The organism is Hymenobacter sp. (assembly GCF_036388155.1).
Classification (GTDB): Bacteria; Bacteroidota; Bacteroidia; order Cytophagales; family Hymenobacteraceae; genus Hymenobacter.
Window position 1 is genome coordinate 1 of the sequence record NZ_DASVSI010000116.1, and the last position, 46,438, is coordinate 46,438.

29 protein-coding genes and 1 pseudogene are annotated in these 46,438 nt (G+C 59.1%); 22 read left to right on the forward strand and 8 right to left on the reverse strand.

Features of this window, described 5'->3' with window-relative positions; genetic code table 11:
- Positions 1–191 (forward strand): hypothetical protein (locus VF629_RS15825; RefSeq protein ID WP_331059460.1); only part of this gene is annotated, 191 nt, incomplete at its 5' end.
- Positions 192–496: 305 nt separating this feature from the next.
- On the opposite strand, the gene VF629_RS15830 is transcribed toward VF629_RS15825, so the two are convergent.
- Positions 497–1,606, reverse strand: a complete 1,110-nt coding sequence (locus VF629_RS15830) for an acyltransferase (RefSeq protein ID WP_331059461.1) — start codon at positions 1,604–1,606, stop codon at positions 497–499.
- A 1,019-nt stretch (positions 1,607–2,625) separates the two neighbouring features.
- Here VF629_RS15830 and VF629_RS15835 point away from each other — a divergent pair.
- The 12 genes from VF629_RS15835 (at position 2,626) to VF629_RS15890 (ending at position 31,440) form a co-directional block, all read left to right on the forward strand.
- On the forward strand, positions 2,626–3,915 hold the full coding sequence (locus VF629_RS15835) for a patatin-like phospholipase family protein (protein WP_331059462.1): 1,290 nt from the start codon (positions 2,626–2,628) through the stop codon (positions 3,913–3,915).
- A 64-nt stretch (positions 3,916–3,979) separates the two neighbouring features.
- Positions 3,980–4,903 carry a hypothetical protein gene (locus VF629_RS15840; RefSeq protein ID WP_331059463.1) on the forward strand — a complete coding sequence of 308 codons (924 nt, stop codon included), beginning with the start codon at positions 3,980–3,982 and terminating at the stop codon, positions 4,901–4,903.
- Positions 4,904–5,086: 183 nt separating this feature from the next.
- Positions 5,087–7,600 carry a hypothetical protein gene (locus VF629_RS15845; RefSeq protein ID WP_331059464.1) on the forward strand — a complete coding sequence of 838 codons (2,514 nt, stop codon included), beginning with the start codon at positions 5,087–5,089 and terminating at the stop codon, positions 7,598–7,600.
- A complete protein-coding gene (locus VF629_RS15850) occupies positions 7,578–7,994 on the forward strand; it encodes a hypothetical protein (protein ID WP_331059465.1) in 417 nt (138 codons plus the stop codon). Before VF629_RS15845 ends, VF629_RS15850 begins: the two co-directional genes overlap by 23 nt.
- Before the next feature lie 19 nt (positions 7,995–8,013).
- A complete protein-coding gene (locus VF629_RS15855) occupies positions 8,014–11,505 on the forward strand; it encodes a DUF6603 domain-containing protein (RefSeq protein WP_331059466.1) in 3,492 nt (1,163 codons plus the stop codon).
- A 34-nt stretch (positions 11,506–11,539) separates the two neighbouring features.
- Positions 11,540–15,637 (forward strand): hypothetical protein, encoded by a 4,098-nt coding sequence (locus VF629_RS15860; RefSeq protein ID WP_331059467.1) that lies wholly within the window; start codon positions 11,540–11,542, stop codon positions 15,635–15,637.
- Positions 15,638–15,694: 57 nt separating this feature from the next.
- Positions 15,695–20,392 (forward strand): hypothetical protein, encoded by a 4,698-nt coding sequence (locus VF629_RS15865; protein WP_331059468.1) that lies wholly within the window; start codon positions 15,695–15,697, stop codon positions 20,390–20,392.
- 42 nt (positions 20,393–20,434) lie between these two features.
- On the forward strand, positions 20,435–22,372 hold the full coding sequence (locus tag VF629_RS15870) for a hypothetical protein (RefSeq protein WP_331059469.1): 1,938 nt from the start codon (positions 20,435–20,437) through the stop codon (positions 22,370–22,372).
- 71 nt (positions 22,373–22,443) lie between these two features.
- Positions 22,444–26,043 (forward strand): hypothetical protein, encoded by a 3,600-nt coding sequence (locus tag VF629_RS15875; RefSeq protein WP_331059470.1) that lies wholly within the window; start codon positions 22,444–22,446, stop codon positions 26,041–26,043.
- 512 nt (positions 26,044–26,555) lie between these two features.
- On the forward strand, positions 26,556–27,689 hold the full coding sequence (locus tag VF629_RS15880; protein WP_331059471.1) for a hypothetical protein: 1,134 nt from the start codon (positions 26,556–26,558) through the stop codon (positions 27,687–27,689).
- Between the two features lie 611 nt (positions 27,690–28,300).
- Positions 28,301–28,564, forward strand: a complete 264-nt coding sequence (locus VF629_RS15885; protein ID WP_331059472.1) for a hypothetical protein — start codon at positions 28,301–28,303, stop codon at positions 28,562–28,564.
- A gap of 1,661 nt (positions 28,565–30,225) precedes the next feature.
- Positions 30,226–31,440, forward strand: a complete 1,215-nt coding sequence (locus VF629_RS15890; RefSeq protein ID WP_331059473.1) for a replication initiation protein — start codon at positions 30,226–30,228, stop codon at positions 31,438–31,440.
- Between the two features lie 259 nt (positions 31,441–31,699).
- On the opposite strand, the gene VF629_RS15895 is transcribed toward VF629_RS15890, so the two are convergent.
- Both VF629_RS15895 and VF629_RS15900 read right to left on the reverse strand, forming a co-directional pair.
- Entirely contained in the window at positions 31,700–32,011 is a 312-nt protein-coding gene (locus VF629_RS15895) for a hypothetical protein (RefSeq protein WP_331059474.1), read from the reverse strand.
- 78 nt (positions 32,012–32,089) lie between these two features.
- A complete protein-coding gene (locus VF629_RS15900) occupies positions 32,090–32,437 on the reverse strand; it encodes a hypothetical protein (RefSeq protein WP_331059475.1) in 348 nt (115 codons plus the stop codon).
- A 118-nt stretch (positions 32,438–32,555) separates the two neighbouring features.
- Here VF629_RS15900 and VF629_RS15905 point away from each other — a divergent pair, with 118 nt between their 5' ends.
- The 6 genes from VF629_RS15905 (at position 32,556) to VF629_RS15930 (ending at position 38,887) form a co-directional block, all read left to right on the forward strand.
- Positions 32,556–32,801, forward strand: a complete 246-nt coding sequence (locus tag VF629_RS15905) for a helix-turn-helix transcriptional regulator (protein ID WP_331059476.1) — start codon at positions 32,556–32,558, stop codon at positions 32,799–32,801.
- Between the two features lie 764 nt (positions 32,802–33,565).
- Positions 33,566–34,984: a DUF262 domain-containing protein gene (locus VF629_RS15910; RefSeq protein WP_331059477.1), complete on the forward strand. Its 1,419-nt coding sequence runs from the start codon at positions 33,566–33,568 to the stop codon at positions 34,982–34,984.
- Positions 34,984–36,948 carry a DUF262 domain-containing HNH endonuclease family protein gene (locus VF629_RS15915; RefSeq protein ID WP_331059478.1) on the forward strand — a complete coding sequence of 655 codons (1,965 nt, stop codon included), beginning with the start codon at positions 34,984–34,986 and terminating at the stop codon, positions 36,946–36,948. Before VF629_RS15910 ends, VF629_RS15915 begins: the two co-directional genes overlap by 1 nt.
- Positions 36,949–37,386: 438 nt before the next feature.
- A complete protein-coding gene (locus VF629_RS15920) occupies positions 37,387–37,611 on the forward strand; it encodes a helix-turn-helix transcriptional regulator (protein ID WP_331059479.1) in 225 nt (74 codons plus the stop codon).
- A complete protein-coding gene (locus VF629_RS15925) occupies positions 37,608–37,940 on the forward strand; it encodes a HipA N-terminal domain-containing protein (protein ID WP_331059480.1) in 333 nt (110 codons plus the stop codon). Before VF629_RS15920 ends, VF629_RS15925 begins: the two co-directional genes overlap by 4 nt.
- A complete protein-coding gene (locus VF629_RS15930) occupies positions 37,937–38,887 on the forward strand; it encodes a HipA domain-containing protein (protein ID WP_331059481.1) in 951 nt (316 codons plus the stop codon). The genes VF629_RS15925 and VF629_RS15930 overlap by 4 nt, the downstream gene beginning before the upstream one ends.
- Positions 38,888–39,001: 114 nt before the next feature.
- On the opposite strand, the gene VF629_RS15935 is transcribed toward VF629_RS15930, so the two are convergent.
- The 5 genes and pseudogenes from VF629_RS15935 to VF629_RS15955 all read right to left on the reverse strand — a co-directional run bounded on the left by VF629_RS15935 (position 39,002) and on the right by VF629_RS15955 (position 43,605).
- A complete protein-coding gene (locus tag VF629_RS15935; protein ID WP_331059482.1) occupies positions 39,002–39,778 on the reverse strand; it encodes an AbiJ-NTD4 domain-containing protein in 777 nt (258 codons plus the stop codon).
- A 901-nt stretch (positions 39,779–40,679) separates the two neighbouring features.
- Positions 40,680–41,108 carry a hypothetical protein gene (locus VF629_RS15940; protein WP_331059483.1) on the reverse strand — a complete coding sequence of 143 codons (429 nt, stop codon included), beginning with the start codon at positions 41,106–41,108 and terminating at the stop codon, positions 40,680–40,682.
- On the reverse strand, positions 41,105–41,869 hold the full coding sequence (locus tag VF629_RS15945; protein ID WP_331059484.1) for a ParA family protein: 765 nt from the start codon (positions 41,867–41,869) through the stop codon (positions 41,105–41,107). Before VF629_RS15945 ends, VF629_RS15940 begins: the two co-directional genes overlap by 4 nt.
- 1,313 nt (positions 41,870–43,182) lie before the next feature.
- A pseudogene (locus VF629_RS25810) lies at positions 43,183–43,302 on the reverse strand (hypothetical protein); the annotation flags it as partial.
- Positions 43,303–43,338: 36 nt separating this feature from the next.
- Complete coding sequence (locus VF629_RS15955) at positions 43,339–43,605, reverse strand: RepB family plasmid replication initiator protein (RefSeq protein ID WP_331059486.1); 267 nt, start codon at positions 43,603–43,605, stop codon at positions 43,339–43,341.
- A gap of 50 nt (positions 43,606–43,655) precedes the next feature.
- Between VF629_RS15955 and VF629_RS15960 the strand changes: the two genes are divergently transcribed.
- The 3 genes from VF629_RS15960 (at position 43,656) to VF629_RS15970 (ending at position 46,319) form a co-directional block, all read left to right on the forward strand.
- Entirely contained in the window at positions 43,656–44,195 is a 540-nt protein-coding gene (locus VF629_RS15960) for a hypothetical protein (RefSeq protein ID WP_331059487.1), read from the forward strand.
- Entirely contained in the window at positions 44,182–44,541 is a 360-nt protein-coding gene (locus VF629_RS15965) for a hypothetical protein (protein ID WP_331059488.1), read from the forward strand. Before VF629_RS15960 ends, VF629_RS15965 begins: the two co-directional genes overlap by 14 nt.
- Positions 44,542–45,005: 464 nt before the next feature.
- Positions 45,006–46,319, forward strand: coding sequence for a hypothetical protein (locus VF629_RS15970; protein ID WP_331059489.1), 1,314 nt, complete (start codon positions 45,006–45,008; stop codon positions 46,317–46,319).
- Positions 46,320–46,438 lie beyond the last annotated feature (119 nt).

Genomic DNA, 46,438 nt, shown 5'->3' on the forward strand with positions numbered 1-46,438 from the left:
CCACGTCCGAGTTGGCCGTGCCCGCCGGTGGCGCGCGCGAGGTCGTGGTGCTGGACGCGCTCGGGCGGGCGGTGCGCCGCCAAGTGGTGCCGGCCCGCGCCGCGGCGGTGACCCTGTCGGTGGCCGGGCTGGCACCCGGCCTCTATCTGGTCCGCTGCGGTGCCGCCACGGGGCGGTTGGTGGTGGAGTAAGGCGCGACAGGGCAGCCCAATGAACAACAAACGCCGTCCCGGGTGATCCCATCCAACAAGCTAATTCGAACCGGGCAGGCGGCAAGGTCTCACGCAGGTTGTCTTACCAGCGGAGAAAGGGCAAATCGCGGTGACGGCGTTTCTTGGCTAGTTACGCTCTACTAGAGTGCTTGGCGGGGCTTTTGCACTTGCTGCCTCAATGCTAAAGGAAGGTGCATCCTTGTTCACCCAAAAGTTAGGGCTTGCTTCCGTAGACGGGCTTGGGAGGCATTTATGGTCCGCTGGCATCGGATTTTCGGCTTTTCTTAGGTGGGGTTCTGTGCCACGGGAAGCAGCACCTTGCGGTCCCGGAGCTTCATAAGGGGGACTTCAAACCGCTCGTAGACCACTTTTGATAAACCCACGATGGCCGCGAGTGCCACGGCCTTAACCAACAGCTTGCCCCCGAAGCCAAGGTGGAACGGGTCCGTGACGTGGTAGCACACGAATAGCACGGGGATGTGGGACAGGTAGATGGAATACGACCACTTGCTGATGGATTCCACCCCAGCCGCCACGAGCTTGGCGGGACGAGTCAGGCTCTCCACCCAGGGCAGCATCGCGGCGCAGGCCAGCGGCAGCAGCGAGAACACCCAGGCCCCGTACGGTGCCGGTTGGGATTCCGGTACTCGGTGCAGCAGCGCCAAGTTCACGGCCGCGAGCACGAGGCCGGGCAGGAACAGGTAGCGCAACCGGGGCCAGGCGGCTGGGAGGTAATGCCTCAGCACGGCTAGGGCCACGCCGAACATGAGCGCGTCCACGCGGCAGGCCACCACCATCCGCATGCCGAACTCCCACGACAACGCGGGCCGCCCGAGGCGGATGCCCAGCGGGACGAGGACCAGCAGGGCGATGACGATGAGGAAGGCCGCGGGCTTGCTCACCCAGCGCAGCAACCCAAACACGGCGGCGGGAAACAGCAGGTAAAACCATTCTTCGATGGCCAAGCTCCAGGAAACCGAGTAAAAACTGGAAACGGGCCAGGCCAGGTTTTGCAGGAAGACGGCGTACAACGCCATGCCCGCGGGGGTGGTGCTGCCCAAGATGCTGGACAGGGCGAGGTGCACCAAAAAAAAGAGGTAGTAGTTCGGCAGAGTCCGAATCCAACGCCGTTGCAGGAAATCGTACAGGTGAGCCCACCCGAAATGGGGAGTGGCCAGCACCTGGCGCAGAAAGAGGCCACCAATGAGATAGCCGCTCAACACGAAAAATAACTCTACCCCCAGCACCCCCAGGATTTGCAGCGGCCGCGCAAAGTGAGACACAATGACCAGAACAATGGCGGTAGTGCGGAACAAGTCCAAGCCGTAAATGCGGCGGTGGCCGGCCGCACCCGCGGCGTGACCTTTTTTAGCTTTTGGTAGACGGAAGGGCATGAATCGGAATAAAGGCTCCCAAAGTTACTGTCCAAAACCATCTGTTTTCCAATAGTATTCAAAAAGAAGAATGTTTAAATGTTTTCCATGGGGTGGCCAGGTTCGGACCTCGCCATGTTCAGCTAAATTCGACGGATAAAATAGTTCGGTTCCATGCGTCTGCTATAGTCTACCGACTTCACACCGGTGAGCCTCACATTTAAGTGCCCGCCTTGCTACTTTTAGGCCGGTTACAAGTAAGTTACTCCTGCTATTTGCACTGGTTGCACTATCCGCGCCTAGTGCGCCGTGCCCCTATCCCAAGGCCCTAGGCCGTTAGTGTCGCGGACAGGAAGGCAGATTATCCAAACTAGAAAATAATCGGGATGGGCGTTTCTGCTGAGACAATCCAGAGGCCGGTAGATAGTTTGGGTTTAGTGCACCCCATTTGCTCGGTGGGTCGGTTCAGCTTCGAGGGTTGAAACGGCGCTTACTACCGAAGTTTTGGAACAAGACAAACCCAAACAGGGCTCGCGACCAGCGTTTCATAGCTCAACCACCAAACTCGCACCGGGAGCGTGTCGCCACCCAAGCGCAATGGTAGAGAGCGGCGCAGGATGCTCCAGGTTTGCCTCATCCTACGATGCCGAATAAAAGTCTCTGATAAGCGTTTGCGGTTGAGGCGGTTCAGGGCCTGCCGGCTTACGCTTCATTGCTTGATACTGAACAAAAAAATATATTTAGGCCCGCATACTTGTAAATCCCCTTGGCTCGTTGTAGCATTGTCGAGCTAATTAGCCAGTCGCTGCGAACCCTTCTAACTCGGCGGCCGACGCGACAACTCCTCCCCTGCCATTACCCCAGCCACTACCAGTGCTCGCTTGCCCGTGGGGCAAAATGACCGCTGACTTTGCTTGCCCCGGTGCCTGGACTTTGCCCCGTGCCACCTGTCCCGGGAAATACCTCTGCCGTCCGGAAGCTTTTCTTCTTGGCCGGCCCCGCTGCCCTTCCTTGCTCACCTTTCTACCCACCCAATCCGCATGTCGGCTTCTGCTGCCTATTATGCCGCTGCTCAAGAGCATCTCGAGGCCGCGCAAGCGGCTGTCGCCCGGCACCAAACCTTGACGGGCAACTGGCAGGTCAGCGACATTGTGGACGAGGCCGGCCAACAGTACGTGGACTTAGTCATGGAAGGCGGGGGCGTTCTAGGCATTGCGCTGGTCGGCTACGTGTACGTGCTTGAACAGCTTGGCATTCGCTTTCTGCAGTTGGGGGGCACCTCAGCCGGCTCAATAAACGCCTTGCTCATGGCCGCGGCGGGTCCCGTGCAGGCTGCTAAGACGGAGTGGCTGCTGGAGCGGCTCGGCGCCCAGAATTTGCAGGACTTTGTAGACGGGGACGACGACGCCCGCGACTTCGTCGAAGTCCTCGTCGACAACGGCCGGTTGCTGCGCTACCTGTGGAAAGGCGCCCAGGTACTCGACAACCTGCAAAAGGATTTCGGACTCAACCCCGGTGAGGTGTTCCACACCTGGCTGCGCGACGTTCTGAACGAGCAGGGCATCGGCACGGTGCGCGACCTAAACCAACTGCGCACTCTGAACCCGGCTGACGGATTGCGGCGGCGCGACGGCACGGTTTACGCCCCCGCGGCGCCCATTCGAGTGGCCCTGGTAGCCGCGGACGTGACAACCGAATCCAAGGTGGTGTTTCCCGAAATGGCTGGCTTGTATTACCAAGAACCGGAAGCGGTCCACCCGGCCGATTTCGTACGGGCTTCCATGTCCATTCCTGGCTTTTTTCGCCCTTACCAGGTGCGGGACCTGCCGCGGACGGGCGAAGCGGGCGGCCCGGCCTGGGAGGACAGCACGGGGTATTGCGGCACCATTCCGGAAGCGGTGTATTTCATCGATGGCGGCATTCTGTCCAATTTTCCCATCGACCTATTTCACCAGCACTACAAGGTGCCGGCCTGTCCCACCTTCGGCGTTAAGCTCGGTTTGCACCGCGACTCGGCCAACCGGGCCGAGAAGTTTACGCAGCTGCTCGGCCACATCTTCGACACCACCCGGCACGGGCACGATTACGATTTCATTGCCCGCAATCCGGACTTTAGGCACTTGGTGAGCTACGCCGACACCAGCCGTTTTAACTGGCTAGACTTTTCGCTCGACGACACGGCCAAACAGGGTTTGTTTGCCGAAGGAGCCCGGGCCGCGGCCCGCTTCGTGGAGAAGTTTGACTGGGCCGGCTACCGCGAAGTGCGTCACCAGATGATCAAAGCTTACCAAGTGACCGATGCCGTGCAGCCCAGCACCACCATCACCTAGCTACTGCTCACAGTAGCCGACTACCTGTTTTCCTTTCTTGTTCACTGAGTTTGCCCATCTACCCATGGCCACTTTGTATCAGGTTATCCCCTTGGAAGCCAACCTGCGTTCCCAACCACGTTTGGACCCCAAAACTGTGCTGACCCAGCTCAAGCAGGGCCAGCAGGTGGAGGAGCTGCCGGCGCTACCCAAACAGCCTGCGGATTGGCGACGGGTCCGGGCAGACCTGCAGGGCACACCGGTGGAGGGCTACATCAAGGCATTCTTACTAAAAAAAATTACTGCATTTTCGGTGCCGCTTCCGCCCCCGGTGCTGCCCAATATTCCGGAGGCCCGGCTGCCCAGTCCCAATCCGGTGCGCCGCAACCAGTCCGGCGATGGGTCCCGGGTGTTTGACCTCACCGAGCCGAACCAACCCGGGCGCCCCGGGCCTACTCCGGCCGACCAAGCCCTACAATTGGGCGCTATACTGACGTATCTTGGGGTGAGCCACTCGGCGCGCTACGCCGCTGGGGCCGGTAAGACCTACTGCAACATCTACGCCCACGACTATGCCCATTTGGCGGGCACCTACATGCCGCGGGTGTGGTGGACGCGCAAGGCCCTGGTGGCACTGGCAGCCGGGATGGCCGTGCAGCCGGCTTACGGCACCACGGTGCAAGAGCTTAATGCCAATAGCATCTACAACTGGTTCGAGGAATTTGGGCCGGACTTTGGCTGGCGGCGCTCAGTGGATTTGACGGAAGTGCAACGGGCTGCTAACTCCGGCCAGGTTTGCATCATTAGCGGGCAACGCCAGGACCTAAATGCTCCTGGCCATATCTGTGCTGTGGTGCCCGAAACAACTCAGCACCACGCCAAGCGGCAGGGTGAGCGGGTGAACGTACCACTCATGAGCCAAGCTGGGGCCAGCAACTTTGAATATGGTGGCCGGGTGTGGTGGACCGATGCAAAGTTTGCACGCTTCGCTTTTTGGATTCATGCGTAAAAATAATAATCACAGAACATATATGAATCAGCTAAATATAACTTATTAAATAATAATATAATTTATTTATTAATATATTTTCCCGATTTTTTTTATTATACTGAGTGAAGGTTATATTAAATGAAAGCTCAATAAAAAGGTTATTCGCATTTTTTTGTTTCCTCACAGATAATTTGATAAGCAATGAATTGGGTTACAACTCATGGATTGGGCAAGCGCATGGATAAATTGCCACTAGTGTTGGCAGGTCCAATACTGCGTCGCACTGAAGCTATTGCTACTTCAATATGGATAGCATTGAGAGATGACCCAGGGAAATTGATACTGCATATTTATGAGGGAGCATCTACCACCCCAATTGTTTCAAGTGAAGCTACGTCACTTTTAAAACTAGGGGATGCGTTATTTGTAGCATTATTAACGGCTGAATATCCATTTGAATCTAATAATAGGTTACAGGCTGGGATCGTATATCAATATGACATTGAATTTCCAGGGATAGCTCCTTGGCTTGGAAAGAAATTAGAAGATGTTGGGATTTTAAATAACCCAATGTTAACCAGCGGAGGAATTAATTTTATTGCTTATACCTCTCTGAACATCCATAGACCTTCATTTTCATTACCTCCAACATCCATTGATGATTTAAGAATCATTCATACATCTTGCCGTAAAGTTCATGGTGGCGATGGTGGGGATTTGGATGCATTAACCGCATTAGATGAAATTATCTTGCAAAGCGCTGACCAGCCTAATGCAAGACCACACCAATTATATTTTACTGGCGATCAGATCTATGCTGATGACGTATCCGATACGTTGTTATACATGATTCAAGATGCTGAAGCTCATATTATAGGCTGGCAAGAGACATTACCATTATTGAAGGAAGGAGATAATATTAGACCGGGCTATCGTGCTGATGCCCGAAGGAATATAATTAAAGAGGTGGCCCATTTATCGATAGGCGATGAGCCCGAAGATGCTAAGAGTCACTTGATGAAGCTAAGTGAGTATTATTTAGCATATTTATTTGCTTGGTCGCCTGTGTTGTGGGTTGATGAAGAGGAATATTTTCCTAATTGGTCTGACTTATTTCCTGACCCTTTCGATTTGCCAGTAGTTGAAATAATAGAGTCAGCCGTTGAAGAAGGAGGATCTGGAACTGGTGATATAACTATACGGATAGAGCCTTTTTTGGATGAACGCAGTAAAACCATAATATTTTGGAAGAAATTGTCTATGGTTCGGAGAGCCTTGGCCAATGTTCCGATTTATATGATATGCGACGATCACGAGGTAACAGATGATTGGTTTATTGATAAAGCTTGGGCAGAAGAAGTTCTACACCCTACCAACTTATTAGGAAGGCGTATCCTTCAAAACGCGGTTTCAGCTTATGTTATGTTCCAAGCATGGGGTAATACACCCAAGCTCCCACAGTTTAGTTTGGCGGCTCAAGCAGGGAACACAGTTCTGAAAAGAATTTCTGATTTATCTGTTAAAGGGGCGACGATTAACCAATTTAACTTAATTGGGGAATTGCTTACTCCCATTTTAAAGAGCAATAGTGTAAGTTATGGAGTAGAAGGCGTTGAATTAACTAGCTCAATTGAGTTTAGCTACGCAATTGATTTTAATAATTTTCGTGCTATTGTGTTAGATAGTAGAACGAGAAGGTTTTTCCCTAACGACGGCGGTGCTCCTGCTTTGCTTAGCGAAGAGGCATTGAACAACCAAATCAAAGCAAACCTTCAAGGTTTGGGTCCTAATCAAGAATTTGTTTTGCTAATTGCTCCTGCTCCAATCATTGGTCATACCGATTGGGAAGAAACGACCCAGCCATTCCTCGCCAGATTGGGCAAACCTAAGCGAGAAATAGACTGGGAAGCTTGGGGATTCAACAAACGATGTTTTGAAGCTGTTTTGAGTTCATTTAACGCGGTTCCTAAATTAGTTATACTGTCAGGCGATGTACATTTCTCTTTTACTGCAGTTGGAAAGTATTGGAAAAATTCAGCTACCGGGGTAAGCAATGGAAGCAAAGTGTCCACATTTGCACAATTAACTTCAAGCGCTGCCAAAAACAGCACTGAAAACACCAATAATCTGGCCACAAATGAAATTAATACAGCTAGAATTATTCCATATTTTGGTGCCAATTTGCCACTAGCTGCTGCGCCTAAATACGTTTTGGGAAGGAAAGTCCCGGCCAGATTTATGCAGAAACGTCCATCTTTAAGCAATCCTTGGACGAACTTTAAATTATCAAATTCAACACCATCTACCTATGTATTTTATAAGTTAAATCAAGAAAACGAACGTGTAGATCCTATGCTTGGTGTAGACTGGGCTTATCGCATATATTTCCTTGATGACATCCGTAACAGCGTTGTGCGCGGACATTACTCTGAAGCAAATGCTTCTGATCCATATAGTCCACCAGCCAACAATTATGAACAATACTTATATCAGCACAAGAGAAACACACGCTGGACAGTACAAACTAGTGCTGTTGGAAGAGATTGCATCGGGGAAGTAACGTTTAGGTTAACTGGGTCGAAGTTGATAATAACTCACGCGTTGTGGTACGGCTTAGAAGGCAAGTATAAAGATGATGCGTTTTATATTAAACCGTTTACTGTACACACATGTGAACTTGACCCAAACGATAATGAAATACAACCTGAACCATAGTGTTATTAAAAGCTTGGCTTTATGCTTAGCGGTGCAATTGATGACATTAAGTGAAGCATCAGCGGATGTTTGGAAGCAAAATTGGACACCTGCTGCTTTAACAGTATTATTAGTTATGTCATTTTTCGTGTTTCCAAATGCCGTGTGTTTATACGTTTTGATGCATTTTAGAAAAGTACCGTATAAAGCTTTCAAATTTTTTATAGCTTGTCTTATTATCTCTTTGGGTATTGAAATGCTGGCGATTTGGATGAAGATGTATTTATACAATGACGATCATTCAACAAATTTAATTACCGAATACCTGTCAACTCCTTTATTGTGGATTCCTAAACTCGTGTTACTGATTGTGTCAATAATACTAGTTTCTGTTGATAAATCAGAGAATAATTGAATCTATTTGCCTTTCGCTCATGTATACCTCGAACTTTCAGAAGATTCTATTCGTAGAATTGAAAAAACTTTGGCAACCATTGATCGCTGCCTCAACGAGTCGCGAACAATTGTCTGATTTATTCTTATCATTGGGATGGGATGTTGAGGCCTTTAGCAGCAACGGCCAAGAAGAAAACGGTTTCCTCAATGCCTTCCAGGTGTTAGGATCATCTCTTTCAATTTTAGATACCTTTTCTACCCAAAGTGCCCCAAATACACTTCCCGAACTCACTCAATATTTGAGTGAGATCAGTGAGATTACCGATACTGTAAGAGAGGCAACAGGCGCATTTAGTAATCAGCAACAATATTTTCCTTTTTTAGTAGGAGACCTTATAAAAAAATTGTTCGTTAAATATTTATATGATAACCATAATGAAGCGTATTTTTTATTAAAGTCAATAAATGTAATTATATCAGATTCATCTAGCCCGGTCATTATTAACGGTTTATTGGCGTATGACCCTGAAAAGGAGGAGTCTTTAGATTTGATTGCGTTAAGTCGTTTCATTAGATCGCCTAATGCTGCTTTAGCTTCTATATACTGGCCGCAAGGTCTTAACACTGTTGACCAAGCAACTGAAAGCGGCAACAGGCTCTTTAAAACTCTTGCTGGCGTATTTAAAAAAACGACTATTGAAGCAGTCGCTGGTCGAAGCGAAATAGACAAACCCGACTATATTGATACTCAAACATGGGAACGTCTACGTGGACTCTTGACTGTGCAACACCGTTTCATTGCAGACAACGGCATACAAACCCAATTAGGCATTACAGCGGGCATACTTTCTGCCTTTGAAGGGGGGCCTGGTGTTTTCTTGCAAATGTTCGGGGAGCTCGCTGTCCAGCAATTTTTTGGAAATTGGGTATTAAGTGGTCAAATTGACGGTCAACTTCAAGCCATTAAAGTAACTTCCAAAGGTATTCAGCCATTATCACCTTCAATATTGAGCGCTTTCAATAGCCATATAGCTCTCAATTTGCTTACACCAAAGGAAGGGGGGGCTGCGCTAAAAATAGGCAGCACTTACGGGACACGTTTAGAAATAGGACATGCTGAATTAGGTGCTTTTATAAGAAAGACCAATATCGATGACTATGGAATTATACTGAGACTGTCAGATAGCACCTTTGTGATAAAGCCCGGTGATGGTGATAGTTTTATCAACAAAATCATTCCACTTAACGGCACAAACTTTAAATTTGATTTTGGAATAGGATGGACTAAAAGTCACGGAATCCATTTCGAAGGAAGCACAGGGTTGGAAAAGCAGATAAACGTTACTCATACTTCGGCTAATCGTAATTTTTTTAGTGTAAAGTCGTTTCAATTAGGAATCACTGCTTCGAACTCTGGAATTCTAGTTGCAACATCTGCTTCAGGGAAGATAGAATTAGGGCCGGTTATAATATCACTAGACAAAGTTGGTTTAGCATCAAATATTCTTTTTAAACCAAATGGTGGTAATACTGGCCCAGCTGATTTAAATATCCAATTTGACCCACCTAAAGCTGTAGGCATACAAGTCGAGTCAGATGCGGTTACTGGCGGTGGGTACCTTACTAGTGATCCGGCCAATCACCAGTATGCGGGAGTGGCTCAACTTATACTCAAAACGGGCAAGGAAATCAACCTAACTGCTCTAGGCTTGCTGCAAACCGAACTACCTGGTAAACCCAACGATTACTCGCTTCTACTCCTAATTACGGCGCAATTTGGCGCCATCCAGCTGGGGCTGGGCTTCACCCTCAGCGGGGTAGGTGGCGTAATAGGCGTAAACCGGGCCACCAATACGGATTACCTGCGCGGCCTTGTCCATCGCGGGCAAATCAAACAATTGCTGTTCCCGGCCAACGTACTGGACAATCCGGCCGCCGCCCTCGCCATGGTCGATTCGGCCTTCCCGGCCACCGAGGGCCGGTATGTTATTGGCTTAATGGCTCAAGTGGGTTGGGGAGTACCCACCTCACTTATTTGCCTTGACGTCGCCCTCATTGTGGAGTTACCTGCTCCCGTCCGTTTAGCGATATTAGGCGTGTTGCAGGCTACCCTGCCTGACAAGGACCGCCAGTTCTTGAAATTACGGGCTGACTTCCTGGGTACTGTTGATTTTGGGTCCAGGCGGGCGGCGTTCGACGCCACGCTCAGCGACTCCAAGATTTTGAACTTCATCTTAAACGGGGACCTAGCTTTTCGCCTGTATCAGGGTCAAAATCCCCTATTTTTGATTTCGGCCGGGGGCTACCATCCCGATTTTAAAGCGCCGGCGGGTGCCGGTTACCCCAGCCTGCGCCGCCTCACGTTGTCGCTCGCTACGGGCAACGACCTGCGTATCACCCTGGCTAGCTATTTCGCCGTCACCTCCAACACGGTGCAGTTCGGTAGCAGCCTCGACCTCTACCTACGCTTGCGCCTCGGGCTGTACGTGGACGGGCACTTTGGCTTTGACATTCTCTTTCAGTTTAACCCCTTCCGCCTAGCGGCTTACATCGATGCCCGGGTAGCCATTAAGCGCGGCAGTACCACGCTGCTGGGGCTGCGGCTTTCGCTCAACGTAACGGGTCCCGGCCCCTGGCACATCTGGGGTGAAGCCAGCTTTAAGATTTGGTTAGTGCGCATCAGCGTGCGGGTCAATACCAAGTTCGGTACTGAGGCTTCTCAGGACAAGCTGCCGTCCCCGAACGTGCACGATTTGCTGTATGCCGCGCTGACCACTCCAACGAGCTGGGAAGTTGAAGCCCCCGCAACTGCCGTGCCGGCGGGCATCGTACTGCGGCCGTTGACGAGCCAACCCAGCCAGCTGTTCCTCGACCCACGCGGGGCGCTGGTGCTCCGCCAGCGCGTGGCCCCGCTGGGCCTCGCCCTGGAAAAGTACGGCAACGGCACGGCCCTCCCCACCGGGGGGAGCCGATTCGACCTCACCACGCTGAAGGTCGGCAAGCTGAACCTGGCGACTACTGGAGCCACCGCCACGGACTTGGAAACCGTGCGCGACTTTTTTGCCCCGGAACAATTTCGCCGCTTCTCGGACGGGGAAAAGCTCTCGCTGCCATCCTTTGAGTTGCTGCCCTGTGGTCTGCGGGTCAAGAGCCTTGCTGGCTTAGTGGGGGCGGCCATCGCCACCCAGCGCATCGTGGAGTACGAGCAGTTGGTGTTGAACGGTCCGGCTACCGGCGTGGTCACCGGCGGGACCATCGGCAAACTCTCGCCCCGTACCTTTCAAAACCTGGCCCGCAACAGCCAACTAGGCAAGGAGTACCAAGCCGCCCAACCCTCGGCCCGCGCCCCCCAGCCGGTGGGCTGGAGCGAACAAACCTACTCCGTGGTCAAGTCGGCCGACCTGAGCCTGTACGACCCGGAGGAGCATCCCAGTTTCGCCAGCCAAGTGCAAGCCGAAGACTTCCGGCGGCTCCAAGTTGATGCTCCGGAGCTGCTCGTGATTCCTTCCTACGAGCTGCTGCTCGCCTAAGCCGTCCACACCTTTTCTTCACTGCTCTACCCGCATGGCCATCACCCTTACGGCAACTGCCGGCTGCCTCTCTCCCGGCTCACCCGGAAACGGCATCATCACGATAGTTTTTTCCAACGTTCCCGGCAGCCAAGTACGCACGTTCACTCTGACGGCCAGCAACGGCACCCAATACCAACAAAACCGCCCCGGGGGCACGGGTACGGAAGCAAGTTTCCTTTCGCTGCCCAACGACACCTACTCCCTGCGGGCAACCGACGCGCCCAGCGGTGAAACCGCTTCGCAGAGCGGGATTGTCGTGAGCTGCACCGCCAGTTGCGCGCTGGATATAACGTCAATTGCGGCCCCAGCCAACACCGCCGGCACCCTGCGCGTGTTCGTAGGCGGCGCCATTGAGCCCTTGTACAGCCAGGTAAATGGGGGCGGGTATTTTCCCGTCACGTTGGTGCAAGGCGCAAACGGAAAAAGCTACGACATCACGGGCTTGGCAGCGGGCACTTACCAAGTCCAGATCAAGGACACATCGCCGCTCAACTGCGAAGATTCCGGGCAAGGAACCGTCACCACTGGGGCAGTAAGCCCTTGCGTGTTGGCTTTTCAGGCAATGTTCACCACGCCACCCGCTTCGGTTCAAGCGGCGGGCGGCACCGTGGGCGGAACGCTGACCTGCACCCAGGGCAGCTCGGTCCGGTTGGAGTTGCAGCAGGACGGAGCGGCCGTGGCTGGCGTGGCGGCGCTGGTTTTGACTGATGCCGACTTGGTGGCCAGCAATTATCGATTCGAATTTGTCGGCGTCGAGCCCGGCCTCTACACCGTGTACGCCGTGACCAGCGCGGGCAACTCGGCTTTCAGCCCGGACGTGACGGTTGATGGCCCGCCGTTGAGCATTGGCGACCAGCTTACTTTTCTGCCCTGGGTGCAGCCCCAGCTCGTAAATGCGACCACGGAGGTGAACCTGCGGCCCACGCTGAGCCTGGGTGCGACCCTTGTAACCGATCAGAATCCGGCCAAAACCGAAACGCTGCCGGTGACCACCGCGGAGGTGTACGGCCCGGGCGACGTGTTGGGCATCAACCAGCGCGCCATCCTGGGTACCATTCCCAATCCCGGAGCCACGGGCTTTTCGCCCCTGCAATTGGTGGCCATCGAGTTCAAAGAAGAAGACCTGCCCTGGCGCTTCAGCACCCTGCAAACCGACGGTCCCGACCCGGAGCCCCTGCCCTGGTGTTTCCTGATGGTGCTCAAGGAGGACGAGTACGAGACCTTGCCGCTGAGCGGAGAACCCCTGCCCAGCATCAACATTCGCAGCACCGCGCCCTTTCCCCTTGCCAGTGGGCAGCCGCCCAAGCTTTGGGCGCACGTGCAGGTGAATGCCAGCTTCGGCAGTGGCGGGACGGTGGGCGACCCAACGGCCACCCCCCCGATCCCAGATACTCCTTCCAACCCGCCCACTCCGCAGGAAATAACGGCCTTCCTGCGCGACACCTTGCCCGCTAACCCCGGCTTCGCCTACTCGCGCGTGCTCTGCCCCCGGCGGCTGGAGCCGGACACTGCGTACCGGGCTTTCCTGTTGCCGGCCGTGGAAGCCGGCCGTTTGGCTGGCTTGGGCAAATCATTCGTCGCGACCGACGTCCGAAATTCGGCCCTCCCTTCGAACGGCCAAGACCGCGTGTTCCCAGTGTATTTTCAGTGGGCCTTCACCACCGGGGTACAAAACGACTTCGAAGAACTAGTAAAGGAGTTGCACCCGGTCAACGACGTGACCACGGGGGCGCTGGCCCCAACCCTGGCCGTACGATTCGCCAACCGCCGGTATGACCTGCCCATGCCGAACCTGCTAGTCGACAAAGCCGCGCCGGCCCCGAAGCCGCTTCCAGCCGCCGTTTCGAATTACGTGTTCACCAAGCTAGGGTCCGGCGCGGCCCTGGTCCGAAGCGCCACGGGTCGTCCCTTGGTGACGCCCCCGCTCTACGGCCGCGCTTACTTGTCTACCCCCGCACTGCCCACTCCCACGGCGCCGGCCGACGCCGGGTGGAAACAAACCCTCAACCTCGACCCCCGGTACCGGACCCTGGCCGCGCTAGGCGCCCAAGTGGTGCAAGACAACCAGGAAGAGTACGTGCGCCGGGCCTGGGAGCAGGTCCAGGAAATCCTGCTGGCCAACGAGCGGGTGCGCGGCATCCAGTACGGCCTGCGCACCACGGCCGGGCTGCGCGACCAGCACTTGCCGCTAAACGCCACGACGGGGAACCCGGCCCCCACTCCTCCCAGCAGCAGTCGCCGTCTGGCCACCGGATTTGCCGCCCTGGACGCTTCCGACTCCGGCGCTCAGGAGGCGACCAGCACCGGGTCTCCGGTGCTGGCTGATTACGGGCTGCACTTGACCGGCCTGGCGCTGGGCCGAATTCGCATGAATGCGGCACCAGGCAGTGGGACCGGGCCAGAAGCCCCCAAGCTGACGGTACGGGAAACCATCCGCCGCAGCAGCACCCCACTGGCCGCGTTCAGTCCCACGTTCCGGCGCATCGTCAAGCCTTTCGGCAAGTACCAGGTAAACGAGGCCGGGCGGCCGCTGCGGCCCACGCAGCCCGAGCCGGAGCTCGACGCCCAAGCTGGCCTACGCCAACCCGGCACGAGTTTGCGCCAACGAGACGAGCTGCTGACCCGCTTGGCGGAACAAAGCCTTGTCGCGGCCCCTGAACGCGCCGAGCGCATGCGGGCGTACCAATTCGACGACGGCGTGGTGGACGCTTTACTCGAGGAGGGCACGCCGCTGAGCTTGTACCAGAATGGGGCCCTTGTTGCGGATGCGGGCGTACAGAGTCGGTTCCAGGCCGCCTATTCCGTCCTGCGGATGATAGACGAAAACACCGTGTTGGGGTTCCGCTACCCACAACGCGTGCGGCCGGCGCTGTCCCTGGCAGAAGTGAAGCAGCAGGTGGTGCTGGGCACGCTGCCGGGCCCGGTTTTTGGAGCCCAGATCAAACAGGCCTCGCCCGTGTTGCCCGCTCCCGGGTTCGTGGGGGGCGACTTTGCGGCCCCGGACTTCAACGCCACCGATTTTTACGTGGGCAACTTCAATGAAGCTGCCGCCCCGGCAACTTTCAGCAGCCGGTTGGCGGGCGACGCCGACGCGTCAGAATCAGTTGCTGATTCTGAATTTACTCCGCACACTCAAGCCTTCACGACCGCGGCGATTTCGCCCCCGCCCGCGCTCACGGACGCGGCGTTGCCCATCTTCAAGCAAGCCAAAGTGTTCCCGGTCTTTAAGGAAGCCATGGGCGAAGCTTTGCGCCAGCGCCACCCCGAGCTGTTCGTGCCCGCTTTAGGGGACTTCCCGGCCGGTGGCGTGGCCGTGCTGGACGTTAACCGGGCTTTCATCGAAGCCTACATGGTGGGGCTGAACCACGCCCTGGGGTCAGAGCTTAGCTGGCGCGGTTTCCCGGTGGACGTGCGGGGAACCTACTTTCAGCAATTTTGGGACGTCAGCGAGCACCTCAACGCGGCGCTCGCCCCGGGGCAGCTGCCCAGCGCGGCCGCCGAGGCCGCCCTACTCGACATCAGGCCCATCGACGAGTGGGTCGGCACCCCGTTAGGAAGCAATGCCGCCGCGAGCCCCGCCGCGGCCAGCAACGAGCCGCTGCGCCTGGTGCTGCGCTCGGAGCTGCTGCGCCGCTACCCCACCCTGGTGCTGGCCCTGCAGCCGGGCACTGCCGACGGGCCCGACCAGGACCCTTCCTTGATCGTGTTGCCGCGGCAGCGCCTGAGCGTGGGCCAGGACTTGGCCTTGGTTACCTTCGATGTCCCGCTGGCCGAGGCCAGCGCCCCTCCCGCGCAGGGCGGCTACTACCTGCTGCTCATGGAACGCCCCGGACAGCCCGAGTTCGGCCTGGACTTGCTCGCGCCGGTGGACACCGATCCCACCGAGGACCCGCTAAGCTGGAACGACCTGTCGTGGGAGTACCTGGGCACCGTTCCCGGCCAAAACCTAGACATTGACCGCCAAGGCAAACCGCGCGCCTCGGCCGAGCCGGCTTACCTGGAACACCTCGCCGACAGCGCCGCTGTGGCCTATGCCCTGTTCCAGGAGCCGGTTTTGGCTGCCTTGCCCCTGCACGGCCTGCTGGGCTAAACTTTTGATTTTTCTACCCATTTCGGTTCGCCGACCTACCCTTCACGTCCGGTTTTCATGCTTTTGCCTCCCCCACCCGAGCTCCCAATACTGCCCGGCAACCTCGACGCCCGCTTTCCCGTCGTGCTGCTGCCGGTGAGCGTACAAGTTAAATTTGTTCGCACGCCGGGAGTAAATCAGCAGCCTGCCCAACACGAGCTGCGGGTACGGATCTATCCCGACCAATTAGGCGTAAGCACCCACGAGGAGGAAATTACGCCGGCAGAAAACGAGGCGGGCCAGCGGTATTGGCGGGCCACCACCGCCGGGCAGCACAGCATCGACGCCTGGCGGGCGGTGGTGGCCCTGTTCGGGGTAACTCGTTCGCAGTGGATTGTCCAGCAAACGACCCCCACCAACCTGGCAGCGTGGCGTTCTGATGCCACCCTAGATCCACTTTTTCCCACGCCGCAGCTCGCTCCCAATGATGAGCCCTGGACCCGGCCCGCCCGGGCCCGCGGCTTGCCCGACTATTTTTTGGTGCTTCTTTACTCGCAAGTAGAGGAAGCCGCCGACATCGCTCCCGGCCCGGTGCTCGAGCAACTCTTTACCGGTCCCGGCCGGGCCTACGACGCAGCCACGGTGCCGCGTCCCACCACGGAGTTTTTGCGGCTGACCAAGGTGGTCCGGTGTGCGGATTTGCCCGCAGGAGACTTGCCCGTCACCTTTGACCCCAGCGATTCTCCCCTCGACCCGTTGGCGCCCCCGGACCCGAACGCCATTGGCGGCGTGGACGCGGGCAACGCGTGGACCGTGGATTTTCCGCAGGCCGTGGCCAAAGGCTTAGGCGTGGTAATTCCCCTGGCCACTTCCGCGGAATACGAGCAAGGGTTCCGCCGCCTGGTGGTGCTCGGCGTGCGCGGGGCCGGGGCCAGCGCCGGCCAGCAAGACTTGAAAGACTTGCTTACCGAGCATTACTACACCGACGGCTTGCAGCTCGTGCCGCAGGGTACGCCCACCAACAACACGGAAGTGGTCGCGTCCGGCTACAGCTCCGAGGAACGCACCGACGCCGAGGCCAGTTTTGCGCTTTTAACCCAGGCCGCCACCTTCGACTCCCAGCTCGCGTGGGCCCAGCGTCCCGATGGCCAGCACTTGGCCACCGCCCTGGGACTTGCCAACCCCCTGCCGGCGCTGGCCCACGCCCAGGGCAGTGACATCAGCGAGGCCCAACTGATGAACCGGGCGTTGTGGCCGGCCACGTACGGCTATTTTCTGGAAGAGATGTTGCGGCCGCTGCTCTCCCCCGCGGCGCTCGACTGGACGCGGGCCTTTTTCGAACGGTACGTGCTGGCCCGGGGGCCCGTGCCTGCCCTGCGAATTGGCTCCCAGCCCTACGGTGTGCTGCCCACCACGCGGTTTTCCGCCTGGGAAGAGCGCGGCCCGGTAGGGCCGGACCGCGCCTTCGCCGAGCAACTGCAGCAGGTGCTGGCCCAACTCGATGCTACCTGGACCGAGCGCCTCAACCCGCAGGCAGGGTTGTACCCCCCCGCGCTCGGCAGCGGGGCCACGGCCGCGGGATTTGAAGCGCCGGACCCGGATCCCGGCAACCTGCTCACGGCGCTGGGCCTCGACGCGACTTCCACCGAGTACTACCAGCGCTACCTCATCGGGCCCGCCCTGGCCGAGGCGCTGAACGCCGCCGCCCAGGATCAGGATTCCCCCGAGGACATCTGGCCCGATTCGGAGCGCGCGGCCAGCCGCGTGGACCCGCTCAACAACCCGCTCTACCAGGAGTTCAAGCGCTTTCTTGATCCGAACGGCGGGCTGAACCTGCCCGCCGCGAGCCCGTCCGTGTTCAGCCAAACCTTCCAAAGCACGTTCACCAAGCTGGCGGATGCCTTCGCCGACGAGCCGGCCGCTCGACGCCAGGAAGGCGTGCTGCTCGATGAGCAGCCGCTATCCGAAAAACCACTGGCAGCTTTTCAAGGAGTCAAACCCCAATACGCCGGGCAGAACTACCTCAACTGGCTGGCGACGGCCTCGTTCGACGAAATCAGGTTGGAGAATTTTACCCGGATCGTCGAGGACAGCGCGCTCTTTGTTGCGCCAAATTCCTTGCTGTACAGCCTAATGCGCCAGGCAATCCTGCTTGAGTATTGGTCGGCGGCCCGGGCTTACCTTCTGGAGCCGGGCCGCCAGCCGGTGCCGGCCGACGCGCTGCCGGAAAAAGAGCTGTTCAACATCCTGGCAACCGACGACAAGCCCCGCTGGGCCTGGCTCTACGACGTCGAAGCCGGCGCTGCCCTGCACGAGCGGGTGCGCCCGGCCATGCAGGCGTACCTGGATGCCATCGAGAAGCTCGCGGTGCTGTCCACGGCCCAGCTGGAACGGTTGCTGGCCGAGCACCTGGATTTGGGCAGCTACCGGCTCGACGCCTGGCGCTTGGCGCCGGTGACCGAGCGCTTAATCGAATTGCGCCAGCAGGCCGCCACGGCCCAGGGCAGCCACCTCGGCGCTTTCGGCTGGCTCGAGGACCTCAGGCCCTCCGATCGTTCGGAGGCGGACTCGAATAACGTCTATAGCGACCCCGATAACCTGGGCTACGTCCACGCGCCCAGCCTGACGCACGGCACCGCGGCCGCCATCCTGCGCCAGGGCTTCAAGTCCCGGCAGTTAACCGCCGACCCCGCCGACCCCGCCTTTGATCGCATGGCCGTGGACCTGTCCTCGCGTCGGGTGCGGGCCGCTCTCTCCCTGCTGGACGGCCTGCGGGCCGGGCACTCGTTGGGCGCGCTGCTGGGCCAAGCCTTCGAGCGGGCCCTGACCCGGCCAGTGAGCGAAGGGGACAGCGCCACCTACGGCGGCTACGTGGCCAGTTTTCGAAAAGCCTTCCCCCTGGCCGCCGAGTACGCCCCCGTCCAAGGCCAAACGGCTGCCCAGGGCACCGCGCCCGAACAGGTCGCCCGCCAGGTGACCGACGGGGCCGCCCTGCTGCGGGCCGTCGGCCGCGGCTACCCCTACGGGGTGGTGGGCCTGCCGGCAGCGGGGTCGGTGTTTGCCGAATTCGTGGCCGCCCAGGTTGCCCTGCTGGCCGATGAGCTGGACGCACTGGGCGATGTCGCCGTGACCGAGGGCATCTACCAAGCGGCCCGGGGCAACGTGGACCGCGCCGCAGGCGTGCTCGAGGGCGTGGCCAAGGGTCAGTTCCCGTCCAGCCCCGAAGTGGTGCACCCACCCCAGCGCGGCCTCACTTTTACCCAGCGGGTCTTGGTGCACCTGCCAGTGGCCCCCTCGGCCGCCGGGTGGCCCAATGCCGCGACGCCGCGGGCCCTGGCGGCCCCGCGGCTCAACGCCTGGCTTGCCCAGTTCTTCCCGGACCCGACCACGCTCAACCTGACCCTGGGGTACCAGGGGGCGGACGGCGCCTGGCAAACCGCGCACGAAGTGTCGTTGGCCGCCAGCGGGTGGGGCCCCCTTGACTTGCTCTGGCTGCTCGACGAGGGCGCCCTGCAAGCCGGTTCGGCGTTCGACCAGCTCCTGCAAACCGTCTTCGCCGCCGTGGCCGCCGCCGACGTCCCCGCGGCCGGGGCGCGGTTAGCGGTTGATTACACCCGCCCGGGGGCCGTGGCCCTGCGGCGGCGCCTCCCGCTGCTATCCCGCGTGCGCCAACTGCTCGGCGGCGCCCGGCCGGCGGGCCCGCACGACTTACAAGCCCCCGGCCGGCTAAGCGGATCCGACGAATTTGAGGGAGTGGATTTGCCGGGCTTGGAAGCCCGCGTGGCGGCCAGCCGTCTCAGCTTGGCCGACATAGCGGACGAACTCGACCCCGCCGCAACGGCCCCCACGGCCGGGCGCCAGCGGGAGCTCCTCTACCAAGCGGCCCTGTTCGGCGTGGCCGAAGCAGTGGCGGCACTGGCGGTGCCGGCCGCGGCGCCGGCCGCGACTTATCAGGCCATCCAGGGCCGCTTGGCGGCCGCCGCGGCCGCGACTGCCTCGGTGCCGGGCCTGGTCGAGCAGGCCGCGGCGCTTTTCGGCGCGGGTTTCCGGCCGGACGTTGAATTCAGCCTCAGCGGCGGGGCCCTGACTGCCTACCAGGCCGCGACGGCGCCCGCCGCGACGGCGCAACTGCTGGCGCACAACCCCCACCCCCTGGCGCTGCAGGAATGGCTGCACGGCTTGGGCGCGGTTCGCGAGCCCTTGAACCACTTGGATAAAGTTTTCCTCATTCAGGACGTGCTCCAGCCCGACGGCCTGCCCACCCTGCCCCTGCGGCCCGCTCAGCTCGCGGCCCAGCCCACCCTCGGGGGGGACTACTGGCTGGGGCTGCCCTGGCCGGGTACCTACGCCCCCCCCGCCGGCGCTCTTTCGCTGGTGGAGTGGCTGCCGACGGATTACAACCCGCTGGGCCCCCAGGCCACCCTGTGGTTGGACGAATGGGTGGAAACCTTGCCCGAGGACACGCAAACCACGGCCCTGACCTTCCATTACGACCAGCCCAACGCCGAGGCCCCGCAGAGCCTGCTGCTGGTGGTCTCGCCCCGGGCCGACACCACGGCCGCCTGGACCACGGCCGATCTGCTGGGCGCCGTCAACGAAACGCTGGATTTGGCTAAGAAGCGCACGGTGGAGCCCGACGCGCTGGCGTTTACTCACTTGGCCACCGTGCTGCCCGCCGTGGTCGCGCCCGTGGCCCAGCAGGCCGTCACGTTCACGCTCGACTTCGGCCGGCTCAACAATTCGGCCCGCTTTGGTGAAGAGTCGCTGGCGGTATAATCCGCCCTGTGGTTTCCCCGCCATTTTCTACTAGACCTTCCCATGCCCTATCAATTTAATGACCCTGAATTTTCCTACGCGTCCGTGCAGGCCCTGCTGGCCGCCAACCGGTTGGAAAGTCGCCCCCGCAGCCCCGAGTTTAACCGGGCGCTCCGTGCCGAAGTGCGCGATCCCACTTGGCTGCTGGCCCGTCAGTGGCAGCTGCACGAGTTCCGGGCCGAAGACCGGGGGACCCCGGCCTTTGTGGAGGTTGCCGCCCGCGAGCTGCCCCTGAATCAGCTGACGCTGCCGGGCCAGCCCACCCGTCCCTACGCGCCCGCGCTGCAGCCGCTGGAAGCCGCCGTGGAGGCCCAGCCCCGGACCATTGGCGTGGGCCTGCGCCTGCAGATGGGCCAGTTTTGGCTGCGGCAACTGCGGGCGCTGCCGGCCTTGGCCGCCGCGTCCAGCGCCGACCGGGCCGTGGCCCTGAGCCGCTTTGCGCGAGTTTTTCCTCTTGCGGCGCAGTCGGCGGAGTCGGCGCCGGTGGCTTATGCCCAAGAAGCGTCCACCGCCGAGGCACGGGCCCTGCTGGAGCTGGCCGGACCTAACGCCTTGGACGGTTACGCCCTCTACCAGGCCTTGCTGCTGCCCGTACGGTCCGGCCTGGGCGCCGCCTTTGCCGACAGCCAGCACTTGGCGGACGCCTTGGCCGCCGTCTCACTGGCCCAGCCCCTGCTGGCCACGGCCCCGTTCGCGGCCGTGCCCGGAAATGCGGCCTGGTCCGGGGTAAGCGGCGCCGAGCTGGACCAGGAAGCCCGGCAATTTGTGCTGGCCTTTCACCGGCTGTATTTATTGGGCGCCGAAAGCGAGGGCTGGTCCACCGAGGACCTGGCCTACGGCTTCGCCCTCGGCTCCCCGGAGGCCGGCAAGCTGGGCTCGAACGCCCATGCCGGGGGTGGGACCCTGACCTGGTACGCCGTGGACCAGCAAGCTACGCCGGCGACCACTCCGGCCCCGGCGGCCGTTCGCCGGCTGCTGGCCACTGAAATAGATTTTCCCGGGGCCCCCGTGGCGCGGTGGTGGGAGTATGAAGACCGGCGCGTCGACTTTGGCCAGGTCAGTGGGCACCCCGCCGACTGGGGCCGGATGCTGCTGCAGGAGTTCATGTTTGTGTACCAAAACGACTGGTTCTCGGTGCCCTACTCAGTCCCCGTGGGAACGGTGTCCGCCGTGGCCAGCGTGCACGTCACCGACGTGTTTGGGCTGCGCCACGCGGTGCAGCCCGCCGGCGCGGGACAATTAACCGAACCGGATTCGGGCGTGCTCATCGACAACGACCAAAACCGCTGGCGCCTGTTCGCGCAAACCGAAGCCGCGGACGCCAGCGCCCCGGTGGCGCCCTCTCTGTACGTGCCCGCTCCCGTGCTCAGTCCCCTGATCAGCCGGCCCGTGGAGCAGGTCAACTTCCGTCGGGAAGAAGCCACCAACTTGGTGTGGGCGGTGGAAACGGTTGTTCCCGATGGCTTTGCTGGCGGCTTGGATGGCAATGCGGCCGCCACCCAGGTGACGGAAAATCTGCGGCGCCTGGCCCCCCTACCCGTGGCTGCCACCGGCGCGGCGGAAGCCGCGCCAGCTTACACCTACCAGCTCATGGGCACCGTGCCCGAGAATTGGTTGCCCTTCGTCTTTACGGAAACCGCGGGGGTTCGGGCCCTGGAGCAAGGAACGCTGGAACGTCAGGTGCCCAACCTGGACCTGGCCGCGGAAGACGCCTTGGTGCAGCCCCGCACCGCCCTGTTGCAACTACGCCCTGCTGAGCCCTACCGGTTGCATGAGCACGAGGTGCCTCCCGCGGGCGTGCGCGTGGACGGGCTCTGCTACCGCGCCCGTTGGTTCGACGGCCGCACCATTCTTTGGTTCGGCCGGCAGCGGGGACCCGCCTCGTTCGGGGGCAGCTCGGGTCTGGCTTTTGACCAACTCCTGGCCGGCACCCCCGCGTAACCGGACCGATATCAATTTCAGTGGCTGCGCCGCGCTTTCATTAACTCTTCCATCAATTAATTACCAGTTCCATGTCGCTTAAAGACCTTGATACGTTGCGCACCGAAATTGACTTGGCGGTGCATACCCAGGACTCCCAGGGCCAAAAAACCACGGCGGCCGGGCTTAACTCCGTACTCGTGAGCCTGGCCACCGAGCTGACCACGGCGGAAGAAGAAGTGACCGATCCGGGTCGCACGATCGCGGGCTTCCGGGAGGAGGGCGACACCGATCAGCAGGTGTGGGCCAAGGCGCTGGCGTGGATGGCCGCCAACCGGCGCCCCCTGCGGCAGAGCGCCCCCTTGCTCCTTGCGCTCACGCAAACGGTCGTTTACGCCGGCGACTACTGGAAGCTGCTCGACTGCGGCGGCCTGGAGCTCGTGGGCAGCCAGATGGCCACCCCGGTCTGCGGACCCGACACCGAGCCGGACCTGAGTTTTCCCACCCCCACCGCGGCCGGTCCGCTGGCGGGCGCGGCCGTGTACCTGCCTACTTACTTCGGGGGCTTCGTGATGGAAGGCGTGGCGTTCCGAGACTTTCGCTTTGCCGTGGCTACGTTGGACGGCTTGCCCGGAGCCGTGTTCAAAAACTGTAACTTCTCTTACAACGACTGCGGCGTGATCTGCTACCGCGGGCTCGAGAACTTTCAGTTCCTTGATTGCGCCGCGGAAGGAATCGGCGTGCTGGTAAGCGCAACAGCCACAAGCTTCCCGCAAAATTCGCCCTACGCCGGCTCCAACACTACGTACGCCGACGGGTTGCGCCTGGAGAACGTGGAGTCTTACAACACGTTTAACACCAGAATTCTAGAGCACTTCGATGCTTTTCACGTGGCCTCGTTCCAGCGGCCCGGCGTGGGCTCGAACATTGGTTCGGGCAACGAAAATCGTTACGCCGACAGCGGGGGGGGCGAATACCCCGCCAATTCGTACTACCGCCAGCCCACGGGCCGCCTGGTGTTCTTGCCTTTTGTCAACGGCCAGGAATGCAAAAACCTGTTTTTTAAGAACATTCACGTTCGTGGCCAAAGTCCCCGGGGCCTGGCCTTGGTGAACACCCAGGTCCTCAACCTGCACATCGATCAAATCACCTGGGAGCGCGACACCGACAGCGAGACCCCCGAGATTCCCGCATTCGAGTTGGGCGCCCTGGCCTCGGGCTACTACAATCTGCCGGCGCTGGTGGACAATCCCACGGCGTGGGGGCACCCCCTGTTCCGCTCGTCCCTGCGGGGGGGTAGCGGCTGGGTCGAAAACCTCACCCGGCCCCTGCAGAACAAAGAAATCCCCGCCAAACCCCTGCAGGATACGCTGGACCTGAGTGATTTTGTGGCCGGCAAGTACATCAACAATGAAGACGGGGCGGAAAGCGACAGCGACGATTTTACGGCCTCCGATTTTGTGCCGGTAGCGCCCGGCACGGTCTTTAAATCCACCAACGGGCTCAGCAACGCGGCCTACTACGACGCGGCAAAGAATTACCTGGGCCCCTGGACGGATGGGTTTTCGGATACCAGTACCGCGCCGGTCGGGGCGGCTTACCTGCGGGTGTCGATTCAGTCCGGGGCCTACCCCGGACTGGTCATCGCCTACACCGCCTCCTACGTGCAGAACTCGTTGGCGCCGACCAGCACAAGCAAAGCCCCGTCAGTGGCCGCGGTCCTGGCGGCCCTGGCCACGAAAGCCGACGCCGGGGCCGTGCAGGACGTGACCGACGTGCACGACAACAAAGCCATTCTGGTGCACGCCGACCGCAGCCGGGATTATTTCACCGGAGTGGGCACGCAGCCCAATGCCGGCGCGGACGACGGCATAAAAATGGCTTTGGCGGCAGCTGTGAGCGGGGACTTTTTGACGATTACCACGCCGGTGACAATGCCGTTCACCAGCACCACAGCCCCTCTTATCAGTTTGAAGAGTGGTATGACGCTAAACCTGAGCGGATATGGCCTGAACACTGTCGAAAGCCAAGACTGTATTGGTTTTCCTACCAGCGGCGAGGTAACGGTCTACGGCGGTGGGGCGAAGTTAAAAGCAAACGGACCCGGCTCGGTCGCGCTCACTGTGACCGATAACTCGACCGTCACCGCGCGGATTCTCGATGTCCACGTGGAATATCGGGGCAGCGGCAACGGCATCCTGTGGCGAGGGGGACGCGGTCAGCACGCCGGCACCGTTCTGGTGGAAAACATCGACCCAGTTCCCAGCTGGATTAACAATACCACCAACGCCTTTGGCATCACGAACTCCGCAAGCTACGAGTTCGTGGGCGACATGCGGGTCAACGGTAATTGCTCCCTGATACAGGTGCAGAACGCGGCTTTTCTAAGCATTCAAGGGGGCAAGGCCACAATGATGACGGCCAATGCCCAGCTGGGTGCCCTGAGCGGTACTGCCCAACTGGAACTGACGGCCTACGTGGTCGACATGACCCTGGCCCCCACCAATGGCTTGGTAATGAATTCCGCCACGACGAAACTCACCCTCACGGACGTTACCGTGCTCGGTGGGGCAGTGGTAAAAAACGCGAACACGGCCACGATTGTGCTGCGCGGCAGCACCTCGCTGCCCGCTGAATACGGAGTGGCTTACCTGCAAGGCCTGGGGATGACCGTGCTCGACCAGCGCACCACGGGTGGGGCCTCTGCAGGGGGCGCCGACCCGGGGGCCTTGCGTAGCGCGAACAACCTCGCCGATTTGACCAACAAGCCGGTTGCCGTGGGCAATCTCTTCGGGAGCAGCTTCCAGGCCTCCTTGAACAACACCGTCTTCAACGGCACGCCAATTGTGCTGGGGGATAACGCTAACCTGTTGACGACTGCGCTAAAAAGCAAGCTTTCGGGCACCGCGTTCTTGAATTACGACGCCAACGTGGGCATTAACCTCTACGACGGGGGGCAGGAGCACTACGTCGTGGCGGGGCAAGCCGGGTTGAATCAAGTTGCTGCCAACGACGGAGCGTCCAGCAACGTGGTCATGTTCACGGGCACGAACGGGAACAACGCGCAGCAGTTGGCCGCGGCCACGCACATTTTTGGGTACAATTACCTCAAGGTGATGGCCGCCGGCGGCAAGGTCGTGGTGGCCTCGCCGGATGGGCTGACCAAAGGCATTCTGGGCGTCAGCAACACGGGCCAACTGCTGTGGAACGGCGCCGCAATCGGTGGGGGCGGCACCGCCCCCGCCACGCCGGTCACGGTCTACGCCCGAATGGAAAATAATTTCACCTCCAGCAACAGCGTCGCGGGCGAAAACGCCATTCCATGCAAAAACATTGCCGCGGGCTCCGATACGACGTTATGCGACACAGTCAACGGACGCATTGTCATCCCGGCGGGCAAAGGAGGGCTGTACTTGGTAAACATGTCCGGCCAGATTCTTGGTCCGAACGCTACGCCTTACCTGGAAATGAAGCTGGTGAAGGGAGCGAGCTTGAACGATTACCAAATCGTGGGGGCCAGCAACGTGTTGAAAGCCATTGGCACAACGTTCTACGCCACCTTCGCGGGTTCCGCCGTGGTTGCCCTGGTGCCCGGCGACATTGTCCAGTTAACTTACTATTCGACCGGGGCCGGCTATTACCCCCGACGGGATTATACGCCCTGCTGGCTCTCCGCGCTGAAGGTTGGTTAGGCAGGGCATCTGGTGAAAAGGCCAGCGCGGGACTTGGAGCTTAACCTTGGACGAGCGGTTGCTAAGTTATTGAAGCGGAGGGCGGTCTTCGATGGCGGCGAGCGGCGTCCGACGGTTGGGGCATACCCCATCCGCAGAGCGAAATCCCGGTGCGAAAGCAAGGGCAAGCAGTTATTCGCCTCAGAAATGGCTGCTCACCAAACGCTCGTTCCACCATGGAAAGACAAAGTAGTGGTAAGAACAAGACGGGCTCGATTTGAGTATTTGGCTCAACGTTTGCAACTTTGCTTAGGACAGTGATTTAAATGCTCGAAAAGGATGTATGTTTGTGCGAACCTCCGTACTAAACGAGGCGGGCAGCACTGCTGCTATCAAGCTTGCGGTATACTAGAATCAAAACGCCGATTGCGCTGGGCACACTTGCAAAAAAACATACGACCCTAGTTGGCCGTTTAAGACAACGTTACTAGCTTGCATGGCGAGGCCTTCTTTCTGCCTTCCATGCTGGCGCCATGTCGACTGTCCCTGAATCATTTAATTCCGAAGAACCCTTCGAAGACCCATCCCAACTCTCTCAGTTTCACTCAAACCCCAAGCGCCATGTTGATGAGCAGACCTCAAACCAGCAATCGGATGCCGAATCCAATCACTCGTATCAAGATAAATTCCTAAAGAGCGGCGAAGAGCTTTCGCCGAATCCGGTCAGTAAGCCAGGCGAGGAACCTTCCTCGCCTGGCTTTTCTGCGTTAAATGAGTTGGTGTTAAGCGAGGATGGGGTTGCCTCCGCTAAAAACAAAAAGAAGAAAGAGCGCAAAAAGGCCTACCGCCTGGAGCAGCAAAATTGCCTTTCTAACATTGCCATCGGCAACCGAACCGAGCACAACGAGCTCATCAAGCAGGTGTTTGTCAAGGGCGATGAGTTTGTGGTGTACGAGGTGGAGGGCAAGGGCTTGGCCGATTCCTTTAAAATTCTCATCTACTCCAAAAAAGAAAAGGACGAAAAATTGATGGCCAGGTTTGCCGAGATCGAGGCAAAATACATCGAAGTGAAGTCTTTGTTGCACAAGGTTCCCAACGACCCGTTTCTGAAGTCCCGGATTGCAAACGTGCTGAGCCATGCCATGCTCAGCGACAACCGCCACGCGAAGGCAATTGAGTTGTTTGACAATATAATCAACGAGATCAACACCGAATTCAAAGACCGCATCTACAATAAGATCGCGTTTTTGTATTCTAACATAGTCATCTGCTCAGTTCTTGCGCTTTGTTCTTGGTATCTGTACAATCGTGTCCCCTTTGTGGATGGCTACCACCCGTACACCTTGTTGTTTGTGGTGGCCTGTGCCAGCCTAGGCGGCGCGTTTTCGCTTTCCTACAAACTTCGTAATTTGTCCACCGTGCGCGGCATAAAGTGGAAGATTTACATACTGTATGGCGTCGAGCGCACGTTCATAGCCATCGCCGCGGGGTTTATCTTATTTCTCGCGGTTTCGGCTCATTTGATTTTCGGGGCTGTGGTGGAAGGGGCTCAACCTGAACAGCGAATGTTCACCCTGCTCTTCTTGTCAGTGCTGGCCGGTTTCAGCGAAACCTTGGTGCCTGATCTGCTGGTCAACATTGAACGGAAAAACAAAGAAGAAAAATAGGGTCCGTTCCAATCTGTATCTCCGTAGAAATTCTGGGCGAGGCCCTTTATGTGCTATAGGCCCGGGGTGTCGCCGGTGAACTCGCTTTGCTACCTCTGGACGGATTTACAGCCGTGGCAAGCACCCTCCCGCCCCCTGCAGTATCCCGACCCAGGGGCGGGTACTAGACGCCATTGCTTCCGGCTTGCTGCTGCTCTTCAGCCTAAAGGCCTGCGCCGGACGAGGTGTGCCTGGCGCTGGGGCCCAATTCAACCTTAGCCCAGCACTCAGGGCTGAATATATTGGCCTTGCCTTTAGCGTGCTGCCTCCAAAGCCCCCCGTGCCAAAGTAGCGGCACAAGCCGGGCCCCCGGCAACGTCCACGTTAGTCACTAATGCATGCTTTGTCGTCACAATGAGGCAATGCACGCGGCTGCGGAAGCGAAGAGCAGCATCGAAAAAACCGTGGGAGTATACTTAAAATAAGCAGCAAGGAGTGCTGAGGCGCGATTAACTGGCATCGGTTCTTGTGATGGTGGCCCGGTCCTAATCAATGAAACTTCCCGTCTTCCCGCAAGAGGCCACGTCGAATGCGCAAGGCTTTGCCGGGCTTGCTTTCTATCTTGACGGGCGATGACCCTCCGCGAATATCAGGTGCTATCGAGCGAGAGCCAAGAGTTGGCAATTTTTGTCATCGGCACCTACTTGGCCACGCGCTGGGAGGGAGATGCCGTGCATTTGTATCACTTGCCTGGCGGCGTATTCGTGGAGGTTCACGGCAGCAGGCACTCCGACCATGCGAACGCGATCGTCGCCTTCACGGACTCGGCGTATTTGGATCTTTACGTGCCTTTTATTCAACTTCCCCGAAGCCTAAACGAGGGGCAAGGACCGTGAGCCCACCTTGGAAGCGCCTTTATTGTAAGTCAAACGGATTCATCGGGCCGCCCCCCACCAAACCAATGACTCCCAAAGGCGATTGCGCCAGCCAAGACAGGAACGTTTCGGGTCACACAGAAAGCGTAGATTTTCTGTACCCCACTTATAAAATCTATTACTTGGCTTGTAAAGCAGGGGCAATGCATCATATCTTAAACACATGCTTGACCGTGGTTTGCCGCGCCCGTCGCATAGGAGGTAGGTAAGTTTTCTGTAGGTGCCCGTGGGGAGGCACGCGGATTTGAGCGGGCAACTCGACTCCGGGGCAGGTGGCCCGCCAACGCTTCCCGCATCCGCCGTCGGCAAGCAAATTCACCTTGAGAAAAACGGGCTGCTTGCCTGCCGGGCACTTGGTGGGTAGCCAGCGGGTTGTTCTGGACTCAGCTGCCGATGTCGGGCTTGTAATGGCCACACAAAAGGCGTCACGTGGTGAGGTGTGGGGGCTTTGAACCAGGCGTGATTCAGATCGTTGGCGCAGCAAGCATGGGCCAGTAGCTCAAGCGGGAGCCACTCGGTGGCACGCCGCGCGCCGGTGAGCAAGAGCTGCTGGTAAGGCATCGGGCCGGGGACACGGCCAGAGCCCCCCCCGCTGGGCCCCATGCCTTGGTACATGCGTGCTTGGGTTGACATAATGAGTCTTGGCGGTTTAAAAGTTAATCTCCCGGTGACAGCAACGAAGGAGTGATTTGAATAAGATTGAGTCCGTATTGCTTGGCCTCGGAGGTCAGGTTGCCCGCGCCCCTGGGGCATCCGGCGCGTGCGGGGCAGGGTGCTTCAGCTTTACCCCCATCGGGCGCAGAGAAGGCACCCTGTCCCGCTGGGCTCGCAAAACGCAAACGGCAGTACTTGAGCAAGGCGGTTGGGTGTCCGCCGCCAGCACAACGAGCCGGACCACCGCTCCATCGGCACTCCGTCGACGCGCGTTGCGCCAGGTTAACCTAGCGAGTCGGATCGGCCTATTCCCTTACCTAGTCTAGGGGCCCCATAAACCACGCCAGCGGCCACAACGCCGGGATACAAGGGCTTGGAGAAGGGAGCTATGTTAACCGAGCCGTAGGCTCCGCGTTTGCTACGCGTCGCCCTCACCCCTTGTTTGCACCCCTTTATCTCTCTTGCCACCTGCACCAGAAGATGGTGACAATGAACGAAGCCCTGAGCGTCAAAATTGGGCAGTGTCTACTCGTTTGAATCAGCGCCCCTGCTTACTTTGCTTCCAGCAATTCGGTGCTTCCGTTCGGTGCTTCCGTTGATTGTACCGATTACAATGCTCCACAGTAGTTCTAAACCTGCAGTATTCAAAGTATAAAAAAGCACAAAGCGCAAATTTTTTTATGCGGTTGTACCTTTTTTTACTTTAAAGGCCAACTCAGGTTGCTACAAAAATGCCGTTTCTTAAAAGCTAGCTTTTTAACTTGTTACTTACTTATATAGTATTATAGGTGCCACAACTGCTTGAATTTCAACTTATTGCCAAGGGTGGTTGCTACAAAAATGCCGTAGGTTGCTACAAAAATGCCGTGAAGCTGCTGCAAAAATGCCGTATAGCTGCTACACAAATGCCGGTTAATGCAGGGTAGGTTGCTACAAAAATGCCGGGGTTGCTACAAAAATGCCGTACCATGGAAACACCTGAAAACAACAAGCCCGCGGCCCTGGTGGCCCAGCACAACGCGCTGATCAACGCCCGATTCAGTTTCGTGCCGCTGCAGATGCGGCTGTTCCTGTCGTTGCTCTCTCGCATCGATTTTGACGACACCGACTTCCAGGAGCACTTCGTGCCCCTGTCCGAGTTAGTCAACAAGCTTGACGGCGGATCGGCCTACGAGCAAGTGGACGAAATGTGCAAAAAGCTTACCCAGTTCACGCTCTATATCGAAAAGTTAGAAGAGGGCACGCGCCGCCGGCGCAAGCGGCCCAACTTTGAGTACATTCCGCTCATGGCCAAGGCCGAATACCGGGGGGACATGGGGGGCGTGATGGCCATCTTCAACCCCCTCATCATGCCTTACCTGCTGCAGCTGCGACAAAGCGGCAACTTTACCATGGCGGCCCTTGACGAGCTGCGCAAGCTTAAAAGCCCGTACTCGTTGCGCATTTACTGGCTGCTGAAAGAATACGCCGACTTTGGCAAGCGCACGATGAGCGTGGACGATCTACGCTTTGTGCTCAACATCGGCAAAGAGGAATACCCGCGCTTCTCCAACTTCAAGGCCCGGGTATTGGACAAGGCCCAGAACGAACTGGCCGGCACGGATATCCCCTTTACCTTCGAGCTCGAACGCGAAAACCAGGTCGTGCAGCGCATTAAGTTCCTTTTGCAGCTCGGAACGCAGGGTGCTACAAAAATGCCGTTGCCGGACGGCGGGGCGACGGCCTCGGAATGGGGGGCTGCCCTGGCCGCCGTGGGAGTGAGCCGGCGCAGCGTGGAACAGATTGCCCGCCAACTCGAAGCCGAAGAGTACGACCTGGGCTACGTGGATTTCGTGCTGGCGCGCATCCTCAAGCAACACGAGCTGGGCAAAGTAAAAAAACCCGCGGGCGCCATCTACAAAGCCCTCGTGGAGAAGTACCTGTTGGGGGAATACCACGAGAGTCAGCAGCGGACGGCGCCACAAAAGTCCCCCGCCCCGCGGGTGCGGATCGCCGCGCCGGTGCCGGACAGCGAAGTGGCCTACCGCATGAGCGAGGTGCGGGAAATCTACGACAACCCGGGACCGTTCATGAAGCAGCGCGCCCGCGCGGCGACCTTTGAACAGCACGTACAAGACATTTATTTGCCCGATGGGTTTGTTGTGGAACTGCGCGGCGGGGAGGAATGGCTGGTCAAGCGCTGATCAACGCACGGACCGCAAGGCAGAGGCCCGGGTCGGCCAAGCAGTCTGCCGTCACCAGCAGCAGGTCACCATGGGCATACATGGTAGTTGGGGCGCTGACAAGTCGTCGATATTGTCGCTCGTCAACGACGAGTGGAAAGCGGACCCCACTACTTTGTGCTTCACTTTCCCGAAGTGGTGGCCGTAACGCCGATTGCGTTCACAGACACAAGATGCAGGCGGATGTTTCGTCACTTCCCCACTGCCTGCTACAGTTGAGTTATCCCCAACCAGGGTCTACCGGGTCCACGTCCGCGTACTGCTTGTTGGTATCAAAGAAGCGTTTGAGGGCTTGATTCAACACGTCGGTGGTCTGGGCCCCGCCGGGCTTGTTGGCCTGGTAGTTGGCAAGGCGGCGCTTGTTGTCGCTCGTTATCGTGGACGTGAACGAATGCTTTTTCTCCGGGCCCTCCTTTTTCGGCGCGGCCTTCAGGGGCGTGGTCAGCTTCTTGGAGGAGCCCGGCGCAGGCCCCCCCTTATCAGCGTACAGGGCGCGGGTGGCATCGTCTTCGTTGTCTTGGTCGGTGTACATAAGGGAGGGTTAAAATCAGCTGCCAATCGCCGGGTCACTCGTGATGTAATTTTAAAGCGCATTCCACAGGTGTTCGCCTTATCTACGCCACCTCGTGGAATGTTGGGATTCTTTGAATAGGGCCAGGTAGTGTACCAACGCTCGGTTGATGAGGTAATTTTTTGACCTCCTGCGGCCAGTGCTCCAATAGGCCAGGTTGTCCAATCCTACTTTGTTGGCCTCGCTGAGGGTGGTGGGGAAAGGGTGCACGTAAGGAAATCCCGTGCGGTTATTGCCGGAGGCAACGGGTGGCTCTTCTTCGTGAACGATGGCCTTGGCCGTTGTTCTCCGGCGAATAATAACTTCAATCTCAATGGGCTCTTGGTTGCCGTCAATGCCCATCACCTTGGTGAGGAAGTGAGCGAGAAGGTGGGTTTCGGTTTGCACAGAGGATAAGCTGGGAAGTGTTGTATGAGCCGATACTCAATTAGGGGGCAATCTACGTCTTTTTGTAGACTATAGGCAACAACAAGGGCCTATGGGGCTCCAGTAGCTTGCCGCCACAATGAGCGGCGAACCGATCAAAGCGTTTGGCTTGGTTATCAATCAGATGCGCAAGGAGCTTGGGCTGTCCCAGGAAGCGCTGGCGGATGAAGCAAGCTTGGACCGCTCCTTCGTTTCCCAACTGGAAACGGGGACCAAGCAGCCCTCGCTCACCACTATTTTTCGCCTGGCCGCCGCCCTGCAGGTAGAAGCATCGGACTTGCTTCGGCGGGTGGAAGCAACCCTTGGTGCGAACAAGGCTGCTTGAAACCTCCCCCTTTCACCGGTAGATGAACGCGTCCCGATACGCGGCGCCAGCCGTTTTACGCAACGGCTCGCCCAGTTGACCCTGGGAAAATAGCCCCGCAGCCACCACCCGATTGCCCCATTTATTTGAACGAAACTATCTGACAGGGCTACGTAACCGTGCGTCGTCCGCCAGTGGAAAGGCATTCATGTCCTTTAAGCCTTTTATGGTAATGTATTCCACGCCCGTCTTCACGGCGTGAATGGCGGCGGGCTTTATGATGCGCCCCAGGCGACCAATGCTGCCCCTGCTCAGGTCCAAGAGCTTAAAAGCCATCGCTTGGTCCATCAGATTAGAAGGTTTTCGCAAGGCGAGTCTGCGTTCGAAGCTGGCCAACAGTCGCACGTATTCCTGGCCCCTTACCACACCGGGAGACAAGCCACTTCAAAGCCCCGCCCCACCTGGTCGTCCGGGCACATCGCGTTGTGAGTAGATTCAACGCCAGCACACTCGACGAGATTATTCGACTCGTTCAACCGCACCCGGGGTAAAGGTGCCCAGCATCCCCATTTACGTTCTAAAGCTCTTCCTGTAAGCGGTGTCGCGCAGCTGTATTTGCGCTTCGACCAGCGTCTTATTCGCACTTTTATCCCGCCAGTGGTATTGTATCGTTTCTTTGATAGTCTGTTGCCTATATGACATCAGCATCACCCGCTGCACCGGGGTGGATTGCGGGTTGCTCGCCAGCCCACCCGTAATTTGCTGGCCATGCTGACCGTCTACTAATGAGTGCTGTTTCCGTTAAAACCTGTAGCTTTCGCCAGCTTTTTGAGGAGGTTCGCCAGGTGCGGATTCCCGACTACCAGCGGTCTTACACCTGGGGCGACCGGCAGGTCGCGGCCTTGCTACGCGACTTGCAAACGGCCTTTACCGGGCCGCAGCCGGACCCAGTCTATTACCTGGGAAGCGTTGTCTTCTACCGCAACCTTGGCGCGAACACGTATGAGATAATCGACGGGCAGCAGCGCCTCACCACCCTGTTTATTTTTCAGTACTTGCTACACGGAGCTTTGCCGGAAAAGTTGAATCTGGAGTTGAGCACGCACCAGTCCACGAAAAACCTGCGAGCGGTCCAGCAGTATCTGGCCGCGCGCCTGGGTCCCCTGCAGTTAGCTGCTGTCCCCGATTTGCTGGACCGGCTCACGTTTACCCGCATTGTCATTGCTACCGAAGACGCGGCCTTCACTTTTTTCGATACCCAGAACAACCGGGGCATGCCGCTGGCCGTGCCCGATTTTTTGAAAGCCTACCATTTGCGGGCAATCCGTGCGGCAACTCCGCCGCTGGCCGACAAGCTGCAGGCCGCTTACGCCCAGACCTGGGAACACGTCGCCACGGCCCACGGCCCGGAGCTGCTGCCGGTGCTGTTTGAGAAAATGCTCTGGCGCGCCCGGAACTGGCGCGGCCAGCAGCCGCTAGCTTTTGAAAACCGGGATCTTATCCTGCACACCTTTCAGCAGGAGGCCGTGGATTGGGCCCCTGGTCAGGCCTTGGGCGGGGCCTCGCTGCTGCGCTGGGCGCTGCCGGACGAATGCCCCCCCTCTCCCACCCCGGGTCGGCGGCCCCCCGTCGCCGCCCTCCTCCCCTACTCCCTGCGGGCGTTTAGCGTGCGGCAGCCATTGTTCAGAGGGAGTCATTTTTTCGAGTATGCCCGCACGTACGCCCAAACATTCGCCCTGCTCTTTGGCGCGGGGGAGCCCAGTGCGGCCTTGGCGCCGATGCGCGCGTTCTGGACGGCCGTGTACGCCGCGGACCTGTCGGCTTACCTGCGCGAGTTCATGCAGCTGTGCCTGCTGCTGTACTACGATGGCTTCGGGTCCGTCCAACTGGCGCAGGCGGCCCAGTGCTTTGATTACTGGGTGGGCGGCATTCGCTTGTCCCGGCAGCAGGTGCGGCGCGAATCCGTGACGCGTGCCCTGCGCGATTGGCCGCACAACCTGCTCGACCTGATTGCGCAGGCCTATACCCCCCAACAGCTTTTCGACGCGGTCTACGGCATCGAGGACTTGCAGGCCGTGTACGCCCAGCAAGCCGACCAGCCGGACGAGGCCCTGGGCCCGGTACAATCCCGCTACCGGCAGCGTGTCCTCCACTACTTCGGGCGCACCCGCGCCGAATTGACGACCCGGGCGCTATGGACTTGATGACCTCAACAGTCCAGTCGGCGGCTCGTTCGCTGCAGGACCTGATTGCGGCCGGCTACCGCTTCCGCGTGCCCCGCTACCAGCGCCTCTACGTGTGGGAAGCAGAGCAAGTAAACACGCTGGTCGATGACCTGCTGACGGCTGCCTCGACCCCCCGGCGCCCCTATTATCTGGGCAGCATCCTGCTCGTGCGCCAGCCGCCGACGGGGGATGTGTTTGATCTCATCGACGGGCAGCAGCGGCTCACCACCCTCTGGCTGCTGAGTCTTGCCCTGGGACGGGAGGCCGGAGCCCCACTGGCCGCTTTTGCGGCGGCGGGTTCCGCCCCCCGGCTCACGTTTGCCATCCGGGCTGCCGCCAACGCCTACTTTCAGGCGCAGCTGCGGCAGGGCGAGCCTCCGGCGCTCTTGCCCGAACACCGCCTGGGTTTGCGGCAGATCACCCAGGCGTACGAACTGATCAAGCACCGGCTTGCCCAGGCCTTCCCAGCCGGCATTCGCTCGGCGGCAGCCCGGCAGTTTGGCCAATTTGTGCGGCGGCAGGTCCGGCTCATTGTGACCGAGGTTCCCGTTACCTTCGACCTTACCCGCTTGTTCGAAGCCCTCAACAACCGCGGCGCCCAGCTGCAGCACCACGAGATTCTGAAGAGCCGGCTGCTCTCTTGGATTAGCAGCAGCACCTCGTTGCGCGGCCGCTACGCCAAGCTGTGGAATGCCTGCGCGAACACGGACGACTACCTGGAGCGCAACCTTGCCCGGGAAGCGCAGCAACCGCTGGCCGGCTGGTATGACGAGTCCGCGGCCGCCTTCCACGTGAAGGAACTGCTGCCTTTACTCGGCGCCCCCGCGGAGGGTCGGGCCCGCCGGCCGGTCCGTCTCAATCAGGTTCTGGCCGGCAAGGCGGCCTCGCTGCCGTCCGAGTCGGCGGACGACTACGAGAAAGAGGAGCCGGGAACAGCAGAGGACGAACAAGAAGCCGTGCGCAGCATCCTCTCTTTCCCGCAATTGCTGCTGCATACGTTGCGCATCTTTCTGTTCCGGCGCAAACTGCCTGATTTGGAGCGCATCAACGAAAAAGAATTGCTCCAGGCCTTCACCTCCAGCGGGGCCATCACCAGCGAGGCGACGGCCCGGCAGTTCGTTGAGCTGCTCTGGCAGGTGCGGCAGGGCTTTGATTTATTTGTCATTAAATGGGTGAAAACGTCCACCGACGAAATCCACGCCATTAAGCGCCTGCGCAAGCACAAGCCTTCCCGTAGGCGCCTTAATTATCTGCACCGCGACCCGTCCACCGGGCATTCGGGGCTGGAATTGCTGCAAAGCATGCTCTACCACTCGCAGCAGATCACCACCCAGTACTGGCTCACGCCTTTCCTCGACCAGGCCCTGCGCCAACCCGACAGTTCAGTACTTTATGAATACCTGAAACGGCTCGATAACCAGCTCTTCTGCACCGGCAGCGAGGATAACCTTGTCCTGCGTACCCGGCAGTTGCTCGGCCAGAACCTGGCCACCCGGCAGTTGCCCTGCAGCTGTGACTACCTGGACCAAGGCCGCGGGGTCCATTTTGCGCACTACTGGTTTTACAAGCTGGATTTTGTGCTCTGGCACGAGCTGTTCAGCCAGCGGCAACTAGACGAGCGGTGGCGCGCCTTCCGTTTCACCGCCAAGAACTCCGTCGAGCACGTGTCGCCCCAGAAGCCCCGCCCGGAAGACCTGCACACGCTGACCAACGGGCTGCTCGACGACTTCGGTAACCTGGCCTTGGTATCGCGCAGCATTAATTCCGAAGCGGGCAACAAAGCCTTTCTCCTCAAGCGGCAGGAGTTCGGGTTAAAGCCCCGCCTCGACTCCCTGAAATCGGCCCTGATTTATGAGCACCGCCAGTGGAACGACAAGCGGTGCGTAGCCCACCGCGAGCAGATGAAAGCCTACCTGCGCACCTACTTCGCTAGCCACGCCTAAGGACGGCGACGCAAAACGGCAGGGCGTGGAGTAAAAGGCAGTGGGGGAGTAAATGTGTTGCCCTCCGCCAGGGTTGTCCCAGCTTCGGTTGCTGGCGCTAACCGGTGCACCCATTCTTCAGGAGAAAATCATTCTTTCGACTCCGGTCCCCAGCTAGGGCGTGCCTGCGGCATTAGCCGGCTGCCGCGCGTGAGCCCGAAAAATACTGCCCCGATCCACTAGCCTTTTCGCAGCCTGTTGTTTCGGTTGGACCACTGGTTTCGGTTATTCAGTGGCGCAAGGGGCAAAGAACAAAGAACGGTGATGCAAAGCCCCGCTCGCGTTGTAGCCTGATGCGCACCCGATCGGGTATTATCTGCACAAAATTGCTTAATATTATACCCTAACGGGTGCATAAAACATGTTTCACCGCTTATTATACCCTATCGGGTACATTTCATGAAGAATCCAGTAGCAGCTTTTGTGAAGCAGCGCCGCAAGCTGTTGCATTTATCCCAGCCCGACCTGGCGGCGAAGGCCGGCGTTGGCCTGCGTTTCGTGCGCGAGTTGGAGCAGAACAAACCCACCCTGCGACTCGATAAGGTGAATGCGGTGCTCCGCCTCTTCGGCCACGAGCTCGCCCCCGCCCCGCTGGACCGCACCCAGCCCGAAACCTCGGTATGAGACGGGCCCTCGTGCAGATGGATGGCCAACTGGCCGGTACCCTTACGCAGGATGAGCAGGGGTATACCTTCGCCTACGACCCGGCCTACCTGCTCGTCGCCACGGCCCAGCCCATCAGCCTGACGCTCCCGCTCCGTGCGCAGCCCTACGTGGAACGCGTGCTGTTTCCTTTTTTTGACGGGCTGATTCCCGAGGGTTGGTTGCTGGACATTGCCGAACGCAACTGGAAGCTCAATCCCCGGGACCGGATGGGCCTGCTCCTCGCCTGCTGCCGCGACTGCATTGGGGCCGTGAGCATTCAGCCACTTTCCCCCGTTCCTGCCCCATGAACCGCTGCCTGTACTGTTACCAGCCGCTGGCATCGGAAAGCCCAGGAGGGTACCATCCGGCGTGCAGCCGCAAGCTGTACGGCCAGCCGGTGCCCCCGGCTTTTCCCTATTCCGTAGCCGAACTCCGCGCCCTGGCCGAACAGGTCGTGCGCCAGCACATTGCCGTTCCGGGGGTCCAACCCAAGATTTCGTTGGCATTGGCCACCCCGGGCGAGGGCAACGGCCCGCCGCGCTTCACGATTGTGGGCGCGCTGGGCAATTACATTTTGAAACCGCCGACTCCCCACTACCCCCACTTGCCCGAAGTGGAAGACCTCACCATGCACCTGGCCCGGCTGGCCCGCCTCGCCACCGTGCCCCACGGCCTGTTGCGGCTGGAGGGCGAGGCCCTGGCCTATGTGACCCGGCGCATTGACCGCCAGCGCGGACAAAAGCTGCCGATGGAGGACATGTGTCAGTTGACGGAACGGCTGACAGAAAACAAGTACGACGGCTCGCACGAGCAGGTCGCGCGGGCCATTCTAAAATTCTCGGCCAACCCGGGCCTCGATGCGGGCAACTTCTACGAGCAGGTGCTCTTCTCGTTTTTGACGGGCAACGCCGACATGCACCTGAAGAATTTTTCTTTGCTCCACACGCCCGGTCTGGGCCATAACCTGGCGCCAGCCTACGATTTGGTGGCGACGGCGCTGGTCAATCCCGCCGATACGGAAGAGTTGGCCCTCACCCTCAACGGCCGCAAGAAGAAGCTGAAGCTCGCCGATTTTCAGGCGGCGGCCCAGCGGGCCGCGCTGCCGGAGAAAGTCTTCACGTCGATGCTTAACCGGTTTATCCGGGTGAAACCAGCCTGGCACCGCTTCATCGACGAGAGCTTTCTGCCATCGGACTTGCAGCAGCAGTACCATGCGCTGCTGGAGCTACGGTTTGCGCAGTTAGGCTTGGCATAGCGCCGCCTGAAAGCAGCGCGCTGCCAAGCGAGTTATTGCCCGTGTTCGAGGCGGCAACATGCCTAGTTGCTATTGGCTTGGCACATTATACGTGCTGCCATCTTCCCGTCTACTTTAGGTTAGTTTCCGCGCTAAGTAGGTTGAAATTGAAGCCGAAAGGCCCACTAGCAATTCCGCCTCCTCAAAAGCGGGTTCGCGGCCTTCCCGTAAATGTCGCCCTTGTTCCGAAGAAAAGCCCCATGCTTTATCAATTACAATATCCAAGGGGGACGGAACAATACCCGGGTGCTTCTTGATGAGCGCGCCAAGGGTGTTCTTGGCATCTCCGGAGGCTTCCCGCGCCACGCATTCCAGGCAGGCCAGGGCATGCTGAATGGCGCCCGTAATATCGGCTTCGGGCTGGCGTGACAGGTCATTTATGGCCTCGTGGATTTCCTTTTTAGCGGTCGAGAGACCCGCCGCTGCCAGGATCGCCGCGGTGCTGCGTAAGGTTTTCTCAAACCCCTCCGCCCCCCGGAAAAGAATGCGGCCGCTCTCCAGCTTGTAGCCGATGCCGTGGGCGGCGAAAAACTCATTTACCTCCTCGGCAAAGGCTGTTTTTTCGTCAGAAGTACTGTACAGGCGCTCAATGACGTCGTAGACTTTAAACCACGGGCATTCTTCCAGCAGTTCCTGTGCTTCGCGCAAAACCGGTTGGGCACTCCAGTTATTAGAATCCGGAATTTTTCGAAGCACCGCGCAAATCACCGCCCTTACCTGAGTAGCACCATGGCCGGTGTGTTGGGCTGCAGAGATGATAAATTCTCTCAACTCCTGCGGGGCGTCTTCGTGGACAGTTATCTCCCGCTCCTCACTCTTGTAGCCGTTGCGTTTTGAAAAAGAAGGATTCATAGAAATTGGGGAAGGATGGCAAAAATCCATTGTCATGGACACGGTACCATCGGCCTTAATGGGTCCGGCGCGCAGAGTGGAATAGGCCCCGTAAGTTCACTGAGAGTATTTCAGCTAAGCCGGGACGCTCTTCAGGAATTGCTAAAATAATGCATGGGTGGTGAAGAACTAGTTTCAGCAGCGACGGAGTAAGCCGCGCCGGGAGGCTATGTGCCGCCGTTTCAGGCATTAGCCTAGCACCGGGCGCTGGCCGCGGGCGCCCTCGAATGGGTGCGGCTGGCGTAATCAAAGGCGCAAAAGCTGGATGGCATTCGATACGCGGCCCTGTTCCAGGTGCTTGCATACTAGTTAAAGTGAACGATTGCGGTCACCGTAGTTTCCTTCCGACTTTAAAAAACTTGCGGCCTGGTCGGCAGCTGGCAACGACTGAGCCGAGCGGCCAGCAAGCAGACTTACGGCCACTGGCTCACCAACAAGCCCTCCTCCGAGCACGACTGCATTCCGACCAACACCGGGTTATGGCACCATTCGCCGAGTTCCACCAACAAGGGTGCAAGGGTGACTTTCAATTCGGCTGGGGGCCACACCGTGCGCGGTGGCCGCCGGCCGTGGATTAGCCGTGCACGCTAGCCGGGGCTGAGCGAAGAGCAATTGAAGTAGCATCTATGGAATTCGCACGATTTCTCGGGTTACACCCGGCGCAGGCGGGGCAGGAGTTTAGCGCGACGCGGGCTGGGCACCGCCGGCGGATGCGAACTTCACCCATCTCTTTGCGCACCTGCTCCAGCAAGTTAGTCACCTAACTGTTTTTTTAGTTGGTGCAACAATTTGCGGATGAAAGGCTTTTATCCGGCCGCCCCGGTACCGCCCCTCCCCTATCCAAGCAAGTGGGAACAGGCGATTAGAGGAACGGGTATTTCTTGCGCAATACGGCCAGAACTTTAGGCGGCAAGGGCCGAGAGGCTTCCTCTTTGCCCTCGAAATACGCCGTCAGGGCCGCTTCGAGGATCTCCTGAATGTTCTCCCCCCCGTACGTGGCTAATTGCTGAAGCTTTAGGTAGGTACCGGCTTCCAATTTGTTAGAAAAGACGATCTTTTCTGACTTTATATCTTTGCCATCAAGACCATCTTTTCCATAAAGATTGTCTTTTTCGCTGGCCGATGCTTGGCCTGCGTTTGAGGCCGGCTCGGCACTACCGGCCGGGCTGGCCGGACGAATGGTGCCGGCGTTGGGCCACAGGGCGTGGTCGGGGTTAACGGCCTGGGGGGGAACACCGATTAGGTCGGCCACGGCGGTGGCCGCAAAACTGGGGCGGGGTTGCTTGCTCATGGGGCAATCCGGGTTAAGAGTTCTTGGGTGAGGGCTAAGTAGTCTTGCGCGCTGTTGGATTCCGGCGCGTGGGCGTGAATGCTTTTCTTCAAGGCAACGGCCTCCACCAGCTTGGCGTTGATGCGGATGGAGGTGTCCGTGAGCAGGCCTTGCACGCGCGGCTGCTGGGCCAGCTCCTCCGCAAAATCGTGGTACACCTGCCCCCGATAGCTGGGGTGGTACTGCGTGAGGAAAACGCCCTTGAGTTCAAGTGCCGGGTTAAAGTTGTCGCGCACGGCCCCCAACATGTCGAGCAGCTTGTAGAAGCCGGCAAACGCAAACGGGTCGGGCCGCATGGGGGCCAGCACGTAATGGGCGGCGCTTAGGCTCATGACCGTCATCGGCCCCATGGAGGGCGGCGTATCGATGACGACGTAATCGAACTGGCCCTGCAAGCCCGCCAACTGCCGGCGGAGCAGGTTGGGGTGCGTGGCATCGGCCCCAATCATGCGTTCGAGCGGGCTCAACTCGGGCCGGGAGGCAATCAGGCTGAGCTTATCCCCCACCGGCTGCACCACTTCGGCCAGCGTCGCCTCGCCCCGCAGGACCATGCACAAGTTGGGGGCTTGCACCCCGGCAAAGGTGGAGGTAAGATTGCTTTGGGGATCGCAGTCGATGAGCAATACCCGGTGGCCGAGCAGAACCAGGGAATGGCCAATGCCAAGCGCGGAGGTCGTTTTTCCTACCCCGCCCTTGTGCTGGGCAATTGCAATGACTTTCATCTATGAAAGAGCTTGTTGTGAATAATCTTTACGCAAAGATGATAAAGATTGTCTATACTTAAAAGAAATATTTACCGTCTTACCAACTATATCATCTTTAAATTGACGCTCATAAGGCTGAAGAAAAGCGCGATAGATTTGAAATCTTCCGGTAAAGATTGATTTCCTGCTTTTTGTAAATATTTCTTTACGTCTTTTATGTCTTTCTGTATTTTTTTATTTATCAATAGATAGAAAGACAGTAACTATCTGATTATGCAACGTGAGGGGGGCATACGGCGGCCTCTCCGCAGCCCGCCCCCTTGCTTGAGCGGCGTAATCAAATCAAGGGCCTCTCTGAATACACGATCGCAGGCCAGGGCGCAAGGCTTCGCGGCCTGGCCTGCGATTCCCTTGCTGTAGAGGTACCTCACGGCAGTTGCTTTCCCCTTGCGGTAAGGATCGCCTCGTCGACAAAGCCGGCGCAGGGCCGCCGCTTCGGGCCACCTTCGTCCGGGGGCGGCTGATTGGTTACGGTTGCACCAGCGTGCTCCAGGTCCCCGCAAAGTCCGACCTAGCCCGGAGACTCGCGAGTGCCTCGTTCATTCGAACCATGGCTGCTGATGCCCACGTAGCGCGCCCGGGTTGGAAACAGCTTTTGCGGGCTTGAGCGCCGTGGTCCAAAGGCCCTTGGTTTCCTCGGTAGGGGAGGAGCAGCGTATCCACCGGAGAACAAGGGCATTTTTCCTGGGTAGTCGGCTGGGACAGGTGGCCCGCCCGAACGGCTGCTGGCTGGCGGGGCCTGGTTCCGTTTTCGCCTGCTTACCCGTGTGCTGCTTACCAGCAGCACACGGGTAACCAAAAACCTTGACCGGCGGCCACTCGACGCCAGGGGCGTCAACCTCCCGGCTAGACGCCTGCTAAAGGCAAGCCCGCCGCAAATTCTCCGCAACGTCGCCCCTTTGGCCCGGTTTTTTCGGGCAAAATGCCGAAGAATTCCTGCGCTTTCGTGGGGCGGTAGCGCAATACCTCGGCCTAGGCTTTGGTGGTTTTGCGGGCCGCGGCCTTCTGTTTTGTTTCCAGAAATTTGCGGTCGTCGAGCGGGTGGCCTTTGGTGATGGCTGTGTACACGGCGCCCGCAAGGCTGCTGGTTGACCACGAGCCGCACGTACGCGGGCTCGCCCTCGCCCTGCTCGATGAGCCCGCCGACCACGCCGATGCTGTTGGCGGCGACGCCGACCTTCAACCGCGCCTCGCTTGCTTGCCCAGCGGGTGAAGCGGAAACGAATCTGTTCCGCGCTTTTGCCAGTGTCCCGCAGCAGGTCGTACTCAAAGGCGGGGTTGGTCCGGGCCAGTTGCTGCTGAGCCCGGTTCAATACACGCAGCTTAAACAGCGGCGACTGTTTGGATTGCCCTTCCAGGCCCAGCAATTTCTTGAGCTCGTCCACCGGCACCGTGCGCGTGCCGAAGAGGCTGTACTGCGTGAGCCGCTAGTAGATGATGCGGTAGGAGTGGGCGCTTTTGAGCTTGAGCAGCTGTAGGAGTTGGGCCTGGGTGAAATGGCCCTCGTTGAGCTGCAGCAGGTGCTCGCGCACCCGGTCGTTGAAGCGCACCACCAGCGACTGTTCCCCGCTGCTATGGTCGGCGTCGGCATCTCCAGAGTGGTGAGCGCAAAGCGCGTTAACCAACTCATTACCCTGCACGACCAGCTTGCTGGCGAGCATTTTCGCGTAGTCAGCACCTGGGTCAAAGACCACCGGACCAACGTGGCGGGCACCTTACATTTACGCGTTGAACCCCTGTCTGAATGAAACTAAGCCTGCGCACGGCCCCGTTTGACGTTAAAATCGACAAACTCACCCGTTCCATTGAAAATGCGAAAACGGGTGAGTCATTCCCCACGGAAGTGCGGCGGTTAACGCTGCTGCAAGCCCGTAAGTTGGTCAAGAAAGAGTGGCAGTTCAACTGGGTTGCCGAGGCCGGCGACGGCGACCGGGAGGTGTACCAGCTCAACACCGTGGGCAACCGCTCGGTGGTGCACGGCCTCATCAGCCTGGAACTCCTGCCCGACGTGGTCTTTATGCACCTGTTGGAAAGCACCGCCTTTAACAAAGGCCGGGGAAAGCAGTACCTGGGCGTGGCCGGCAACTTAATAGCTTATGCTTGCCGGCGCGCTTTCGAACTCAACCACGATGGGGAGGTGGCGTTCATAAGCAAAACCAACCTGATCAACCACTACATCACCGCGCTAGGGGCAACTCGCCTGCGCCACAATCGGCTGTATATTGGAACCGAGAACGCCGCCCAACTCGTTAAAAGGTACTTTCCAAACTATGCCCTCGCCTGACATGCCCACCCCCGCCCGCCGTAAAATCGGCATCGAGCCCGTTGCGGTGGACCTTGTGGTAGCACCTACTTCCCTGACGTTAGAAGACCGTCAGGAGCTAAATGCGTTCTTTCGGGAGCGGCGCAAGCTCCGCGACCAATCCCCGGCCGTCCGAGCTATCCGCAAGCAACTGGCCGGCAAAAATGCCCAGACGCAGAGCCCGGCATCGTCCGACAACGTCGTCGTTAGCATTTCGAGCATTCGGCCCAATCCCTACGCTGCGGTTATCTCGGCCCCAAAGTATGCGGCGGCCAGGAAAGCCGCGCCCGCTGCCAAAAAAGCCGCGGCGCCCAAGAAGAAGAAATAACGCCGTTCCACTCGGTAGCCTGATCCGGTTAGATCGGGTATTACTGAAATTGACCGGTGCTGCGTTCACTGGGCACCTCCGGCGGGTCCCGCCGGCGCTGCTGAGTTAGGCACGGCCGCTTGGTAGCGCGCAGGTAGTCGCACGGGCGCCAATGGTTCGGATTCACTATTTCCTTAACCGCATTCAGGTGCCCAGCACACCCCAGTCAATGGATAGGGTCCGGCGAGCGGACGCGGGCACTACCGCAAACCCAGCATTTCCGCTTTTCCGGCAGCGCGCGACATTCCGTCGTCTCCTTCACAAGGGCGATGATACCTTTGCCGCTCATCCCCCGGATGCACCTCGAACGATGCGGATGATGCAGAAGGCGCGGCCGGGGGGAACATCTGAGCGTTTTTTCACGTCCGAGCTGGAACGTGCGCAGGGCCGTTCACTTCCCCTAAACCCAACACGAGAAGGCACCGATGAGTGGACGGAGCACTTTTTCCGGAACAAATTTCCAAGGAGCGGTTGGCGCTTGCGTCGCGGGCTTGCTCCTAACGGAGCGGCCACTCTCCCGCCTGGCTTCTGGACTACCAGGCACGCCCGAGAAAGTGTATCTGGAGACCAAGACGGGGGTTGACGATGTCCTCGTCCGCACCGATTGCGGCAGCGTGTTTGTCCAAGCGAAGAACACCGTCGCCTTATCCACCCGCGGCGAACTGCCTTCGGTAGCGCACCAATTCGTGCGCCAATTTGCCGCGGGCGCACTCGAACACGGCACCCGCCGCAAACTCGACCCCGCACGGGACCGCCTGGTCCTGGCGGTGGGCCCCGAAGCGGCGGCCAGCGTCGCCAACGACCTGCGCACCGCCCTTGACCGGCACCGCACCCACGCGGACACCAACCAGCCCGTAAAGTATCAACGGGCTTTGGAGGTGTTTTCGCGGCTGATCGAGGCCGCTTGGTTTAGCCTCAACAATGCGCCCATTACGCGGGCAGAAAAGCAGGCCGTGCTGGACCTGTGCGCGGTCGTCGCCCTCAACGACACGCATCGCCACCTGGTAGAGGAGGCCCTAACGCACGTCGTGGCCACGCCGGGCGACGAGGAAGCGCTGGTGGATCTGTTGATTAAGTGGGCCTCCGACGCGGCCGAAAAGGGAACCGGGGGCGATGCGGCCGCCATCCGGCTGGAGTTAAACGGAAAAATTCGATTCTTGGCACCGCCGAGCTTTGACCAGGACGTGCGGCGACTGGCCGCCTACAGCCAGCAAACCCTCAACCACCTGGAACGCTACAGCACCATCGCGGTGGAGGAAGGCCCGATGAGGCTGGACCGCCCCTTCGAGGCGGCGGTTATCGAGGAGGCCGCCCGCGGCACGCTGGCGGTCACCGGAGAGCCCGGGGCCGGCAAGTCGGCGGTGCTCTGGTCCGTGGCCGGTAAGCTCCGCTCGACGCACCCCGTGTGCTGCGTGGCGGTTGCCGGCGGCGCGAACAACCTGGACGCGCTGCGGCGCGAAATCGGGCTGGAGCATTCCCTGCTCGACGTGCTCCAGCAATTTCCCGGCACCCGCCCGGCCTATCTGGTACTCGACGCGCTCGACGCCTCCCGGGGCGGCAACTCGGAAGGTACCTACCGGGCCCTGCTGGAAGCCGTGGCCCAATTGCCCGACTGGCGCGTCATTGCCTCCGTCCGAACGTTCGACCTCAAGCTGGGCAAAGCCTGGCAGCAGTTGTTCCCCGGGCCCGCCCCGCTGGCGAAGTTTGCTGAAAAGGACCTCAAGATGGGGTTGCGTTAGTAACTGGACAAAGAATTACGGTAAGGGACGCAGGGGACGCAGGCCATTGACCAGCACGTCGGCTGGTAGCTGGAAAGAATAGCGCCCCAGGCGGTTCAAATGGGCAAAACGAGCAGGTG

Excerpts from the sequence above, each read along its gene's own strand:
- VF629_RS15885 (WP_331059472.1), top strand. The coding sequence starts at position 28,301 with ATGACCCTCCGCGAATATCAGGTGCTATCGAGCGAGAGCCAAGAGTTG.
- VF629_RS15945 (WP_331059484.1), bottom strand. The coding sequence starts at position 41,869 with ATGAAAGTCATTGCAATTGCCCAGCACAAGGGCGGGGTAGGAAAAACG.
- VF629_RS15915 (WP_331059478.1), top strand. The coding sequence starts at position 34,984 with ATGACCTCAACAGTCCAGTCGGCGGCTCGTTCGCTGCAGGACCTGATT.
- VF629_RS15830 (WP_331059461.1), bottom strand. The coding sequence starts at position 1,606 with ATGCCCTTCCGTCTACCAAAAGCTAAAAAAGGTCACGCCGCGGGTGCG.
- VF629_RS15960 (WP_331059487.1), top strand. The coding sequence starts at position 43,656 with ATGAAACTAAGCCTGCGCACGGCCCCGTTTGACGTTAAAATCGACAAA.
- VF629_RS15940 (WP_331059483.1), bottom strand. The coding sequence starts at position 41,108 with ATGAGCAAGCAACCCCGCCCCAGTTTTGCGGCCACCGCCGTGGCCGAC.
- VF629_RS15890 (WP_331059473.1), top strand. The coding sequence starts at position 30,226 with ATGGAAACACCTGAAAACAACAAGCCCGCGGCCCTGGTGGCCCAGCAC.
- VF629_RS15875 (WP_331059470.1), top strand. The coding sequence starts at position 22,444 with ATGTCGCTTAAAGACCTTGATACGTTGCGCACCGAAATTGACTTGGCG.
- VF629_RS15880 (WP_331059471.1), top strand. The coding sequence starts at position 26,556 with ATGTCGACTGTCCCTGAATCATTTAATTCCGAAGAACCCTTCGAAGAC.
- VF629_RS15965 (WP_331059488.1), top strand. The coding sequence starts at position 44,182 with ATGCCCTCGCCTGACATGCCCACCCCCGCCCGCCGTAAAATCGGCATC.
- VF629_RS15970 (WP_331059489.1), top strand. The coding sequence starts at position 45,006 with ATGAGTGGACGGAGCACTTTTTCCGGAACAAATTTCCAAGGAGCGGTT.
- VF629_RS15860 (WP_331059467.1), top strand. The coding sequence starts at position 11,540 with ATGGCCATCACCCTTACGGCAACTGCCGGCTGCCTCTCTCCCGGCTCA.
- VF629_RS15925 (WP_331059480.1), top strand. The coding sequence starts at position 37,608 with ATGAGACGGGCCCTCGTGCAGATGGATGGCCAACTGGCCGGTACCCTT.
- VF629_RS15895 (WP_331059474.1), bottom strand. The coding sequence starts at position 32,011 with ATGTACACCGACCAAGACAACGAAGACGATGCCACCCGCGCCCTGTAC.
- VF629_RS15845 (WP_331059464.1), top strand. The coding sequence starts at position 5,087 with ATGAATTGGGTTACAACTCATGGATTGGGCAAGCGCATGGATAAATTG.
- VF629_RS15865 (WP_331059468.1), top strand. The coding sequence starts at position 15,695 with ATGCTTTTGCCTCCCCCACCCGAGCTCCCAATACTGCCCGGCAACCTC.
- VF629_RS15935 (WP_331059482.1), bottom strand. The coding sequence starts at position 39,778 with ATGAATCCTTCTTTTTCAAAACGCAACGGCTACAAGAGTGAGGAGCGG.
- VF629_RS15910 (WP_331059477.1), top strand. The coding sequence starts at position 33,566 with ATGAGTGCTGTTTCCGTTAAAACCTGTAGCTTTCGCCAGCTTTTTGAG.
- VF629_RS15920 (WP_331059479.1), top strand. The coding sequence starts at position 37,387 with ATGAAGAATCCAGTAGCAGCTTTTGTGAAGCAGCGCCGCAAGCTGTTG.
- VF629_RS15905 (WP_331059476.1), top strand. The coding sequence starts at position 32,556 with ATGAGCGGCGAACCGATCAAAGCGTTTGGCTTGGTTATCAATCAGATG.
- VF629_RS15930 (WP_331059481.1), top strand. The coding sequence starts at position 37,937 with ATGAACCGCTGCCTGTACTGTTACCAGCCGCTGGCATCGGAAAGCCCA.
- VF629_RS15850 (WP_331059465.1), top strand. The coding sequence starts at position 7,578 with ATGAAATACAACCTGAACCATAGTGTTATTAAAAGCTTGGCTTTATGC.
- VF629_RS15840 (WP_331059463.1), top strand. The coding sequence starts at position 3,980 with ATGGCCACTTTGTATCAGGTTATCCCCTTGGAAGCCAACCTGCGTTCC.
- VF629_RS15855 (WP_331059466.1), top strand. The coding sequence starts at position 8,014 with ATGTATACCTCGAACTTTCAGAAGATTCTATTCGTAGAATTGAAAAAA.
- VF629_RS15835 (WP_331059462.1), top strand. The coding sequence starts at position 2,626 with ATGTCGGCTTCTGCTGCCTATTATGCCGCTGCTCAAGAGCATCTCGAG.
- VF629_RS15870 (WP_331059469.1), top strand. The coding sequence starts at position 20,435 with ATGCCCTATCAATTTAATGACCCTGAATTTTCCTACGCGTCCGTGCAG.